The 57,671-nt window shown below is 71.7% G+C and carries 42 protein-coding genes, 1 tRNA gene and 1 pseudogene (1 of these 44 running past the window's edge); 22 read left to right on the top strand and 22 right to left on the bottom strand.

Annotated features, from left to right (window positions below; translation table 11 throughout):
- From AMK25_RS33300 to AMK25_RS30260, 5 genes are all read left to right on the top strand, one after another.
- The coding region (locus AMK25_RS33300) for a hypothetical protein (protein WP_158070689.1) at positions 1–169 on the top strand (169 nt) is incomplete at its 5' end.
- 244 nt (positions 170–413) lie between these two features.
- On the top strand, positions 414–701 hold the full coding sequence (locus tag AMK25_RS33125) for a RelA/SpoT domain-containing protein (RefSeq protein ID WP_206744918.1): 288 nt from the start codon (positions 414–416) through the stop codon (positions 699–701).
- Positions 702–995: 294 nt separating this feature from the next.
- Positions 996–1,427 carry a hypothetical protein gene (locus AMK25_RS32895; RefSeq protein WP_241826568.1) on the top strand — a complete coding sequence of 144 codons (432 nt, stop codon included), beginning with the start codon at positions 996–998 and terminating at the stop codon, positions 1,425–1,427.
- Between the two features lie 13 nt (positions 1,428–1,440).
- Positions 1,441–2,241: a GIY-YIG nuclease family protein gene (locus AMK25_RS32125; RefSeq protein ID WP_143194823.1), complete on the top strand. Its 801-nt coding sequence runs from the start codon at positions 1,441–1,443 to the stop codon at positions 2,239–2,241.
- 247 nt (positions 2,242–2,488) lie between these two features.
- Positions 2,489–4,765: a tetratricopeptide repeat protein gene (locus AMK25_RS30260; RefSeq protein ID WP_083664878.1), complete on the top strand. Its 2,277-nt coding sequence runs from the start codon at positions 2,489–2,491 to the stop codon at positions 4,763–4,765.
- Here the strand turns inward: AMK25_RS30260 and AMK25_RS30265 are convergent.
- Together AMK25_RS30265 and AMK25_RS30270 are read right to left on the bottom strand one after the other, a co-directional pair.
- Positions 4,751–5,188: a hypothetical protein gene (locus AMK25_RS30265; protein ID WP_158070690.1), complete on the bottom strand. Its 438-nt coding sequence runs from the start codon at positions 5,186–5,188 to the stop codon at positions 4,751–4,753. The genes AMK25_RS30260 and AMK25_RS30265 overlap by 15 nt on opposite strands.
- A gap of 238 nt (positions 5,189–5,426) precedes the next feature.
- Complete coding sequence (locus tag AMK25_RS30270) at positions 5,427–8,252, bottom strand: TrlF family AAA-like ATPase (protein ID WP_143194825.1); 2,826 nt, start codon at positions 8,250–8,252, stop codon at positions 5,427–5,429.
- Between the two features lie 389 nt (positions 8,253–8,641).
- On the opposite strand from AMK25_RS30270, the gene AMK25_RS30275 reads away from it, so the two are divergent.
- Complete coding sequence (locus tag AMK25_RS30275) at positions 8,642–10,042, top strand: recombinase family protein (protein ID WP_073831779.1); 1,401 nt, start codon at positions 8,642–8,644, stop codon at positions 10,040–10,042.
- 19 nt (positions 10,043–10,061) lie between these two features.
- Here the strand turns inward: AMK25_RS30275 and AMK25_RS30280 are convergent.
- A tRNA-Leu gene (locus tag AMK25_RS30280) sits at positions 10,062–10,145 on the bottom strand.
- A gap of 248 nt (positions 10,146–10,393) precedes the next feature.
- Here AMK25_RS30280 and AMK25_RS33130 point away from each other — a divergent pair.
- Positions 10,394–10,519: pseudogene (locus tag AMK25_RS33130) on the top strand (hypothetical protein); the annotation flags it as partial.
- A gap of 1,961 nt (positions 10,520–12,480) precedes the next feature.
- On the opposite strand, the gene AMK25_RS32260 reads toward AMK25_RS33130, so the two are convergent.
- The gene (locus tag AMK25_RS32260) at positions 12,481–12,696 is read right to left on the bottom strand and encodes a hypothetical protein (RefSeq protein WP_073831781.1); all 216 of its coding nucleotides are present in this window, start codon (positions 12,694–12,696) and stop codon (positions 12,481–12,483) included.
- A 181-nt stretch (positions 12,697–12,877) separates the two neighbouring features.
- Between AMK25_RS32260 and AMK25_RS33015 the strand changes: the two genes are divergently transcribed.
- The 6 genes from AMK25_RS33015 (at position 12,878) to AMK25_RS30320 (ending at position 22,590) form a co-directional block, all read left to right on the top strand.
- Entirely contained in the window at positions 12,878–13,957 is a 1,080-nt protein-coding gene (locus AMK25_RS33015) for a hypothetical protein (RefSeq protein ID WP_274534194.1), read from the top strand.
- Positions 13,958–14,163: 206 nt separating this feature from the next.
- Positions 14,164–16,728: a fibronectin type III domain-containing protein gene (locus AMK25_RS30300; RefSeq protein WP_198937720.1), complete on the top strand. Its 2,565-nt coding sequence runs from the start codon at positions 14,164–14,166 to the stop codon at positions 16,726–16,728.
- A gap of 25 nt (positions 16,729–16,753) precedes the next feature.
- Positions 16,754–17,749, top strand: a complete 996-nt coding sequence (locus AMK25_RS30305; RefSeq protein WP_043329831.1) for an AAA family ATPase — start codon at positions 16,754–16,756, stop codon at positions 17,747–17,749.
- Between the two features lie 2 nt (positions 17,750–17,751).
- The gene (locus AMK25_RS30310; protein ID WP_073831783.1) at positions 17,752–18,906 is read left to right on the top strand and encodes a DUF58 domain-containing protein; all 1,155 of its coding nucleotides are present in this window, start codon (positions 17,752–17,754) and stop codon (positions 18,904–18,906) included.
- Entirely contained in the window at positions 18,900–21,188 is a 2,289-nt protein-coding gene (locus AMK25_RS30315; protein WP_143194826.1) for a DUF3488 and transglutaminase-like domain-containing protein, read from the top strand. The genes AMK25_RS30310 and AMK25_RS30315 overlap by 7 nt, the downstream gene beginning before the upstream one ends.
- A 124-nt stretch (positions 21,189–21,312) precedes the next feature.
- The gene (locus AMK25_RS30320; protein WP_073831784.1) at positions 21,313–22,590 is read left to right on the top strand and encodes an MFS transporter; all 1,278 of its coding nucleotides are present in this window, start codon (positions 21,313–21,315) and stop codon (positions 22,588–22,590) included.
- 113 nt (positions 22,591–22,703) lie between these two features.
- Here the strand turns inward: AMK25_RS30320 and AMK25_RS30325 are convergent, their stop codons facing one another.
- Both AMK25_RS30325 and AMK25_RS30330 read right to left on the bottom strand, forming a co-directional pair.
- Positions 22,704–23,510, bottom strand: a complete 807-nt coding sequence (locus AMK25_RS30325) for an SDR family oxidoreductase (RefSeq protein ID WP_073831785.1) — start codon at positions 23,508–23,510, stop codon at positions 22,704–22,706.
- Position 23,511: 1 nt separating this feature from the next.
- Positions 23,512–24,486, bottom strand: coding sequence for an LLM class F420-dependent oxidoreductase (locus AMK25_RS30330; RefSeq protein WP_073831786.1), 975 nt, complete (start codon positions 24,484–24,486; stop codon positions 23,512–23,514).
- A gap of 144 nt (positions 24,487–24,630) precedes the next feature.
- On the opposite strand from AMK25_RS30330, the gene AMK25_RS30335 reads away from it, so the two are divergent.
- Complete coding sequence (locus AMK25_RS30335; protein ID WP_073831787.1) at positions 24,631–25,842, top strand: low temperature requirement protein A; 1,212 nt, start codon at positions 24,631–24,633, stop codon at positions 25,840–25,842.
- 53 nt (positions 25,843–25,895) lie between these two features.
- Positions 25,896–26,735 carry a DUF1028 domain-containing protein gene (locus AMK25_RS30340; protein ID WP_073831788.1) on the top strand — a complete coding sequence of 280 codons (840 nt, stop codon included), beginning with the start codon at positions 25,896–25,898 and terminating at the stop codon, positions 26,733–26,735.
- A gap of 6 nt (positions 26,736–26,741) precedes the next feature.
- Here the strand turns inward: AMK25_RS30340 and AMK25_RS30345 are convergent, their stop codons facing one another.
- Together AMK25_RS30345 and AMK25_RS30350 are read right to left on the bottom strand one after the other, a co-directional pair.
- Entirely contained in the window at positions 26,742–27,413 is a 672-nt protein-coding gene (locus AMK25_RS30345) for a maleylpyruvate isomerase N-terminal domain-containing protein (protein WP_073831789.1), read from the bottom strand.
- A gap of 8 nt (positions 27,414–27,421) precedes the next feature.
- Positions 27,422–28,303 (bottom strand): phosphatase PAP2 family protein, encoded by an 882-nt coding sequence (locus AMK25_RS30350; protein WP_073831790.1) that lies wholly within the window; start codon positions 28,301–28,303, stop codon positions 27,422–27,424.
- A 92-nt stretch (positions 28,304–28,395) separates the two neighbouring features.
- Here AMK25_RS30350 and AMK25_RS30355 point away from each other — a divergent pair, with 92 nt between their 5' ends.
- Positions 28,396–29,085 (top strand): DUF3159 domain-containing protein, encoded by a 690-nt coding sequence (locus tag AMK25_RS30355; RefSeq protein WP_073831791.1) that lies wholly within the window; start codon positions 28,396–28,398, stop codon positions 29,083–29,085.
- A gap of 288 nt (positions 29,086–29,373) precedes the next feature.
- Here AMK25_RS30355 and AMK25_RS30360 read toward each other — a convergent pair whose 3' ends face one another.
- Positions 29,374–32,271: a glycoside hydrolase family 48 protein gene (locus tag AMK25_RS30360; protein WP_198937721.1), complete on the bottom strand. Its 2,898-nt coding sequence runs from the start codon at positions 32,269–32,271 to the stop codon at positions 29,374–29,376.
- Between the two features lie 856 nt (positions 32,272–33,127).
- On the opposite strand from AMK25_RS30360, the gene AMK25_RS30365 reads away from it, so the two are divergent.
- Positions 33,128–34,621, top strand: coding sequence for a GH1 family beta-glucosidase (locus tag AMK25_RS30365; protein WP_073831793.1), 1,494 nt, complete (start codon positions 33,128–33,130; stop codon positions 34,619–34,621).
- 75 nt (positions 34,622–34,696) lie between these two features.
- On the opposite strand, the gene AMK25_RS30370 is transcribed toward AMK25_RS30365, so the two are convergent.
- From AMK25_RS30370 to AMK25_RS30380, 3 genes are read right to left on the bottom strand one after another with little or no spacing between them, the layout of a single operon-like run.
- A complete protein-coding gene (locus AMK25_RS30370) occupies positions 34,697–35,119 on the bottom strand; it encodes a roadblock/LC7 domain-containing protein (RefSeq protein WP_073831794.1) in 423 nt (140 codons plus the stop codon).
- On the bottom strand, positions 35,116–37,791 hold the full coding sequence (locus AMK25_RS30375) for a sensor histidine kinase (protein WP_073831795.1): 2,676 nt from the start codon (positions 37,789–37,791) through the stop codon (positions 35,116–35,118). Before AMK25_RS30375 ends, AMK25_RS30370 begins: the two co-directional genes overlap by 4 nt.
- 31 nt (positions 37,792–37,822) lie before the next feature.
- Positions 37,823–39,193, bottom strand: coding sequence for an FGGY family carbohydrate kinase (locus AMK25_RS30380; protein ID WP_073831796.1), 1,371 nt, complete (start codon positions 39,191–39,193; stop codon positions 37,823–37,825).
- Positions 39,194–39,413: 220 nt separating this feature from the next.
- On the opposite strand from AMK25_RS30380, the gene AMK25_RS30385 reads away from it, so the two are divergent.
- A complete protein-coding gene (locus tag AMK25_RS30385; RefSeq protein ID WP_073831797.1) occupies positions 39,414–41,333 on the top strand; it encodes a chorismate-binding protein in 1,920 nt (639 codons plus the stop codon).
- 69 nt (positions 41,334–41,402) lie between these two features.
- On the opposite strand, the gene wrbA is transcribed toward AMK25_RS30385, so the two are convergent.
- Positions 41,403–42,020 carry an NAD(P)H:quinone oxidoreductase gene (gene wrbA / locus AMK25_RS30390; RefSeq protein WP_073831798.1) on the bottom strand — a complete coding sequence of 206 codons (618 nt, stop codon included), beginning with the start codon at positions 42,018–42,020 and terminating at the stop codon, positions 41,403–41,405.
- Positions 42,021–42,341: 321 nt separating this feature from the next.
- Between wrbA and AMK25_RS30395 the strand changes: the two genes are divergently transcribed.
- The gene (locus AMK25_RS30395; protein WP_073831799.1) at positions 42,342–43,445 is read left to right on the top strand and encodes a winged helix DNA-binding domain-containing protein; all 1,104 of its coding nucleotides are present in this window, start codon (positions 42,342–42,344) and stop codon (positions 43,443–43,445) included.
- A 337-nt stretch (positions 43,446–43,782) separates the two neighbouring features.
- Here AMK25_RS30395 and AMK25_RS30400 read toward each other — a convergent pair whose 3' ends face one another.
- Genes AMK25_RS30400 through AMK25_RS30415 form a run of 4 tightly spaced genes read right to left on the bottom strand, consistent with a single transcriptional unit; the run spans position 43,783 to position 48,114 of the window.
- Positions 43,783–44,991, bottom strand: a complete 1,209-nt coding sequence (locus AMK25_RS30400) for an ABC transporter ATP-binding protein (RefSeq protein ID WP_073831800.1) — start codon at positions 44,989–44,991, stop codon at positions 43,783–43,785.
- A gap of 9 nt (positions 44,992–45,000) precedes the next feature.
- Complete coding sequence (locus tag AMK25_RS30405) at positions 45,001–45,837, bottom strand: carbohydrate ABC transporter permease (RefSeq protein WP_073831801.1); 837 nt, start codon at positions 45,835–45,837, stop codon at positions 45,001–45,003.
- Between the two features lies 1 nt (position 45,838).
- A complete protein-coding gene (locus AMK25_RS30410; protein WP_073831802.1) occupies positions 45,839–46,834 on the bottom strand; it encodes a carbohydrate ABC transporter permease in 996 nt (331 codons plus the stop codon).
- Positions 46,831–48,114: an ABC transporter substrate-binding protein gene (locus AMK25_RS30415; RefSeq protein ID WP_073831803.1), complete on the bottom strand. Its 1,284-nt coding sequence runs from the start codon at positions 48,112–48,114 to the stop codon at positions 46,831–46,833. Before AMK25_RS30415 ends, AMK25_RS30410 begins: the two co-directional genes overlap by 4 nt.
- Before the next feature lie 414 nt (positions 48,115–48,528).
- Between AMK25_RS30415 and AMK25_RS30420 the strand changes: the two genes are divergently transcribed.
- From AMK25_RS30420 to AMK25_RS30430, 3 genes are all read left to right on the top strand, one after another.
- Positions 48,529–48,960 carry a hypothetical protein gene (locus tag AMK25_RS30420; protein WP_073831804.1) on the top strand — a complete coding sequence of 144 codons (432 nt, stop codon included), beginning with the start codon at positions 48,529–48,531 and terminating at the stop codon, positions 48,958–48,960.
- A 47-nt stretch (positions 48,961–49,007) separates the two neighbouring features.
- The gene (locus tag AMK25_RS30425) at positions 49,008–49,283 is read left to right on the top strand and encodes a hypothetical protein (RefSeq protein ID WP_030500352.1); all 276 of its coding nucleotides are present in this window, start codon (positions 49,008–49,010) and stop codon (positions 49,281–49,283) included.
- A gap of 70 nt (positions 49,284–49,353) precedes the next feature.
- Positions 49,354–49,635 carry an SCO0607 family lipoprotein gene (locus AMK25_RS30430; RefSeq protein WP_241826566.1) on the top strand — a complete coding sequence of 94 codons (282 nt, stop codon included), beginning with the start codon at positions 49,354–49,356 and terminating at the stop codon, positions 49,633–49,635.
- A gap of 40 nt (positions 49,636–49,675) precedes the next feature.
- On the opposite strand, the gene AMK25_RS30435 is transcribed toward AMK25_RS30430, so the two are convergent.
- From AMK25_RS30435 to AMK25_RS30455, 5 genes are all read right to left on the bottom strand, one after another.
- Positions 49,676–50,368 (bottom strand): AMIN-like domain-containing (lipo)protein, encoded by a 693-nt coding sequence (locus AMK25_RS30435; RefSeq protein ID WP_073831806.1) that lies wholly within the window; start codon positions 50,366–50,368, stop codon positions 49,676–49,678.
- A 72-nt stretch (positions 50,369–50,440) separates the two neighbouring features.
- Positions 50,441–52,282 (bottom strand): AfsR/SARP family transcriptional regulator, encoded by a 1,842-nt coding sequence (locus AMK25_RS30440; RefSeq protein WP_083664880.1) that lies wholly within the window; start codon positions 52,280–52,282, stop codon positions 50,441–50,443.
- Positions 52,283–52,551: 269 nt separating this feature from the next.
- On the bottom strand, positions 52,552–52,812 hold the full coding sequence (locus tag AMK25_RS30445; protein ID WP_073831808.1) for a hypothetical protein: 261 nt from the start codon (positions 52,810–52,812) through the stop codon (positions 52,552–52,554).
- A 103-nt stretch (positions 52,813–52,915) separates the two neighbouring features.
- Entirely contained in the window at positions 52,916–54,865 is a 1,950-nt protein-coding gene (locus tag AMK25_RS30450) for a WD40 repeat domain-containing protein (RefSeq protein WP_073831809.1), read from the bottom strand.
- A gap of 129 nt (positions 54,866–54,994) precedes the next feature.
- A protein-coding gene (locus tag AMK25_RS30455) for a golvesin C-terminal-like domain-containing protein (RefSeq protein ID WP_143194827.1) crosses the window boundary here: on the bottom strand, positions 54,995–57,671 show its 3' end. Its footprint extends 6,458 nt past the window's final position; 2,677 of the gene's 9,135 nt are visible here — the last part of the coding sequence; its start codon lies off the right edge, out of view; its stop codon occupies positions 54,995–54,997.

Raw genomic sequence — 57,671 nt, forward strand, 5'->3', positions numbered from 1 at the left:
CCTCGTCGAGCTCGCGGTGCGCGCCGGCGACGAGGTCGGCACCTCCCGGGTGCGGGAACTGACCGTCGCCGCGCCGCTGGTGCTGCCGAACCCGGGCGCGATCCGCGTGCAGGTGCGCGTCGGCGCGGCCGACGGCTCCGGAACCCGGAGCGTGGCGGTGCACTCGTAGGCCATGTCGATCAGATCTGACCGAGACCCCTCGCTGCGCCATCGTCCCGGCCTGACCTGCGAAATCGACGCTGGTCAACACCGCGCGGCAGCATTGGGCCCCTGCCGACTCGCCCAGAAAGTATGTATTGGATAATCTGACCGGTCGTGGTTGTCGTCATCGGCGCACGGAGTCCGAAATGATCATGTTTAGCGACGAGGAGTGGGCTGAATGTTCCCGTGGCCTGAAGGATCTTGGGCTGCGCGTGGAACAGATCATCTCGACGTTGTCAAGTGAAGTTGGCGTAACTCCTCATTCGATATCACACAGGGTCAAAGACAGGCACAGTGCAGCCAGAAAAATTGCCAAGAAGCGCGAAACGAATCCCGCCTACGGACTGGTCAACTTAACTGACATTCTCGGAGTCCGCGTCATTACATATTTTAGCGATGAGGTCGACCGAATCGCGACAGCCTTAAGTCAAGAATTCGTCGTAGATCAAGTGAATTCCATTGATAAGCGGAAGTCACTTGCAGCGGACCGGTTTGGATAAATGTCACTGCACTACGTTCTCGGTCTTAGTCCTGCGCGCGCGACGATGCCCGACTACCGTCAGCACGCTGACGTCTCATTCGAAGTGCAGATCAGGTCGGTGCTGCAACATGCTTGGGCGGAAGTGGAGCACGACCTTGGCTATAAGTCTGTCGGGGACGTGCCCAGTATATATAGGCGCCAGTTTTCAAGGCTAGCAGGCACCTTGGAATTGGTGGACGAGCAGTTTTGTGTGCTGCGGAGCGAACTGGGGGTTCCTCAAGCGCCCAGCGCGCGTCCAGACGAGGTTATTCTCATGGACGAGCCGATCTCTTCAGCATCACTGGCAGCCTACACTGAGCGCTCGACATTGCTTCGATTCAATGAGCGCTTTGCGAACATCCACGCGGTCGAACTCGGCCCGTTCGAACCGACTACCCTGAACCGCCTCGTAGTGAACCTAACGGCACTGGGCGTTCGCTCCTTGGCGGAACTAGATAGTTTCTTCGCGAGTCATTTTGAGGCCCTTTATATACTTATGGAAGGGCGTTACCTACTAGCGCGTGGCCGAGGGGAGACGCCTGCGGTGACAATCACGACGCCGCTCTTATACCTGCTACTCTTCAAGATCGCGGAAATGGGCGAGGCAGAGGGCAGGTCCGCGTTCGAGAAGATATGGAAGGCAGCCCCCTATGAGGAATACATGAGATCAGTATCTTCGGCGCTGAAGGGAGTGCGTCGTGCCTAGTCAGGAGAGCGCCATGCCCACCCTTCCCTTAGACCCCGCTCAGCACAGTCGGTATTTCCACGGGAATCCCGTCGTGTCACTTCCAGCCGACGCGGCAATGGCGAGCGCATTACTGCCCTCCGACGCACAACTAATTCGTGAGGCCATCTCGGCGCTAATGAGGAAACCGGATCCGCAGCGGCCCGGACAGGCTATAGGCGGATCGAAGGCTGGAATCTACGCATTCTACGATTACGATAGAGAACCAATTTACGTCGGCCAGACGACCGAAGGGTTCGCGATCCGCTTAGGGCGACACCTCATTTCTGGCCGCTCAGATGCGGTGACGAAGTCAATTCTGGATCCATTCGAGATCCGCGAAGTGGCGCTTTGGTCGCTACCTCACATTGGCGATTTGCCAGTTAGGCAGCGAAAGGCGGCATTGGATCCATATGAGTACACCGTTTTCGATCGACTAGTGCGTGAGAGCTCGTTCCACGCGCTTCTGAACGAGGCATTTGTCCCGCCGTCAACGGTCGTCGACCTTCCTGATCCTCTCGTCGGGGTGATCATTCCCGACGAAGTCTTTCCGGGTCGGAATCATCCGGACGTCCGCATCGCGCGGCGTGTACAGACTATGTCACAGCTTGCCAAGTTCGTCTGTGAGCGCAAAGTCTCGCTCGGGCTGCGCAGGACGCTTGCGACGCAGGCGTTAAGACTTGAGGAAATAACCCGGCGACGGGTTAATGCGCTGACGCAGGTCAACCGCCATGATGGATTTGAGCGCGGCGACTTAGAAATTTTCGAGGAAGAGCCAGAAGGCTCTCTCTTCTGACCCCCTGTGCGGGAGTGGTGAGGCGATCTCGGCGAGAACCGTGGGCTGGAGATGATCAACGCGGGCATATCTGGTCAGGTCGGACGGTGCTTAATGCACGCACTCAACCATCCGACACGTCCCACCTACCGAATACCGAATCGACGACCCACGCTCAACCCAGCCCCGCGAGGGTAGGAGATAACAGCTGAGGTGGGTATGTGGACAGTCGCGGACAGGATTTGTGAGTCACTGCGACCATGGCTGCATGGTTCGGTACTCCGGCGCTCGACTGCGCCGCGCAGCTCGTGCGGCCGCTGCAGCGGCCGTTGCCACAAGCCTGGTGACGGTGGCGGTGGTGTGGGGGCGGCATCTACTGACGAACGCCCTGGTCGCGCCAAGCTGGAACGTGCTTGAGCGCGCCTCATGGATCGCTGCGGTGGTGGCAGTCGCCGTTCCTGCCGCGGTCGCAGGCCATACCGCACTGCTGAAACGAAGAACGCGATGGCAGACGTCAGTCCGGATCGGTCGAATTCCCCCGGAGCCAACCTGGTTTCAACATCGGCCCGATCTGCTCGGTCAACCCGCCGCCCGGTGGCGCAGCCGGGACCCCGTGCCTACGCAGGTACTCTCAGGGCTGGGCGGGGTCGGCAAGACCCAGATTGCCGCAGCTTTCGCCCGTCAGGCCGCCGCCCGCGGTGACCTGAAACTGCTGATCTGGATACCCGTTTGTGGCCAAGACTCGATCATCACCGCGTACGCAGAGGCTGCGAGGGCCCTGGCGCTCGCTGACGACCAGGTCCATCCGCAACAGGCGGCGGACCAACTGATGGTGTGGCTGGAGCACACTGATCAGAACTGGCTCATCGTCTGGGACAAACTCGACAGCCCTGCCGATGCTGCCGAGTGGTGGCCACCTGCGAGTAAGCATGGCCGGACCGTCGTCACCACCCGGCGTCGCGATGCCGTGCTCGATGCAGGACGCCGTACCCTGATCACCGTCGACCTGTTCACCGCTGACGAGTCAGTGGCGTATCTCAGGCGCGCTGTCGGCAAGCCCGTTCAACGCCAGCATGCTGTAGCCCTGGCCAAGGACCTGGATCATCTTCCGCTCGCTCTAGCACAGGCTGCCGCCTTCATCCGAGACCGCGAGCTGGACTGCGTCGCCTATCGACGCAGGCTCGGTGACGTGAGGCTCCGCCTCGCCGACGTGGTCCCGCCTGAGGACGGGCTTCCGGACAACCACCGGACGACGCTCGCCGCGACCTGGGTACTGTCGATCGAAGCGGCAGACAAGGCGGGTCCGCCAGGCCTGGCACATTCCATCCTCGACCTTGCCTGCCTCCTGCAACCCGAGGCCATCCCGTTGGCCTTCTTCACGAGTACGCCCGCCATCGACTACATAACCTTGAACGGCGAGCTCAGGCAGGAAAGCGACATCCTCGACGTCCTGCACACGCTCGATCGGCTGAACCTAGTCACTTGCAATCAGCGCACTGCCCTGGTACAGACGCATGTGCTGATCCAGCGCGCCATTCGCGATGACCTGGATGCGGACAGCCTCGACGTGCTGGCCCGGACCGCCGCAGACGCGCTGTTGGAGATCTGGCCGGAGGTCGAGCCTGATCGGCTACGCGAACAGATGCTGCGCGCCAACGCGCTCGTCCTCTTCGAGACGGCGCGCACCTCCCTGATCGAACCCCGCACTCACCCCCTGCACTTCCGCACCACCGACAGTCTTGTCGAAGCTGGGAACCACGATGCTGCGACCGCCATACTGCGACAGCTTCTCGCCGAACAGACCCGCATAATCGGCGCCGATCATGCCGATTCGCTTACCACCCGCCGACACCTTGCCGACGCCCTGGAAGAGAACGATCCACGCGAAGCTGCGGCGGCCTACGGGAGGCTGCTCGACGACTGCGTGCGCATCATGGGCCCGGGACACCCTTATACCCTGGTCACGCGCTGTGAGGTCGTGAAACGGAACGCCGACCACGACTATCCCCAGCACGCCCTGGCCCGCTTCGAGGAACTGCTCGGCGATTGCCGTCGCATCCTCGGACCAGACGACCCAGTCACGCTCGGCGTGCACGCAGCCTTGGCCAACTGGCACGGAGACGCCGGTCACTTCGACATGGCGAACGAGGTGTACCGCGAGGTCCTCGCAGCGGAAACTCGCCTATTCGGCCCCGACCACCCCACCACGCTGCGCACCCGCAACAACCTTCTGTGCATTCAGCAGGACTCCGGAATGACCCTCGACGGATCCGTCAGCTTCCGTGAGCTTGTCGAGGAGTACACGCGAGTATTCGGCCCGGACCACCCACGAACCCTCGCCACCCGGGCCAATCTCGCCTTCGCCATCGGCGAGGCAGGTGACGTGGAAGGTGCTGCCGACGCGTGCCAAACGCTGCTCGATGACTATGCCCGGGTCTTCGGCGCCGACCACTTCGAAGTCGTGGTCATGCGCTTGGCGCTGTCGTACTGGCACGCCCACGTCGACGCAGCTTGCCGCACCAAGGGTTCGTCACCGGAGCGCTGAGACCACCACCAGCCAGCGGCGCCGCCCGTAACCATTAATGGACCTGAAGAGCTCAAGATTCCAGGTGAAATACCTGATCCGCGACGGGACGGCAAATACTGGCTCTGCTCGATGCGAGTCCACCGAGGACGTCAACAGGTTCAATGCGCGCGTTAAGTGCCAGTACTTGTCGCGCATGCGGCGAGCGGGAATTTCCTGCTTCGCGCTGACGATCATCGGCGTGCTGGTTCGATTGCTATACCTGATGATGATCCGGCTGGTCGGCGCTCTGAGCCTGCTTGCCCGCAGCGCACAGCCCTGCTCGCGGAGGTCCTCGCCCTGCTGCAAGAGGTGACGGTGCTGCATCACGTACAGGGTCACGTCGCTAAGCTTCTGCGGCATCGGATCATGCAGAAGCGGTCGGTGTGCCGTGACGGTCGCCATCTGGTCGAACTCATCCAGTGAAGGCCGAACCGCTCGAGCCCGGCCTGGTCGTCTATGTGCATGATGCCAGCTCATGCAGTGATGCCCGCTGGGGCCATCCCACAACGAAAGCGGCGTAACCAGCCCGGCCAGCGTTTGTGGTCAGGGCACTAGCTGGGCGACACGGGCCCCGGGCTGGCCCGAGGCCCGTGTCGTGCTGGAGCCCCTTCGGCTGGCATATCTGCCGGCCATGAGTTGCCTACGACACCAACGCCACCGGCTGCTCCGCAATGGCTACCGGGGCTGCACGTGAGGGCGCCAGACTGAGACGAATGCCGCCGTACTTGGTGTACCGGCGGAGGAATGCCTCTTCACCGCCTTCGAGTACCTGCCGGATGTGCGTGCGGATGTCCTCTGCGTCGATCGAACCTTGGGCGAGTACTCGTACCTGATCGTTGCCGGCGTCGAGGACGACGACCAGTTCGGCGTCGCCGAGGACGGGGATGTTCGGGTTGTGCGTGGCGGCGATGATCTGCCGATTGCCTCCGGTGGAGGAGGTGGACTTTTGACTACGAATCAACTGGACGACATCATCGAAGATGAACCGGTTGTCAAGGTCATCTTCGGGCTGGTCGAGGATCATGCATCGGCCGTCGATCGCGAATATGAGCAGCAGGATCGCGGTAGCGCGCTGACCAGCTGACAGTCGGTCGAGGGTCCTAGCCTCGCCGTCGACATGCAGCCGGATGTCAACTCGATCGTGAGGCGCGAGGATCTCCAGCTCGCTGATGCGGTCAACGTCCTCGTCGGTCAGCCAGGCGCAAATCTTGTTTGCCTGCGCGACGGTCACATCGAACTGCTGAGTCAGCTCGACTGGGCCCTCGGTGACTATCGAGGCGATGGTGCTGCCGTCGACTCCGTCTGACATAGCGATCGTCTCGATCGCCGCTCCGCTGGCGCCGCTGCCCTGCAACAGCTGGCGTAGGTCTTCGGTGAACCGGTGGCGGTCACCAAGTGCGACGATAGCCACCTCGACTCGACCGCTCAGGTGGGAGTTGATTCTGGCCGCAGTGTCTGCGCGGACCTGGCTCTCGCGTGCGCGGGCCTTGGTCAACTCGTCGAGCAAGCCGAGGCGTGCACTACGAAGAGCGATGCCCGCGTGTTCTTTGCGGTCGAGGGCGTCAAGCTGGTCCTGCCGTGAGGTGCGGTCGGACGACAGCTTGAGGGGCCGTTCCGGGTCAAGCCTCTCGGCGTGCAGTTCCTGCTTGATGCGGTTAAGTTCGTCCGCCAGCGGCAGGACCCGGGCAGCGTGTTCGGCGCGCAGGCCTTCGATCGCCTCGCGCGCCTCCGCGAGGGCCATGACGATCTTCTGCTCCGCCGTCGTGATGGCGACTGTGGCGAGGCTCAGGGCCTTCTCGGCCGCGCCGGTGAGATCGTCGCCACGCGCGGTCAGGTCGCCCCGCTTGGTATCGATGGTCTCCTGCAGGTCATGCAGTGCCTGCCGCCAAGGGCTGTCAGTGCCAGATGCCTGTGAGGTGACGTCACGGGCGGACGTCAAGGATCGTTCAACGGTCTGCAACCGGTCGTGCGTGGCCAGCTTGTTCAGCGCTCCGGTCTGCTGAAAGAGATCCAACTCATGGGTGAGCTTTGCAATCTGGCTCTGCAACTCGGGGCGCTTGGCCTGTTCCAACACATGCTTACGCAACTCAGCGCCGTTGGTACGCAGCCGGCGGCGCACCTCGTCGACTTCGCGTTCGGCGGCGTTGACCTCATCGCCAATGAGCCGATCGAGAAGTTGCCGGCGGTATTCGACCTCGCCGCTGACCTGGTCAATTTCCCGCTGTAACAAGATGATTGGTTCCCGGTCTGGGCCGAAGGCGTCGCGCGGTGTGATGTCGATTCGGCCGCTGTCAGGGTCGAACACGCACGGAGTCTCGCCCAGCACACGTTTGACGATGTAGCGACGGGCCGGGCCGGAGTCACTGTGGCGTTCGATCTCCAAGGTCACGCAGCCGCCGCTGCCCAGCGCATGCTTGACAAGATCGTCGCGCCGTTTTCGCTCGCAAAACGGATCAAGTGCCAGTCCGTAACGGATGGTCTCCAGCACGGCCGACTTACCGGTTCCGCGACCACCGATAAGCGTGTTGAGGTGAGCATCGAACATCAACTGGGTGCCGGCCAGGAAGCCGCTCCCCTCGATCTTGATGGAGATGATGCGAGCGTTGCGAGGCAGGACTGGGGCGACCGTGCGTACCCGCGTCTCGGGGTCGTGTAGCGCTAGGCGCATCGCGTCGAGGCTTGTGGAGCTCAGTTTTAGCCATGTTCCCCGCATCGTGCCATCGGCCAGCGGCTTGCCGCCGATGTCCCCGATCGAGCGAGGATCGCTGAATTCGACCTGGGCCAGGTGATCCCAGCGGTGGCTTATCCCGGTGCTGCGCAACTTGGGCAACGCGCCACCCGGGTGGTCGAGACCATCGACGTCGGCCTCGGCGATGAGGCGCGCGGCTAGGTTGGCGCCCATCGCGGCAACGATGCCCTTCTTGGCATCGCCATGCGCGGGGATGATCAGGCAGCCGAACCGCTCCCGCAGCTGAGACAGGGCCTCGGCCGGCGGCTTCTGGAGTTCGATCTCGCGGTGCTTGCGGCCCGTCCACAACGGCTTGGATGGATCCCGGTCGAGCGACTTCAGGTAGTCGTTGATGGCGGCGGGTGGCGTGCCCTGCGGGAATACGACAAGGATGTGCACGCCCTGCTTTCCCTCTGCAAGGCTCAGTTCAGCACCGGGCAGCACGATAATGCCCTGCTTGGCGGCCTCCTCCTTGATCAGGTCATACCAGGGGAGCCTGATCCCGTTGTAGTCCGTTATGGCAGCGATCTCGATGCCGACTTCGCAAAGCCGGTTGACGTATGTCGTCGCCAGCTTGCGCTGGTCGTCATGGTTGTCGTAGCTCATGCCGTCGAGCCCGGCGAAGCTGTCCACACCCGGGGTGTGCAGATGAAAGTCCACTCTGCGCCACCGAGAGCCTCCGTTGGTCATCGGTCTTCCCTTACTCCGCGCAGGCTGAAGCCTGCCTGTCGGCCACATGCCGTGGCGGAACGGAGGGGTATCCCGAGTGTCGGGCGCCGTCGCGACGTCAGGGGCTGACGTGATCCGCCAGCCGGCCGTAGATGTTAGACCATCGCAGCATGTAGTCGCGAAGTGCTTTACACCCGCGCGGTGGTGAGACGCTGAATCTCAACATAGCCAGGTACCACCTCGGCGAGATGTTCGGAGAGCTCGCGCACCGCCGGCTGACGTGCGCCGATAGGCCGCTAACCGCGCGTCACGCATTGTCCCCGTCGGCCCAGCGGATGCTCGGTATGCCAACACAGTGCACAGACCGACTGCCACCAAACGGCCCGACAGCCCTTCGACCAGCGCCGGCGGACTGCCTGTCCGACTCGACCGCGAAAATCCTTCGTAGAAATACCGTCGTGTCGAACAACCAGCGTGACGATCTCGAGGATCCCCTGACTCGATGGCTCAATGGGCAGTCGCAGGCCAACCCGCAACTGCCTACCGAACGGCGACGTGGTATGCGGTTTGCGTTCTACGGTCGGATGTCGACCGTCGAGCACCAGGACCGGGTGACCTCCCGGCACTGGCAGCGGGACTGCGCCACGGAACTCGTCGCCGCTCACGGGGTGATCGTCGCCGAGTACTTCGATGTCGGCTGCTCTCGCCGCCGCGGTTGGCGGCAGCGCCCGCAGGCCGCTGCGCTGCTGGCCGCGCTCGACCATCCGGATCGTGGGTTCGACGCGATCGTGGTCGGCGAGTACGAGCGGGCGTTTTCCGCCAATCAGCTGCAGCACCTGGCGCCGGTGCTCGAACAGCACGGCGTGCAGCTGTGGCTGCCCGAGACGGACGGGCCTGTCGATTACCACGACCCGGCCCATCAGGCGCTGATCCTGATGCTGGGCGCTCAGTCGAAACGTGAGGTGCAGCGCGCCCGGTTCCGGGTCGTCACGGCGATGCGGGCTCAAGCGCGGGAGCAGGGACGGTATCTCGGAGGCCGGCCGCCCTACGGCTACCGACTCACCGACGCCGGCCCTCATCCGAACGCCGCCCACGCGCGATGGGGTCGCCGGCTTCAACGCCTCGAACCGGATCCGGCCACGGCCGTACACGTGCGGTGGATGTTCGCCCAACGCCTCGATGGCCAGAGTCTCGCCAGCATGGCGCGCGCCCTCAACGACGCCGGCATACCGTGCCCGTCGGGCATCGATCCCGCCCGCAATCCACACCGCAGTGGCGACCGGTGGACCCTACGAACAGTCGCGGCGATCCTCGCCAACCCTCGCTACACGGGCCGACAGGTCTGGAACCGGCAACCCGCGCACAACCACACCGATGCCAGCCGCTCGGAGCGAGAACCCGTCCGGCGGAACCCGACCGCGGACTGGGTGGTCTCCACGCAACAGGCTCACACCGCGCTGGTCAGTGAGCAGGACTTCGTCGCGGTCCAGGCCATCCGCTCCCACCGGGGCGCCCACGACGGCACCACCCGCCGCTACCTGTTCACCGGCCTACTGCGCTGCGGGCCATGCGGCCGAAGGTTGGAATCCCATTGGATCAATCAACGCCCCGGCTACCGATGCCGCCACGGCCACACCAGCACCCGACAGCCCACCAACCCCCGACGCAAGATCCTCTACCTCAGAGAAGACCACATCATCGAACGACTCGCCGACCATCCCTGGCTCCCCAGCGGGATCCAAACCCCACACGACCTGGTCACGCTCCTGAGCAGCAGGAAGATCACCATCGTCTGCGACCAGGAGCACTGCACACCAAGAACAGAAAGATCCGCGCAGGCCAACCTGCGCGGATCATGATCGATATGTGGTAATGATGTGTCCGAGGGGGGACTTGAACCCCCACGCCCTATACGGGCACTAGCACCTCAAGCTAGCGCGTCTGCCATTCCGCCACCCGGACCTACACGTACCAGCCTACCCGGTCGGCCAAGGTGATCATCTCACCGCATCAGCCGGCCTGGCGGGCCGCACGGGGCATTACTGTACACGGCCCGGAACGATCATGCACATCAGCTCCAGCTCGGCATGTTTGCGCAGGTCAGCACCCACAAAGATCGGGTGGGTAGCGCTCAACAGGCGATTCCGGGCAGCATTGCTCCCGTGTCCCACCCCTCCCCGTTGATCGCCACTCAGCACCAGGCCCTCGCGATGCGCGCCGCCGGCGACCTGACCAGCGCCCGCCGCCTGCTCGCCGACGCGATTGTCGCGGCCCGGCCGGCGTACGGCGAGGACCACCAGGACGTCCTGGCCACCGGCCACCTGCTGGCTCGGCTGCACCGCGAGGCCGACGACCCGGCCGCCGCCCGGCGCGTACTCGAAGAGGCCTACGCCGCCGGCGAGCGCCGCCGGGGCGACGGCGACCCGCTGATGCTCGCGCTCAGCTTCGACCTCGCGGGGGTCGCCGAGGAGCTGGGCAACCGGCACGAGGCCCGCCGCAACTACAGCCGCGTGGCCTCCGCCGGGGCCGCCGTGCTCGGTCCGGACCACCCCGCGGTACGCGCAGCCCGCCAGTACCTCGGCGGCTCCGCCGCCGCTCCCGCCGGCTACGGCCCTCCTCCCGGCGGCTCCGCCGCCGCTGCCGGCACGCACCCCGGTCCGCCCCTGCCCGGGCGCCCCGGTCCGACCCTGCCGGGACACCCCAGCCCGGCCCCGCCAACACACTTCGGTCCGCCCCTGCCAGGACCCGCCAACCCGGCTCTGCCGGGGCACTCCGGTCCGGCCGTGCCCGCACAGCCTGGACAGGTCCTGCCCGGTCCCGCTTCCCCCGGGCACTCCGGTCCCGCTCTGTCCGAGCCCACCGTGTCGCTGCCGGCGATCCCGCCGCCGTACCCGCCCGCGCCGACCCGCCCCGCCGCCCCGGGGACGCCTGCCGCGTCTCCGGCGGCATCCGGCGCTCAGTGGGCGCCCCGCCCCGGCCCGGCGCCCGGCGCCGTGCAGCCGCCGTATCCCGTGCCGAACCCGCAGGGCACTCCCCCGCAGCCCGCCCCTCCGGTGGCGCCGGTCCCGCCGCACCGGCAACCCGCCGTGCGGCCGGACGGCTCGACGAGCCCGTGGGCACCGCCCTCGCCACCCACTGCGCCGTCCGCGGAGGCGACGACCCGCTTCGCGCCGATCTCCGAGGAAGCGACCTCCCGGTTCCCGGTAGTGCCTGCCGAACCCACCGCCCCGCTGACGCCACCTTCGGCCGCCGGGGCGGCCCCGCAGGTTCCCGGTGTCCGGCCGGTACCCCCGGCCCAGGGTGTCACCCCAGTCGCGCCGGGAACGTACGGTCGGCAGCCCGCCGCCCCCGGAGTGACGCCGGTACCGCCCCGTCCTCCGGTCGCCCCACCACCGCCGCCAGCGGGCCCCGGTGCCGTGGTGCCCCCAGCGGCGCCCGGAACGCCCGCAGCAACACCTGGAACGCCGACGACCGCGTCTGCTGCCGGGACGCCGGTGCACGGACGTCCGGTGGCACCGCCCGTACCTGGCCCGGCGTCCCCGCTACCGCCCCCGCCGGTCATCCCGCCGCCATTCGCGAGTCCGAGCACCGAGGCACCTCCAGCCTCCGTCACCCCGCCGCCGTCGCGGATGCCGTCGGTGGGAGTCGTGCCACCGCCGCCTCCGCCGGCCGTCCTGCCGCCGGCACCGCGCATCCCCGCACCGGCGAGCAGTGTCCTGCCACCACCGCCGGTAGTGACGGTCGCCCCGCCGACCCCCACCTCGGCCCCGCCCGCTCCGCCGTCGGTCAGCACGCCAACGTCTCCGGCGGGTGCCCCCCGACCCTCAGCGGATTCCACGCCGCCCTCTGCTCCCACTCCGGCGCCGACGTCGACCCCCGTGCCGCCACGGCTGGCACCCGTCCAGCCGGTCACCGGGGCCGCAGCCGCTGCCCCGTACGCCGCCACGGACCGCACGGCCGGGACCGGGACGGCGACGGCCTCGGAAGTCCACCCCGCGGCGATCGAGGCGAGCGCGAGCGGCCCCGGCGCGGGTACGGCACCAACCGTCCCGGGTGGACCGGGCTGGGACAAGCCGACGATCCAGGTACAGCAGATCGGCCCGCTGCTGGAGGAGGAGTCGGAGCGCCAAGCCGCGACAGCGGCCGCCGGCACCACGGCCAAGCCCCCGGCATCCGGGCCCGTCAGCGGGCCCCCGGTCAGCGCGCCGCCGGTGGACGGCCCCCAGAGCAGCAGACCTCCAGCCGACGCACCGGCGGTTAGCGGACCGCCAGCCAGCGCACCGCCGGTCAGCGGACCTCAGGTCAGCGGACCGTCCGGCGGCGCTCCACCAGCCGGTTTCGCGGCGGTCAGCCCGTCCTCGGCCGGCGCGCCGCCCGTCAGCGCACCGCCGACCATCCCACTCCAGGTCAGCGCGCCGGGCACAGCCGCGCACTCAGTGAGCGCGCCGCCGGTGAGCGCACCACCGATCAGCGCGCCACCGGTCAGCACGCACCCGACGACCGGATCGCCCATGAACCCGGCGGGTGCGAGCGACCCCGGCCAGGGTGAGGCACGACCGCACGCCGGCCCACCGCCCGCCAGCTCAGCGTCCACGCGCACGCCGCCGATGAACGGGCCATCCCTCGACACAACCGCGCCGCAGCCCGTCAGCGCGCCGCCCACGCACCCGGTCAGCGGCCCTCCGGGGCAACCGGTGAGCGGAGCGGCCGCGTACCCGATCAGCGGAATTCCGGTCAGCGGTTACCCACCACCGGTCAGCGGACCACCCGGCCAGGGCGGCTACACGCCGGTGAGCGCACCGCCCGGCGAGGGCAACTACGCCCCGGTCAGCGGACCGCCCGGCCACACCGGCTACCCGCCTGTGAGCGCACCGCCCGGCCACGGCGGCTACCCGCCGGTCAGCGGACCACCCGGGCACGGCGACTACCCGTCACTGGCCGGCCAGCCACATGCCGCGCCCGTCAGCGCCGCGCCCGTCAGCGCCGCGCCGGTCAGCGGAACCTCCGTGCCCCCCTGGGGCATGGTCGCGCCGCCGTGGAGCAGCGTGGCCCCGTCCCAGCCGGTCGACCGGCCCGACCCCGAGCAGGACACAGACGAGCCCGACACGGACGAGCCGGCACCCACTGACCGAGCAGCAGAGCCGGAGGGGGACGCGCCGGAACGGAACCGGCCGATGCCGATCTACGAGGACCTGCTGGACTTTCCCGAGTCCACGCGACCGGAGCCGGTGGCGCAGCCGGGGCCGGGCGCGTGGCCGGTGAACCCGCCGATGCTCCACCAGCCGGCACCGGTCCAGCCCCCGGGCGCGTACCCGATGGAGCCGGAGCGGCCGGGCCGCAACCGGACGGTGCTGGCCCTGGTGGTGGGGGGTGCGGTGCTCGCGGTGGTGGCCGTAGTCGGTGTCGGCGTGGTGTTGCTGAACCGGGAGGCGGCGCCCCCGCCGGCTCCCGTGCCCGCGTCCGGCGCCGCGTCGCCGAAGGTGGCCGGGCCGCCTCCGGGTGACCTGGCGTTGCGCGACGACACCACGACGGTCACGGTGTCCTGGACCGACCCGACGAACGGTGGTGTGCCGTTCGTGGTGGCAGGTGGCCGGGCCGGGCAGAAGCTCGGTGTGATGGCCACTGTGGAGGCGGGGCAGACCCGGTACACGGTGAACGGGCTGAGCGCGAAGCTTGACTACTGCTTCACGGTGCTGGCGGTCTACTCGACCGATTCGTATGCCACCTCGGGTCAGGTCTGCACGGACCGGGAGGGCGGCGGCACGCCGAACTGAGCGTCCACGGACGACACGCTCGGTGTCCACAGGAGGACAGTGCGGGTTTCACCGCCTCCGGGCGGCACCTATGATGGCTCCCGGCTCTGGGGAGGGTCGGCCGTGCTCGGCTGCTCTCCCCCACCGACACGGGGAGGCAGCCGGCAGTGACCACCATCGAGGACGTCACGGGCACCGGGCCGGAGCAGGCCCGTCCACGGTCGCGGATGCGGGGCGGGCTGGTGACCGTCGGCACGGTGGCCGCGCTGCTGGCCGCGATGGGGTTGACGGTGCTCGGGCTGGGCGCCGCGGACAACGCGGTGGCGAGCTTCGACGCTTCCTCCTGGTTGTGGAGCACCACCCGCGGCGAGCTGGCCCGGGTCAACGGCGTCACCGCGCGGGTGGACACCCGGATGGAGGTGCCGGGCGGGCGGCGGCACCAGACGCAGGTCGCCCAGACCGACCGGCTGCTGATCCTGCGCGACCTCAAAACCGGCCAGGTCAGCTCGCTGGACCTGGCGACGTTGCAGATCACCGCGACCACGCCGACCGCGCCGGGGCTCGGGGTGAGCGTGGCGCTGCACGAGGACGCGGCGTTCGTGGTGGACGCGGTGCAGGGCATCGTCCGGCAGCTCGACCCCCGGGCGCTGACGCCGGTGGGTGAGCCGGTCCGCTACCCGCCGGGCATCACCGGCGGCGCGTTCGACGGCGCCGGCAAGCTGTGGATCGCGGTGCCGAGCGAGGGCACCGTCTCGGCTGTGACCGCCGCCGAACTGCCGGAGACGCCCGGTGACGCGCCGCCCGCCGGGCTCAGCCCGAAGCGCGTCGAGACGTACGACGTGGCCGAGCCGGCGCACGAGCTGGTGGTGTCCACGCTGGACGAGGGCGTGGCGGTGCTGGACCGCACCTCGACGTCACTGGTGACAGTGGTGGGCGGGCAGACCCAGCGGGCGGAGCTGACCATGACCGCGCCGGGCTACCTGCCGACTCGTACCAGCGGGCAGCAGGTGCCGGTGACGGTTCCCGGTGAGCGGTCGGTGCACGTGGTGCGGGACAGCCGCGAGGTGAAGCGGTTCGCGGTGCCGGGCGACGGCGTCCGGCTCAGCCCGGCGGTGGCGTGGGCGGGCCGGTTCTACTGCGCCGACGAGACGACCGGCACGGTCTACGCCTTCGACGCCGAGGGGCAGCTCGTGCAGACCGTGAAGGGCTCCGGGCGCCCCGGTCCGGTCGAGCTGGAGGTACGCGAGAACCACCTGTTCATCAACCCGCCGGACTCGTCCACCGCGCAGGTGGTCGACGACCAGAACCGGGTGCGCGAGGTCAACAAGTACGCCAACGACGTGCTCGGCGGGGATCCGCCGCCGGTCGCTCCGCCGCCGCCCCCGCCGAAGAAGCCGAAGGTGGGCAAGCCGGGCGCGCCGAAGTCGGTCACCGCCGCGGGGGGCGACGCCTCGGCCCGGGTGAGCTGGCAGGCCGCCGCGTCGAACGGCGCCGAGATCACCAGGTACGTGGTGGAGGGCGCCGGCCAGACCCGCCAGGTCGGCGCGAACCAGCGCTCGCTGGAGGTGACCGGCCTGACGAACGGTGAGACGTACACGTTCTCGGTGCACGCGGTGAACGCCAAGGGTGAGGGGCCGGCGCGGCGCAGCAACCCGGTGGTGCCGACGGCGGAGGTGCCGGACCCGCCGGCGTCGGTGACCGCCGAGGCGCGGCCGGACGGCACGGTGCGGGTGAGCTGGCCCGAGGCCGACGGTCAGGGCAACAAGATCGCGAAGTACGCGGTGACGGCGACCTCGGCGGGCGCGAGCGCCCCGGCGGGCGAGTCGGCGAAGACGGAGCTGGTGGTGGGGGCCGGGCAACTGGAGTACGGCACCCAGTACGCGTTCACCGTGACGGCTGTGAGCGAGAAGGGCGCCGGGTCGAAGGCGTCGCCGGTGAGCAACACGGTGGTGCCGTTCACGGTGCCGAAGGCGCCGGGCGAGCTGCGCGCGTCCACCGTCGCCGACCAGCCGGGCACTGTCGCGGTGCAGTGGTCCCCGGCGGTGGACAACGGCCGCCCGGTGACGAAGTACGTGGTGGAGGCCGCCGGAAAGTCCGTCGAGGTCACCGACGTGCGGGCCACCGTGGGCGGCCTGGGCAACGGGCAGAACGTGACCGTGAAGGTCAAGGCCGTGAACGAGGCCGGCGCGGGGCCGGAGGCGAGCACCACCGCGCGGACGGTGGCCGAGCCGCGGATCACGGTGACCGGCTCGTCCGCTGATGCCACGTCGGTGACTGTCACGTTCACTGTGGACGCGGGCGGTGGGCGGGCCACCTGCACGGCGGCGACCGGCGGGAAGACGGCGAGCGGCAGTTGTTCCAGCCTGCGGGTGACCGGCCTGGCGCCGGGTACCGCGTACACGGTGACGCTGACCGCGTCGAACGCCGCCGGTAAGGGCACGGCCGAGCGCGCCCAGTCCACCGACCCGGTGTACGGCATCGCCACCTGCAAGAACGGTCCGGACGGCGACCAGCGGACGTACTGCGACAAGGACGTGCCGGGCCGCAACGGCAACGAGATCTTCGAGGTCACCCGGCAGGACAACGACCGTCAGGCCGGCTGGGTGCCGGACGGCCGGCGGCTGCGCACGTACTGCAAGGCCAAGGGCGAGGACGTGGACGCCTGGATCTACAACAACAACAAGAAGAGCACCTGGTGGATCCAGGTGGAGTACAAGGGCAAGACGTACATTCCGTGGGCCTGGCTCAACCTGGAGGGCGGCGACGACCTGGACGTGCTGCCCACCTGCTGACCGCACCACCCCGAGAGGCGCATCCGTGAACACGCACGAACCGCTAAGCCAGCCGGAGGTGCAGGGCTTCGCCGCCCTGGCCGCCCGGCTGGCCGACAACGTCAACGCGGTCGTGCTGGGCAAGCCGCAGGTGGTGCGGCTGGCGCTGACCGCGCTGTTCGCGCAGGGGCACGTGCTGCTGGAGGACGTGCCGGGCGTCGGCAAGACGACGCTGGCGCGGGCGATCGCGGCCACCGTGAAGGGGCAGTGGCGGCGGATCCAGTTCACGCCGGACCTGCTTCCCTCCGACGTGTCGGGGGTGACCATCTTCAACCAGGCCAGCCGGGGGTTCGAGTTCCACCCGGGGCCGGTGTTCGCCAACATCGTGATCGCCGACGAGATCAACCGGGCGTCGCCGAAGACGCAGTCGGCGCTGCTGGAGGTGATGGAGGAGCGCACTGTCACGGTGGACGGCGTACGGCATCCGGTGCCGCAGCCGTTCCTGGTGGTGGCCACGCAGAACCCGGTGGAGATGGACGGCACGTACCGGCTGCCCGAGGCCCAGCTCGACCGGTTCCTGGTGAAGCTGTCGGTCGGCTACCCGGACGAGGCGGTCGAGGTGGAGGTGCTGCGCGGCGCCACGGTCCGCTCCCCCGACTCGCTGACCGCCGTGACCGACACCGCCACTGTCGGCGAGATGGTGAACATGGCCCGGCGGGTACACATCGCCGAGCCGCTCTACGCGTACGCGGTGCGGCTGGCCGCGGCGACGCGTACCCATCCGCAGGTGCGGGTCGGGGTGAGCCCGCGCGGGGTGATCGCGCTGACCCGGGCGGCGTGCGCGTACGCGCTCATCGACGGCCGGGGCTGGATCATGCCGGAGGACCTGAAGGCGCTCGTCGAGCCGGTGTTCGCGCACCGGCTGCTGCTCACCCCCGACGCGCAGGTGCGCGGTGTGACGTCCGCCGAGGTGCTGCGCCAGGCGGTCGCGTCGGTGCCGGTGCCGTTGCCGACGGGCCAGGCCACGCCGGTGCACGGCTGAGCGTGGGGATCACCGCCCGTGGCATCGGGCTGCTCGTCGCCGCCCTGGTGCTGCTCGGCGTGGGGTTCCGGTACGCGTACCCGGAGCTGACGGTGCTCGGCGCGGCGGCCGGGGTGGCGGTCGGCTACGCCGTGGTGAACGCGGCCTGGCGGCCCCGGCTGAACGTGGCGCGGCGGGCCGACCCGGACCGGGTGGCCCGGGATGAGCCGGCGGCGATGGAGCTGACGGTGCGCAACACCGGGCGGCTGCGGGCGGCGAACCTGGTGGCCGAGGACCGCTGCGCGGGGGCGCTGGTGCCGGTGCCGCTGCTGCGGTTGCGTCCGGGCCGGGACACCGTGGTGCGCTACGACGTGCCGACGCACCGGCGTGGGGTGGTGCCGGTGGGGCCGCTGCGGGTGGTGCGCCGGGATCCGCTGGGGCTGGTGGCGCTGGCACGCGGCTACGGCGGCACGGTGCCGGTGTGGGTGCATCCGCGCATCCACCCGCTGTCCGCGGTGCCGACGGGCGCGGGGCGCAGCCTGGACGGGCGTACCGACAGCGTGCCGCACGGTTCGATCACGTTCGACTCGCTGCGGGAGTACGTGGTGGGCGACGAATTGCGCCGCGTGCACTGGCGCACGAGCGCCCGGGTGGGCGAGCTGATGGTGCGGGAGAACGTGGACACCAGCCTGCCGCGCCTGGTGGTGGTGCTGGACAACCGGGCCCGGGCGCATCCGGGCCGGGTGGGCGGTGTCGCGGAGTCGTTCGAGGCGGCGTGCGAGGCGGCCGCGTCGGTGGTGGCCGCCGCGGTGCGGGAGGACCTGCCGGTGCAGCTGCTGCTGGTCGTACCGGCCGAGGTGGAGCCGGAGGGCGCGGCCGGGCCGCTGGACCGGCTGGCCGCGGTGGAGCTGGCGGACGCCGGGCCGGACGTGCTGCCGGCCGCGACCGGGCGGCTGCGCCGGGACCGGCTCGGTGACACGCTGGTCTTCCTGACCGGGCCGGGTGGCCGCGACGAGCTGGGGCACGTCGGCGCGCTGCGCGGCGCGTACCCGTCGGTGGTGGTCGGGATGTTCGGCGCGGACGGGCCGACGGCGGCCGGCGCGACGGGCCTCACGGTGCTGGACGCGGCGGACGGCGCGGCGTTCGCCGCCGAGTGGGACGGGATCCGCCGGTGGTGACGCCGCCACGGACCCAACCGGCGGCGGAACGCGCGGTCCGGGTGCTGCGGGCCGTGCCGGTACCGGCCGCGCTGATCGTGCTGGTCGCGCTCTCCGGCGTGGTGCTGGGCCGGGTGTACGCGGATCCGCTGCTGACCCGCCTCATGGCCGGCGCGGCCGTCGGCTCGGTGCTGGTCAGCGTGGCCGCGCGGCGGCTGCCGTCCTGGCTGGTCGCGCCGCTGTCGGTGGCCGCGATGGCCGGGTGGACGCTGCTGTCGCTGCGGCTGGCCGCCGCGCACGCGGCGCTGCCCGGCGGGCTGGACGAGGTGACCGCCGACGCCGCCCGCAACGCGATTCCCCGGCTGCTCACCGCGATGATTCCGGTCGAGCCGGCCCCGGACACGGTGCTGGTCCCGGTGGTGGCCGCGTGGCTGACCGGGCTGACCGCCGCCGAGGTGGCGCTGCGCGCCGGGCGGGTGCTGCTGGGCTACCTGCCGCCGGCGCTGCTCTACGCCGGGGCGCTCTACGTCGTCGGGCCGAACGCGGAACCGGCGGTCGGCCCGACTGTGGTGTTCGCGGCGGTAGCGGCGGCCGGCCTGGCGACGCCCGGACGCCCGTCAGGGCCGGCGTCCGACCCGGTCGCCGGTCTGACCCCGGCGGTACGCGCGGCGGTGCGGCTGCGGCTGGTGGCGGGAAGCGCGGCCGGGCTGGCAGTGGTGGTGGCGCTGGCGGCACTGCTCGCCCCCGTGGTGGCCGCACAGGTCGACGAGCGGCCGGTCGACCCGCGCCGTTACGTGGAGCCGCCCCGGGTGGAGTCGCTGGACGAGAACCCGCTGATCCGGATCTCCGGGTGGGCGTTGAACCCGGATCAGCGGCTGCTGGACGTGCGCACCGTCGACGGCGCGAGCGCCGACGGGCCGCCCCGGATCCGGCTGGCGGTGCTCAGCGACTACGACGGCGTGACCTGGCGGGTCGGCGCCACGTACCGCAACGCGGGGCGGATCCTGCCCGCCACCGACCCGGCCCCGGGCGCCACCACGGTGGCGGTGACCCAGGAGATCACCGTCGGCGACCTGACCGGGCGGCTGCTGCCGGCGGTGCCCACGCCGCGCGAGGTGACCGGCGCTCGGGTGGCGTACGACCCGGCGAGCGGAACGCTGATCCGCCCGGAAGGGCTCGTGCCGGGACTGCGCTACGAGGTGTCGTCGGTGCGGGAGCGCCCGGACGCGAACCTGCTGAGCACGGCGAACGTGCCCGCGGGTGACGAGGTGGCCCGGGTGCTGCGGGTGCCCGACGGCGCGCCGGAACCGTTGCGCCGGCTGGCCACCCAGCTCGCCGAGTCGAACGGCGCCCCGTACGCGCGTGCCGACGCGATCGCCACGTTCCTCGCCGAGCACTACCGGGTGACAGCTGACGCGCCGAGCGGGCACGCGTACCCGAACCTGGCGTTCTTCCTGTTCGGACCCCGTAACGGCGGCGGGCAGCGGGGCACGTCGGAGCAGTTCGCGGCCGCGTTCGCGGTGCTCGGCCGCCTCGCCGGCCTGCCGACCCGGGTGGTGGTCGGGTTCGGGCCCGGCGGCGACGGGCCGGTGCGGGCGGCCGACGCGTACGCCTGGCCGGAGGTGCTGTTCGACGGCGTCGGCTGGGTGCCGTTCGACCCGATGCCACGTCCTGATGAGGAGCCCCGCCCGGTGGAGGAGGACTTCCGGCCGCAGCCGGAGGACCCGCCGCCGTCGGAGGTGCCCGCGCCCACCGAGGAGCCGAGCGCCACGCCTGCGGCCGCCGCGCCCGCACCGGGCCGCGAGCAGGTCGGCCCGGGCACGCCGGTGCTGGTCGGTGGCGGCGTCGGCGGGCTGGCGTTGCTGGTCGGCGCGGTGCTGGCGGCCCTGTACGCGATGCGCCGCCGGTTGACCCGCTCCCGTCTGGACGCCGCCGACCCGGGTGAACGGGTCGCGGGCGCGTGGCGGGAGCTGACCGACGCGCTGCGTCTGGCCGGGCACCCGGTCGGGCCGGACCTGGCGGCTGCGGAGGTCGCCGAGCGGGCCCGCCGGACGCTCGCCGAGGCCCGCACGGCGCAGTCCTCAGACGGCACCGCGATCGGCGGCCCGGACGAGGCAGGTGTGAATGATCTGGCCGCTCTGCTCAACCAAGCGGGCTTCGCGCCGGGCAGCGTCACGCCGGAACAGGCGCAGCGGGCCGTCGGGCTGAGTGTCGGCTTCGCCGATGCGCTGCACTCGGCCCGGCCACGGTGGCGACAGTTGCTGTGGACGATCCATCCGGGGCCGCTACGGTGGCGACGCTGATCAACAGCCGTAACCGGATCGCCGAGCCGGTAACGCCACGAGTCCTCCTGACCATCTGCTGACCTCCTGGTCGTCGAACGCCTGTGGGGCACCGGCGGCCGGCGTCACGGAAGTAAGGTGAGCGGTGATCTGCATCAGGAACCGGCGTTTCGGTCTGCTCTGGACCAGCACGCTGTTGTCCAACCTGGGCAACTGGCTGATGATCGTCGCGGTGCCGGTCTACGTCTACACGATGACCGGGTCGACGCTCAGCAGTGGTTTCGCCTTCGTCGCGCAGACCCTGCCCGCGATCGTCTTCGCGCCCCTGGCCGGGGTGCTGGCCGACCGGTGGGACCGGCGAACGGTGATGGTCGGCGCTGACCTGCTGCGCATGGTCGTCGTGCTCGCGCTGATCGTGGTCGATGATCCGGGAATGCTGTGGCTGCTCTACACGGCGATGTTCTTCGAGAGCGCAATCGGGCACGTCTTCCAGTCCGCGGCCCGGGCGGTGGTGCCCGCCGTCGTCGGCCGGGGCGGCGACCTGGAGGCGGCGAACGCCTGGAACACGGTTGCGAGCGGCATCGTCCGCCTCGCCGGCGCACCCCTGGGCGGCGCGCTCTACGCCCTCGTGGGTTTCGACGGCCTGGTGCTGATCGACTCCGCGACGTACCTGCTCTCGGCCTTACTGATCTTCGGGATGGGCCGGCTGCGGGTGACCGACGACGGGCAGCAGCCGGACGCGTCCTCCTGGCTGGCCGCTTTCCAGGGGCAACTCCGGGAAGGACTGGCCTTCCTCTTCGGGCATCCGATCCTCCGGACGACTCTCGTCGTCTCCAGCCTCTTCCTGTTGGCAAACGCCGCTCTGAACGTGCTTCTGGTGCCGTACGTCATCAGCGTCCTCGGCGGCGACGCCGGCGACGTCGGTGTGCTCATGGCAGCGCTCGGCGGCGGCTTCCTGGCCAGCGCGTACGTCGGCAACGTGCTGTCCCGTAGCGGGCTCCTCCGGCTGTCGTTCACCGGTTGCCTGGCGGCGATCACCCTCTGCTTCGCCGGGCTCTTCCTCATCCACCACTTCGCCGCCGCGCTGGTCTTCATCGCCCTGGCCGGCCTGCCCGGTGGCGCGTTGCTGATGCTGGTCCAGGTGCAGGTCCAACGCCATACCCCGGACCGTCAGCTCGGCCGGGTCGGATCCGCCTTCTCCGCCGCCGAGATGGCCGCGACCGTGGTGGGTGCCTCGGCAGGCAGCATCGCCGGACAACAGCTGCCCCTCACCACCACGGTCTGGCTCGTGATCGGCGTACTGGCGGCCGGCGCAGTGGTCGCAGCCCTGCTGCTACCCACCCGGTCCGGACCGCCGGCGGCGGCGGAGCCGGCGGCGACGGCAACCCCGCCGGTGATGGCGAGAACCGGTGACGATGGCTGAATCCGCATCCGTCCGCAGCACGACGCCCACGTCGTTGACCCGACCCACATGAAGCCCGCCCGCCCTTGGCCCACTGGCGGTCTCCCGGCGTGCGTCGACGGGCAGGAGATCCCTCAGGACGTGGCGGAGTTCGCGCGCAGCTTCCGGACGAGTTTGCGCAGCCCGGCTTGCCAGCCGTCCGGGTCCTCGGCGCGGCGCCGCGCGTAGTCGGCCACCTCGGGGTGCGGCAGGATCAGGAACCGCTCCTCGGCCAGCCCGGCGATCACCGCGTCGGCGACCTGGTCCGGGCTGAGGATCGTCCCGGACGCGGCGATCACCCGGGCGCCGAGGTGCCCCTCGGCGAGGCCGTCGGCGAGCATCGCGGTGTCCACGCCCTGCGGGCAGAGCGCGCTGACCCGGATCCCGGCGTCCCGGTAGGTGATCGCCAGCCACTCGGCGAGACCCACCGCGGCGTGCTTGGTGGCGGTGTACGGCGCGTCGCCGACCGCGGTGAGCAGGCCCGCCGCCGAGCAGGTGAGCAGCAGGTGGCCCTGGCCCCGGCTGAGCATGCCGGGCAGCACCGCGCGGGCGCTGTGCAGGTGCCCGAGCACGTTGACCCGCCAGGCGCGGTCCCAGTCGGCGTCCGGCGCGTCGATGCCGCCGCCGGTGGCCACCCCGGCGTTGGCGCAGAACAGGTCGATCCGTCCGTGGCGGCGCTCGGTCTCGTCGACGAGCGCGCGTACCGCCGCCTCGTCGGTCACGTCGAGCCCGACGCCGGTGGCCACCGGCCCGATCGCCTCGGCCGTGGCGCGGGCCGCGTCGGCGGTCAGGTCGGCCAGGACGACGGCGGCGGCGCCCTCGGCGGCGAACCGGCGGCCCAGTGCCGCGCCGATCCCGCCGGCCCCGCCGGTGATCACCACCACCCGGTCGGTCAGGTTCATCTCAGGCCACCTTTCCGGGACCGAGCCGGGGCAGCAGCTCCATCCAGGCCGCCGCGCCGCCCTCGGTGATCTCGGGCGTGGGCAGCACGGCCAGCACCGGCACGTCGACGCCGTTGTCGGCGTAGCGGCGGACGGCGGCCGCGCACTGCTCGGGTGAGCCGTGCAGCACCAGCGCGTCGACCACCTCGTCCGGTACGGCGGCGGAGGCGCCCCGCCGGTCCCCGGCGGCCCACGCCTGCCACATCGGACCGAGCGAGTCCTCGCGGCCCAGCCATCTGTGGAAGGCCGCGTACGCGGGGACGGTGAGGTAACCGGTGATCAGGCGGCGGCCCAGCGCGCGGGCGTACGCGGCGTCCTCGGTGGGGCAGACGAAGATGCGGGCGGCGACCTCGAACCCGGGGCGGCGCTCGCCCACCTCGGCGAGCGCTGTCGGCACGTCCTCGGCGGCCAGCCAGTTGAGGATCACCCCGTCGGCCTCGGCGGCGGCCAGGCGCAGCATGCCGGGGCGCAGCGCGGCCAGCACGACCGGCGGCGGCACGCTCGGCGGGCGCTCCAGCGCGAAGCGCCGTACGGCGAACGTGTCGAACGCGCCGTCGACGGTCTCGCCGCGCAGCGCGGCCCGCAGGAAGCGCAGCACGTCGCGGGTCCGCTTGAACGGCTCGTCGAACGGAATCGCGTTCCAGTCCCGCACCAGCACCGGCGACGAGGCGCCGACGCCGAGCGCGAATCGGCCCGGCGCGGCCTCGGCCAGCGCGGCGGCGCTCATCGCCAGCAGTCCCGGGCCACGGGTGAACACCGGCGTGATCGCGGTGCCGAGGCGCAGCCGCGGCGACCAGGCGGCGGCCAGGGCCAGCGGGGTGAACGCGTCGGCGCCGGCCACCTCCGACGACCACACGTCGGTGAATCCGGCGTCGTCGAGCGCCGCGTAGACGGCGGCGTGGTCGGCGAGCGGAATGCCGCCCAACGGCACTGTCATGCCCCATCGGTTCGTCACCCGTCGATGGTGCCCGTCCGGCACCGCCGCGAGCAAGATCCAAGGCGATATGGGTGATCGGTGACGAGAAGCCGGGAAAGAGTGTTACGACTGCCGCATGAGTCGGACCGGGGACGGAGCTCGGCGGTGAGGACCGCCGAGCCGGCCGCGCTGCGCGGCTCCGGCGACGGACCCAACCGGGCCACGTTCCTGGAGCTCTTCTTCGACCTGGTGTACGTGTTCGCGCTGACCCGGATCTCGGCGCGCGCCTTCGAGGACCTGGCGCTGGAGGACGGCCAGGTCGGCTGGGCGGCGGTGACCGGCGGTGGCAAGACACTGCTGCTGCTTCTCGCGCTCTGGGGCGTCTGGCAGGGCACGGCGTGGACCACCAGCCGCTACGACCCGCACCACCTGTGGTTGCAGGTCATCGTGATCACCGCGCTGATCTCGGCGATGGTGATGGGGGTGGCGGTCCCCCGCGCGTTCGGCCACAGCGGCCTGATGTTCGCCACCGCGTACGTGATCGCCCAGGTGAGCCGGCCGGCGATCCTCATGCTGGTGCTCCGCAAGGTCCAGTACCGCCGGCTCAAGCTGCGGATGCTGATCACGTTCGCGGTGACCGGTGTGCTCTGGCTGGCCGGCGCGCTGCTGCCGGTGAACGCCCGGGTGGTGCTCTGGGGCACCGCGATGCTGCTGGAGTACCTCGGCGGCCGCTTCGGCTGGCCGGTGCCGGGCCTGGGCCGCTCCACGGTCTCCCGCTGGGACATCCACGGCGAGCACCTGGCCGAGCGCTACCAGCAGATCTTCCTGGTCGCGCTCGGCGAGACGATCCTGCTGGCCGGCCTGTCGTTCACCCGCTCCCCCACCAGCCCGGGCATGGTCACCGCCTTCGCCGTCGCGCTCGCCACCTCGGTGCTGCTGTGGCGGATCTACGTGCAGCGGGCCGGACAGATCCTGGGCGAGGCGGTGACCCGGGCCGCGCACCCGGCCACCGTCGGCCGATCCGCCGCCGACACCCACCTGGTCATGGTGATCGGCGTGGTCGCCACCGCGATCGGCTACGAACTGGTGATCGAGCACCCGGTCGGGCACAACGAACTGCCCTGGCTGGCCATGATCCTCGGTGGTCCGGCGCTGTTCCTGGCCGGCCGGGCCCGCTTCGAGTACGAGGTGTTCGGCCGCGTCTCCCCGTCCCGGCTGGTGGGGATCGCCGCGCTGCTGCTGCCCGTACCGCTGCTGGTGCGCCTCGCGCCGCTCGTCGCGGCGGGCTTCGCCGCGGCGGTCCTGACGGCCGTGGCGGTGGCCGACGCCCGGCGTGCCTGGGGCCGCCCGCCGGAGGACGCGGCGCCGCCGTTCTGAGCGGTGCCGCCGGAGCGGGACGCCGCGCCCGCCCTCCGGGCTACGATCCGCGCGTGACCTTCTCGCTCGTCGCCCGCTCCGCCGACGGGCGCCTGTTCGGAGTGGCAGTGGCCAGCCGGTTCCTCGCCGCCGGGGCGCTGGTGCCGGCCGCCGAGGCGCTGGTGGGGGCGGTCGCCACCCAGGCGCACGCCAATCTCGCCTACCGGGCGCAGGCGCTCGCGCTGCTGCGTACCGGCGTCAGCGCCGTCGACGCTGTGGCCGGGCTGGTGGCCGCCGACCCGGGACGCGACGACCGGCAGCTGGCAGTGGTCGGCGCGACCGGCGACGGGGCCACCTGGACCGGGCCGCGCTGCCACCCCTGGGCCGGCGGGCAGGCCGGCGACGGCTGGGCGGCGCAGGGCAACATCCTGACCGGCCCGCAGGTGATCGACGCGCTGCGCGACGCCTGGCTGGCCCGCGAGGACCTGCCGTTCCCGCAGCGCCTGCTGGCCGCGCTGACCGCCGGTGACGCGGCCGGCGGCGACCGGCGCGGGCGGCAGAGCGCGGCGATGCTCGTGGTGCAGCGCCACGGCGGCTACGCCGGGACCGGCGACGAGCTGGTGGACCTGCGGGTGGACGACCATGTGGACCCGGTCTGCGAGCTGCGCCGCCTGCTCGGCATCCACCACATGCTGTTCGGCCGCCCCGACCCGGCCACGCTGCGCGACCTCACCGGTCCGCTCGCCGCCGAGGTGGCCGAGCTGCTCGCCGCCACCGGGCACCCGGTCGGCCCGGCCGGCCTGGACGAGGCGCTGGCCGCCTGGACGGGTCTGGAGAACCTGGAGGAACGCTTCGTGCCCGGCCGGATCGACCCGATCGTGCTGGATCACCTGCGGCGCTGCGCGGCGCGCTGAGGAGGCTCAGCCGCCGAAGGCCAGCCGGCCGATGCCGGCGCGGGCCAGCTCGGCCTGCTCGTCGCCGGTCAGCGGCAGCCGCCCGGTGGCCTTGCGCAGCACGGTGAGCGCGTCCCAGCGCAGTCCCGGCGGCACCGGCGCGCCGCCGGTGAGCACGCCGACCACCACGTCCGCCGCCGGTGGGGTCAGCCACGGCGTCCGGTCCAGCGCGTCGGCCAGGTCCAGGCCGTGCACCGCGACCTCCACCACCCGGGTACGCAGGAACTCCGGCAGCGCCATCGCGTCACCGTGGCGGGTGCGCACCACCCGTGCGGGCGGTTCCGCGGCGACCGCCTCGTCGGTGGCGCGCCAGGCCCGGCCGAACTCCGCCGCCACCTCGGCGGCACCCGGGTGCTCCCGGGCCGCACGCCGCGCGGCCTCGACGCGGTCCCGGTCCACCGGCGGGCTGAACTTGGCCGCGCCGAAGTAGGCGGCGGCGTCCACCTCGGGCCGGGGCGGCGCGGGCTCGGCGAGCATGCCGGCCAGGCGCCCGGCCCCGGTGCTCACGTGCGCCACGAGGTCCCGTACCCGCCACGGCGGACACGGCGTGGGCCGGTCCAGCGCCGCGTCGTCCAGTTCGCGCAACACCCGCTCCAGGCGCTCGCACTCGGCCCGGAACGCCGCCCGCACCGTCTCCATCCGCCGGGTCAGCCCTTCCACCTGGGCACCAGCCGGTGCACCACGACCAGCACCAGCGCTGCCACCACGGCGATCGTGCCGCCGATGCCGGCCGCGCTGCCCGCGTACCCGACGAAGAGCTGACGGCGGCTGAGGGCCTCGACAGGAATCGTGGAGCGGTCCACCAGCCAGGACAACGCCAGCGCGGAGGCCAGCAGCGCCACCGCGCCCACGCCGCCGAGCACGGCGGCGGCCACCCGGTGCGCGTCGCCGGGCTCGACCACCGCCTGCTCCCGCTGGAAGACCAGCAGCGCCAGCCCGGCGACCGCGGCCCACGCGCCGACCACGAGGTACGCGGCGACCGCGTCGCTGGGCCGGTGCCAGCCGGCGGAGAGTGTGGCGACGCCCGCGGCGGCGGCGTACCCGGCGCCGAGGAACGCCCCGGCCGCCCGCAGCTTGCGTGGCAGCACCAGGATCAGCGCTACCGCCACCGAGGCGGCCACCGAGGTGTGACCGCTGGGCAGGCTGTTGCCGGCGGCCGCCCGCTCCGGGTCGATGCCGAAGTCGGGCCGGACCAGGAAGTGCTTGAGCAGTTGCGTGGTCACGTTCGCCCCGGCGATCAGCAGCGTCGCGGTGACGGCCAGCGCCTTGCGGCCCCGGATCAGCGCGATGAAGCCGATCACCGCGGTCGCGGCCAGCAGTGACACCACGGACATGGCGTTGAGGAGCGTGTCGACCGGACCGTCGATGCGGTCCTGGCCGATCCGGTTGCCGGTCAGCGCCACCGTGTCCAGCCACTGCCCCAGTTCGGTGTGCACGGCGAAGCGCCACACCAGCACGAACGCAGCCGTCTGCAGCAGGGCCAGTACGACCAACCAGACTGCCGTCCAACCCCTCGCCGTCTCCCGCACCCGGACAACTTAACGGTAGGGCCGCCGACGCGCGCGGCGGAGCGCCATCGGCTGCGGCGTACGGTGAGGCGGGCGATTCGAGGAGGTGGGGCGTGACCGGCACGCCGCAGCGGGAACCGCAGGCCGGGCCCCGGCCGGAGTCGCTGGCCGACCTGCTCGGCGGCCGGCGCGGGGCGGTCGACGCCACGCTGCCCCCGCTCGCGTTCGGGCTCGGCTGGGTGCTCGGCGGACTGGGCGGCGGCGTGCTCGCCGCGGTGCTGACCGGCACGGCGGTGGCGGGCTGGCGGTGGCGGCGCGGGGACCGGCCCCGCTCGGTGCTGGTCGGGCTGCTCGCGGTCTGCGTGGCCGCGCTCGTCGCGTTGCGCACCGGCCGGGCCGAGGACTTCTTCCTGCTCCAGATCGCCGCCAACGCGGCGAGCGCGCTGGCCTGGGCGGTGAGCATCGTGGTGCGCTGGCCGCTGCTCGGCGTGGTGGTCGGTACGGCGCTGGGCCAGCGGACCCGGTGGCGGCGTGACCCGGCGCTGCTGCGGGCGTACGGCCGGGGCAGTTGGGTGTGGGCGGGCACCTACGTGCTGCGGCTGGCGGTGTTCATCCCGCTCTGGCTGGACGGGCGGGTGGTCGCGCTCACCGTGGCGCGGGCGGCGCTCACCTGGCCGCTGATCGCGGCGGCGCTGGCGGCGAGCTGGGTGGTGATCCGGCGGTCGCTGCCGGCCGGGCATCCGGGACTGCGGCACCCGGCGACGGCGCCGGTGCCCGGCGGTGAGCCGGCCCGGGAAGAGTAATGGAGAGGCCGCCACGGGGGGAGCGGCCTCTCCGTCAAATACGTTACTCCGTCCACGGCCCGGATGTGATCCCGTGGACCGCTGATTTTTGCGTGCCTTTTCGCGCCATGGGTCGTCGCCGGGCGGAGTGGTGGGCCGGCCGGTCCGCTGCGTCGGCCGGACGGCCGGCCCACCCGGCCTGACCGTGGGCGTCAGGCCGTCCACCGACCCGGCCGCTCCGTTCCCCCATCGGCCGGGTCGGCCTCCTTCGTGGGCGGGCTCGCACCCGCCCACGAAGGAGAGGTCACCTCACCCCTGCGGGAAGTAGGTGCCGTAGTCGGCGTACGCCATGGCGATGTCCGCCTGCGCCCAGAACCGGTGGTAGTTGAAGACCGGCTCGGGACCGCCGTCCAGGTACGCCTGCACCTTCGGCCAGTCCGGGTCGTTCTTGTAGAACGAGCGGATGTCCAGGAAGCTCTTGCCCGGGGCGATCGCGTCGCCGTTGGGCATCTTCCCGGTCCAGCCGTTGGGGACGTAGAGACCCTGGCCGTCGGCGGCGTTGTAGACGTCGTCGAAGCGCTTGTAGTCGCCGCGCTTCTCCGGCGTCGAGACGCCCTTGCTGTCGGCGGACGCCGAGAGCGCGTCCAGCAGGCCCTTGGCGGTGTCCTTCGCCGCGGTGTTGCCGGACTTGGCCGCGTACGCGATGAGCGTGCGGGCGTAGGCGCCGGCGACGCCGACGTCCTGACCCTTGACCGTCACCTCGACGTGCAGGTTGGTGTTCGGCTGCGGGCTGCTCGGGTTCCAGTTGGCCGGCTGGCCCGTCCACTTCATGTCCGACGGGATCGACCAGTTGGTGCCCAGCGTGGTGTTGGCGATCGCCCACGGCACCCACTTGTCCAGCAGCGCCTTGGCCTTCGCGTTGCCGGTCTCCAGGTACAGCTCGGCGATGCGCTGCATCGACCAGGCCTGCATGCCGAACCACTGGTTCGACGGCGGGTCGTTGTAGACCGGGTCGACGTCGTAGAACATGCCGTAGAAGGTGGCGGTGCCGCTCGGCGGCTGGGCGTAGCTGCCGTCCCAGCTGTTCGTGGCGCCACCGGCGATGCCGCCCTCGGCCGACTGGAGCCAGGTGTAGAACTCCAGCTGCCGGTCGAGGCTCTTCTGCCAGTCGGAGGACGCGGTCGGCGACTTCGGCTTCAGCTCCGCGACGTTGGTCATCACCCAGGCCGCGAACGGGTTCTGGTAGCCGAAGTGGCTGTGGCTGGAGCCGATCCGCCACGACCAGTTCTGCGAGGTGTCGTACGCGCCGCCCCAGGCGTAGTACCAGGAGAGCAGGTAGTGCGCCGAGTCACGGCCGCTGGCGGCCGGGCAGGTGCTCGCGCCGACGCAGTTGCCGATCTTCTTGAAGTACTTGTCGAACAGCGCGTAGCGCAGGTAGTCGCCCATCTTGGCGGCCTTCGCCACGGTGGCCGCCACGTCGGCCGCCTTGCCCTGCGCCTTGGCCCAGGTCAGCGCCCAGTAGGCGGCCTGGACGGCACGCGCGTCGGCGTCCGGGGCGTTTGTGTACTTCCACTGCTTGGCCGGGGCGCTGGACTCCTTGACGAACAGGTCCAGGTAACCGTTCGGGCCGCCGTGCTTGAACGTGTCGCAGGACGGCTGCGGCACGGTCTCCCACACCGACTCCTGGGTGCCCCGCTGGAACGTGTTGATGTACGCGGGCCGCGTGGTGCCGTCGCCGCAGCGGCCGAAGCCGTAGGTGTTGTCCACGTCGAGCAGCCAGTGCATGCCGTAGATGTCACCGGTGCCGTAGGTGGACTGCAGCTCCGAGCGCAGCGGGTCCTGGCCGACCGGGACGTTGGCGTCCAGCGTCGACGGGTACTGGCTGGGCAGGTTGTGCTCGGCGGCGTACTGCGGGGTGCCGGGCGAGCCGGCGGTGGCCTGGTCGGCGTGCGACGGGATGATGTACTTCTCCATCACCGTCCAGGCGTTGTTGAACGGGGCCCAGTTCTGGGTGACCCGGCCGTACTGCGCCTCCAGCCAGAGCCAGAAGCTGAACGCCTCCGAGGTGGTCTCGTGGCCGTGGTCGGGCGCCTCGACGATGAGCGTCTCGATCGAGTGGTACGGCACGCCCTCGGGGCTGAAGTACCCCGAGTTCTTGATCTTGCCGTACTGGTCGAGGAACTTCTTGATGTAGGCGTTGTCGCCGCCGGGGCTGTCGTTGTCCGCCTCGGTCGCGACGACGGAGATCGGCGCGTAGCCGCTGGCCGACGCGGTGATCGTGGCGGTGCCGCCGACCGTGTCGGCGTCCTCCGCGGCGGAGACCGTGGCGGTGACGCCGGTGCTCCAGTTGCTGGAGGTGAGCGTCAGCGAGGTCGGCGACACAGTGATGTCGCTGTCACCGGTGACGGCGAGGGTCACCGGCACGTTGGCGGTCGGCGCCGCGCTGAGCGTGTACCGGACCGTGGCGCTGCTGCCCTCGCCCACGGTGACCGCGGACGGCGTGGCGACCAGCTTCGGCCCGGTGGCCGCGGTCACTGTGAACGACTTCTCCGACACCGCCGAGGCGCCGGCGTTGTCGTACGCCTTGGCCTGCACGGTGTAGCTGCCGGCCGGCAGGTCGAGCAGGTCGTAGCCGTACGGCGCGGTGGTGTCGGTGTTGACCAGCAGGCCGTTGCGGTAGAACTCGACCTTGCTGATGGTGCCGTCGGGGTCGCTGGCGGTCGCGGTGAGCGGGACGTCCGCCGGCGCCTCGAACGGGCCCGACGGCACGCCGAGCGAGACCGTCGGCGGCTGGTTGGTCTGCGCGCCGTTGCACGCCACCCCGTTGAGGGTGAACGCGGTGGGCTTCGGGTTGCTGCCGCTGTAGCTGCCGTTGAAGCCGATGCTCGTGGACGCGCCGGTGGGCAGGCTGCCGTTCCACGACTCGTTCGTCGCGGTCACCTCGCTGCCGGACTGGCTCCACCGGGCCGACCAGCCCTGAACCACGCGCTGGCTGCTGTTCGGGAAGGTGAACTTCAGCGACCAGTTGTTGAGCGCGTCGCCCAGGTTCTTGATGGTCACGTTGGCGGTGAAGCCGTTGTTCCAGTCGTTCGACGCGTAGGTCACGTCGCAGGCGGGCGCGGCCTGTGCGGCGCCCGCGGGCAGCGCCACCCCGCCTATGACGAGGGCGGCGGCGGCGAGCATCGCCGTACGGCGACGTCTGGCCAGAAGTCTCATGTGGGCGGTGTCTCCTCGGACCGGGCCGGGACCTCGGGGTCCCGGCGGGGCGCCTCCACGCGACGACGGGCGTACGCGGGGGGACGGAGGCGTCCGGAAAGGTGGTCGTCCCGGCCGTGCCGGGGATCGGGGCGCCGCACCGGTTCGTCACCGGGTGCCCTCGGCGGCCCGCGCTCGCGTTCACTGGCTCCGCGTGGCGTGACGAGAGTGTGACATGGAAGCGCTCCCACCACAACGGCCAGCGCAGATACGAGCTTCCATGTTTCGATCTCGTTTAGGGGCTTTTCCAAACCCGTGACGGGCGTTACAGTCGCAGCATCGCCGATGGGAGCGCTTCCATCGACGGAGATACAAGTACTGGATCGCCGGGTACGCCCGTGCCCGGCGCGTCGGCCCAGAGGCCGGCGGCGGACCAGCCCGGACGCCGCCACCGGCCGCCACCCGCCAGACGGAGGGAGGTGGAACCAGAGCCACTCGCGTGGCCCGGCTCCCGCGCGACGCGCACGACGGACGCCAATTCCACATCGTGCGTGTGTGCACCATCGGTGGGGACGGGGGTTGCCCTCCCCCGTCCCCACACTAAACCCCCGTTGTCGACGGCAAAAGAGGCCGACGGGACAGGCGTGCCACGCCACCCGGACGGCCTTTCGCGCTATCCGCCCCATCCCTCGCCGCTCACGCCGCCCCGAGCGGCGTTCCCGAGCGACGCCCCCGCCCACCCCACCTTCCGGCCGCCCGCCGGCCGCGCCGCACCTCGCCGCGACCGCCGGATCAGGGCCGGCCGCTCCCTGGCTATGATGGGAGCGCTCCCGGCCCAGGGCGGCCCGTCACTCCGAGGAGAGACCTCATGTCGTTACTCACCCGACGGCGCCTGCTCCGCCGCGCCGCCCTGTCCGCGACCGCGGCCGGCGCGGCCCGGACCGGGCTCGCCGGCGCCACCGCGGCGACGACCGCCGCGTCGACAGTCGCGCTCGGCGGCTGCGACAGCCCGCCCGAGCGCGCCACCGACCCGGAGCAGGACCGCGGACTCCGCTTCCCGGACGGGTTCGGCTGGGGCGCGGCGACCTCGGCGTACCAGATCGAGGGGGCCGCCAAGGAGGACGGGCGGGGTGAGTCCGTCTGGGACACCTTCAGCCACACGCCGGGGCGCATCCGCAACGGCGACACCGGCGACGTCGCGGCCGACCACTACCACAGGTACGCGCAGGACCTCGACCTGATGCGCGACCTGGGACTGCGCAGCTACCGGTTCTCCGTCTCCTGGCCCCGCATCCAGGCCGACGGCTCCGGCCGCCCCAACCAGCGCGGCCTCGACTTCTACCGCCGCCTGGTGGACGGGCTGCACGAGCGCGGCATCGCGCCGATGGCCACGCTGTTCCACTGGGATCTCCCCCAGGCCCTCCAGGACGCCGGCGGCTGGGAGAACCGGGACACCGCCGAGCGCTTCGCCGAGTACGCCGACGCGGTGTTCCGCGCCCTCGGCGACCAGGTGCCGGTCTGGCTGACCGTCAACGAGCCGAAGACCGTGGTGCAGAACGGCTACATCTGGGGCCACCACGCCCCGGGCTTCCAGGACGAGGACGCGGCGTACCTGGTCGCCCACCACCTCCAGCTCGCCCACGGCCTCGCCGTGCGGGCGCTGCGGGCCTCCGGCGTCACCGGCCGGATCGGCCCCGCCCTCAACCTGCACCCCTGCTACCCCGCCGACGACACCGCCGAGGCGGCCGCCGCGACCAGGCTCTACGACGGCTACGAGAACCGCCTCTACCTCGACTCGATCTTCAAGGGCGCGTACCCGCAGGACGTGCTGGACGACCGCGGCCCGGACAGCCGGATGGTCCGCGGTGTCCGCGACGGCGACCTGAAGATCATCTCCAGCCCGGTGGACCTGCTCGCCGTGCAGTACTACACGCCGATCTACGTCACCGGCGACGGCAGCACGGTCCGCAAGTGGCCCACCTCCGAGGCGGAGTGGCAGCAGATCTACCCCGACGGCATGTACGACATCCTGACCCGGGTCACCCGCGACTACGGCCGGGTGCCGATCACCATCACCGAGAACGGCCTGCCCTGCCCCGACGTGCCCGGCGCGGACGGCAACGTCGACGACGCCGGCCGGGTCAGCTTCCTGCGCGACCACTTCGCCGCCGCCCACCGGGCGATCCGCGACGGCGTGCCGCTGGAGAGCTACCACGTCTGGTCGCTGCTGGACAACTTCGAGTGGGCCGAGGGGTACGAGCAGCGCTGGGGCCTGGTCTACGTGGACTACCCGAGCCAGCGGCGGGTGCTCAAGCGCAGCGCCCACTGGTACCGCGACGTGATCCGCCGCAACGGGCTGTAGGCGGCGCGGCCCGGCCGGCTGCGTGCCGGCCGGGCCCCCGCGTCGGCGGATCGGCGCCAGGCGCCGGACCGCGCCTCAGCGCGGCAGCGCCTGCTGGAGTTCGGCCCGCAGCGCCGGGGTGAGCATCTCGCCGGCCTGCTTGGCCAGCCGCGCCATCTCGTAGCCGACCACGCCGATGTCGGCGTCCGCCCCGGCCAGCGTGGCCAGGATCGAGCCGTCCCGGATCTGCATCACCAGGAAGTAGCCGCGCCCCATCTCCACCACTGTCTGCTTGACGACGTCGCCGTCGAACATCTGGGCCGCGCCCGCGGTGATGCTCATCAGGCCGGAGGTCACCGCGGCGAGCTTGTCCGCGTGGTCCCGGGGCAGATGCGCCGAGATCGCCACCAGGAGCCCGTCGGAGGACACCACCACCGCGTGCGCCACCCCGGGAACGCGCTCCGCGAACGCGGTCACCAGCCAGCTCAGGTCGCGTGCCTCCTGGCTCAACGTCGTCACTGTCGTCGTCCTCCTTCGTCGCGCGGCAGGTACATCTCGGTGGTCTCCTCGGCTTCGGCGCGCCGCACCCCGCTGTAGAGGCGCGACAGCATGCCGCCGACCGCCTCCGGGTCCGGCTCGTGCCGCATCACCGGACGGTCGGCCGGGGACGCCGGGGCGAGCTGGGCCATCGGCACGCGTACCGGAAGTCCCCGCTCATTGGTCCCTCCGGTCACCGGCGTCGACGCCGGGGCGGGCGTCACACCCAGTGGCGACGCCGTCGGCCCCTGCCGGCTGAACCAGCCGCCGCCAGCGGGGCCGGCGGCAGCCGGGGTCAGCACGTCCTCGGCCCGGCCCGGCCGGGGGCGCGGCACCACAGCGCCGGCCGGCGCGGCGGGCGCCGGCGACCCGGCCGGCGGCGCCTCCGGCCCGTCACCGAGCGGACGGCCGGTCAGCGGCGACACCGGCAGCGCCGCCGGCTGGCCGGGCGCCGGACGCCATCCGGCCACCGGCAGCTCGGCCGTCGGCGCGGCGAGCGCCCCGGACACCGCGGCCGGGCCGGCGAACACGCGGGCGGCGTTGCCCGTCCCCGGCGTGAGCCGGGCCGGGGACGGCCGGTCCGCCTCCGGCGCGGGCGCCTCGGCCAGCAGCTCGGCCGGGATCCGCACCCGGGCGACCAGGCCCGCGCCGGCGGCCTGCAACCACACCCGTACGCCGTTGCGGGCGCCGAGGTGGCTGACCACGAACAGGCCCATCCGTTCCGAGGCCGACACGTCGGCGGCCGGCGGCTCGGCCAGCACCGCGTTCGCCTCCGCCAGCGCCGCCGGACTCATGCCCAGCCCTTCGTCGACGATCTGCACGAGCGCGCCCCGGCCGTCCGGCTCGACGACGACCCGCACCGTGGTCTCCGGGCGGGAGAAGGCGGTGGCGTTCTCCAGCAGCTCCGCGAACAGGTGCACCAGGTCGCCCACCGCGTGCCCGACGACGTGCAGGTCCGTCCGGTTCTCGTGGCGTACCCGCTGGTACTGCTCGATCTCCGCGCTCGCGGCCAGCAGCACCGCGCCCAGACCCACCGGGCGGTTCCACCGCCGGGTCGACTCGCTGCCGGCGAGCACCAGCAGGCTCTCGTCGTTACGGCGCATACGGGCGGCGAGGTGGTCGAGCTTGAACAGGTTCTCCAGCTGGTCCGGGTCGCTCTCCTCGCGTTCGAGGTCGTCGAGGAGCTCCAGCTGCCGCTCGACGAGCACCTGGCTGCGCCGGGCCAGGTTGACGAACATGGCGTTGACGTTGCGCCGCATCATCGCCTGCTCGACCGCCACGTCCACGGCGCTGCGGTGCACCGCGACGAACGCCTCCGCCAGCTCGCCGATCTCGTCCTGCGAGTCGATCACCGCGGGCGGCACGTCGATCGCGCCGACCGGACGGTCCACCGTACGCAGCCGTTCCAGCGTCAGCGGGAGTTCCACCTGCGCGATCCGCAGCGCCTGGCCCCGCAGCTGCCGCATGCCGCGGGCCACCGACCGGCCGACCAGCAGCGAGATCAGCACCGCCACCAGCAGCACGGTGGCGATACCACCGGCCACCAGCAGCGTGTCGCGCAGCTGCCGGGCGCTGGCGTCGTCGGCCCGGCGTACCGCGTCGTCGACGACCCCGCTCTCCATCTGGCGCAACAGCTCCTGCCGCTGCTCACTCGCCGCCCACCACTGCGCCGCGTCGAGCAGGACCGGCTTCGCGTCGCCGCCGCCGGGCAGGGTCCGCTCCTCCATCCGGGTGGCCGCGACGAAGGCCGGGTCGACCGAGGTCTGGTCGTAGCGGCGGATCTGGTCGGCGGTCGCCGCGACCCGGAACGCGCCGAGCGCCGTGAGCTGCTGGGCCCGCAGGTCGCTGAGCGTCACCTGGTCGTCGGCCTCGTACCGGCCGGACCGGGCGGCGGCGTAGAGCTCCGCGCGGATCCGCGAGGACAGCTCCTTGACGCGGGACAGCTGCACGTAGCGCAGCACCGCCTCGGTCAGCTCCTGCCGGCCGCCGCCGGGCGAGGGCTCGGCCAGCAGGTTCAGCAGCGCCGCGACGGACCGGTGGTAGTTGCTGAGGACGGTGTCGCTGGACAGCACCGCCGGCGCCACCGCCGACCGGATGTTGACCACCTGGTCGTACGCCTCCAGCGCCTCCGAGTAGGACACGCGCCAGGCGGCGTCGGCGTCGGCCAGCGGCGCGGCCGCGGCGCGCAGCTCCGCCACCGCGCGGTCGGTCGCCTCCTGAAGGGGTTTGAGCGCGGCGACCGCGGCGTCCCGGTCGGCGCCGGTGCCCGCGCGGCGCAGTCCCGCCAGCTCCCCGGCGGTGCGGTCCCGCTCGTGCTGGAGCCGGTCGACGGCGACGGCGATCTGCCGGCCGATGCCCACCTGCTCGGCGAAGGCGCTCAGCGTGGTGGTCTGCCCGACCAGCCCGCGCGTCTGGATACCGGCCAGGACGAGGAACGCCAGCGACGGGATCACCAGCACGGTGGCGAGCTTGGTGCCCATCCGCCAGTCCCGCAGCCGGAACCCGGAGCGCCGCCGGTTCGGCTGCGGGACAGCGCCACGAGCCGGGTCGGGACCTGCGCCCACGCGTGCCTCCTCGTCCCACTCCACCACGTCGGGGAGCGGAGTCCATCCAACCAGGCCGGCGGTCGGTGTCAACGGCCGCCCGGACGGCACGAGCAGGCCGGTCAGGGCTCCGGACGGACAGTCACGCGTGCGAGGCGGTCTCGTCCGTTCGACCGATGCCCCCGATGTGGGCCGCCTCGGGCAGACGGCCCAGCGCCACGAGCGCCGCGCCGGACGCCCCGATCTCCGGGTTGCGCTGCCACCGCACCTCGCGCGGGGCGAGCACGTCGGCGAACGCCGCGCGCCACCACGGCGAGGCGGTCAGCGCCCCGCCGCCGAGGACCACAGCCATCGGCTCGCCGACACCGCCCTCCAGCAGGGCCAGGTCGTCGGCGACGAGCCGGCACAGGCCCTGCATCAGCCCGGCGAGGACGTCCACGGCGGTGGTGCCGAAGCTGAGCCCGCGCAGCTCGCCCGAGCCCGCCGGGGCCGTGCCCGGCGGCCGGTCACCGCCCAGCCGCGGGTTGGCCCGCACCGAGCCGGCGGTGCGGCGCAGCGCCGCCTCGAGCGCCGCGCCCTCCGGCAGCCGCAGCTCCCGGTTGGCCCAGGCGAACAGGTTGCCGCCGCTGGAGTACGCCGCGCCGGTCACCACGTGGTTGTGGTCGACCCGGTAACGCCAGAGCTGCTCCGGCAGCGGCGGCGGCTCCGCGCCCGCCGGTACGGCCTGCATCATGCGGACCGCGGCGGAGGTGCCGACTGTGACCGCCGCGCGAGTCGGGTCGACGCAACCGGACCCGACGCTTGCGGCCGCCCCGTCACCGACCGGCGATGCCCACCGTGCCCCCGCCAGCCCCGGCCAGCGCCGCGCGTACGCCGCGTTCAACCGGCCGTGCCAGCCGTCCGGGGCCAGCCGCAGCAACTCCTCCGGGCGTACACCGGCCAGCTCGCACGCCTCCGGGTCCCAGTCCAGGCGCCGCAGGTCGAGCAGTCCGGTGCCGGAAGCCATCGACATGGACATCGGCACCTCGCCGAGCAGCGCGCCGAGCACGTACTCGGCCAGCCCGGTGAAGCGGGCGTTCCGCTCGCCGTGCGCCCGCAGCCAGGGCAGCCGCACCGACCAGTAGCAACGGTGCCACCATGTGCCGGTACGCCTGTGGAAGTCCGCCGGGTCGGCCGGGCCGGCCGCGCCGGCGAGCGGCTCCGGCCGGGTGTCCAGCCAGGTCAGCACCGGCCCCGACGCGGTGCCGTCGGCTGCGAGCGGCAGCACCGAGTGCCACTGCGCGGAGGTGGCCACCAGGTCCACGTCCCGCAGGTGCCCGCCGGCGGCCAGCTCGTCCAGGCACTCCACCAGGCACGCCAGGTAGGCCGGGCCGTCCAGCGTCCCGGTGCCGTCGTCCCCGGTGACCAGGTGCACCCGGCGACGGGCCAGCGCGCCCGGGCGCGGCACGGCGTCCGCGTCGAGCACCAGCCCACGCACCGAGGAGGTGCCCAGGTCGAGAGCGAGAATGTCCATCGCGGGTCAACCTACCCGGCGCGACCGGCTTACCGGAGGCGGGCCGATCGCGTACAGTCACGGTCATGCTCGCGCACCTGTCCTGCTGGTGGCCCGCCGACCCGGCGGCCCACTCCCGCGCGTAGCTTCCCCACGCGGCCGCCCGACGAGGCGGCCGCCGGTCTTCCCCGGCATCCCGGGTCGCCCCCGTCGGCGGCCACCGGCCCACCGAGGAGACCCGATGACCCGCCCGTCCGACCCGCTCGCCGCCGTCGCGGCCGGCCGCGACCCCGGCCCGTTCGCGCTCGTCCGCCGCGAGGGCGCCGACCACGTCGACCTGTTCACCGGCCCGGTACGCACCGCCGACCGGCTCGCCGACCTGCCGCTTCCTGACGACGGCGTGGGACCGCGCACGCTGGCCCTGGTGCCGTTCCGGCAGGTCACCGAGCGTGGCTTCGAGTGCGTGGACGACGGCATGCCGCTGGAGTTCCTGACCGTCGAGGCGCACCGGCGGATACCGCTGCCCGAGGTGCTCGGCGCGCTGCCCGACGCTGCCGTACGCACCACCGACGCCGGCTTCGACATCGCCGACGACGAGTACGCGGGGGTGGTGGACCGGGTGCTGGCCGACGAGATCGGCCGGGGTGAGGGCGCGAACTTCGTCATCCACCGCACCATGCGCGCCACAGTGCAGGGCGACCCGCTGGCCGCCGCCCTGGCCGCGCTGCGCCGGCTGCTGCTGCGCGAGCGGGGCGCGTACTGGACGTTCCTGGTGTACACCGGCGCCCGGATCCTGGTCGGCGCCAGCCCGGAGCGGCACGTCAGCGTCGCCGACGGCCTGGTCGAGATGAACCCGATCAGCGGCACGTTCCGGCACCGGGGCGAGACCGTCGACCGTGCCGCGCTGCTGCGCTTCCTGCACGAACCGAAGGAGGTGGAGGAGCTGTACATGGTGCTGGACGAGGAGCTGAAGATGATGGCCGTGGTCGCCGAGCACGGCGGCCAGGTGGTCGGGCCGTACCTGAAGGAGATGGCGCATCTGGCGCACACCGAGTACCTGCTGGCCGGGCGCTGCTCCCGGGACGTCCGCGACGTGCTGCGGGAGACCATGTTCGCGCCCACCGTGACCGGCAGCCCGATGGAGAACGCCTGCCGGGTGATCGCGCGGCACGAGCGCGCGGGCCGGCGCTACTACGCCGGGGTGCTCGCGCTGCTCGGCCGCGACGAGCAGGGCCGGCAGACGCTGGACGCGCCGATCCTGATCCGGACCGCCGAGATCTCCCCCGAGGGCGCGCTGCGGGTGCCGGTCGGCGCCACGCTGGTCCGGCACTCGACCACCGCCGGGGAGGTGGCCGAGACGCACGCGAAGGCGGCGGGCGTGCTGGCCGCGCTCGGCCTCGGCCCGGACGCGCCGGGCGCCGGCGCCGAGCCGGCCGTCAGGTACGCCGACGACCCGGAGGTGCGCGCCGCGCTGGCCGCCCGCAACGCGCCGCTGGCCCGGTTCTGGCTGGAGCAGCGCAGGCCCGGGGCGCTCGCGTTGCGCGGGCTGGCCGGACGGCGGGCGCTGATCGTCGACGGCGAGGACACGTTCACCGGCATGCTCGCCCACCAGCTCGGCGCGCTGGGCCTGGCGGTGACCCGGCGGGACTGGCCGGACCCGGGCCCCCTCGACGGTCACGACCTGGTGGTGGTCGGCCCCGGGCCGGGCGACCCGCGGGACCCGGCCGCGCCGAAGATGGTGGCGCTGCGGGCGCTGCTGGCCGAGCTGCTCGCGTCCGGCCGGCCGACGCTCGCGGTGTGCCTGGGCCACCAGCTGCTCGCCGGGCTGCTGGGCCTGCCGTTGCACCGCCGCGACGCGCCGTACCAGGGGTTGCCGCGCGACGTGCCGGTGTTCGGGGTGACCCGCCGGGTCGGCTTCTACGCCAGCTTCACCGCCCGCGCCGACGCCGACCGGATGACCGGCCCGTACGGCCCGGTCGAGCTGTCCCGCGACCCGGCCGACGGCGCGGTGCACGCGCTGCGCGGGACGGGTTTCGCCGGGGTGCAGTTCCACCCGGAGTCGGTGCTCAGCCAGGACGGCACATCGGTCCTGGCGGATCTGCTCGGACATCTGCTCGACCGGCCCGCGCTCAGCGCGCATGGAGCAGCCGATCGCGGGTAGGGCGAGGGGCGACCGGTGGTCCGGACGGGTTCGAGAGCCCTCGTCCGGCCACCGGTCGCCATCTGCCGGTCAGCCGGTCATGCCCCGCTTCAGCGCGGCGCCCATGAGCGTGGCCCGCTTGGCGGTCAGCGCGGTGGCGGTCAGGGCCACGTGGTCCGGGGCCACCTCGCCGTTGTTGCTGGTGTGCGAGGCGCCGTACGGGTTGCCGGCGACGAACTGGCTCGGGTCGGTGTAGCCGGGGGTCACCACGACCCCGCCCCAGTGGTAGAAGACCGTGTACAGCGACAGCAGCGTCGCCTCCTGGCCGCCGTGCGCGGTCGCGGTCGAGGTGAAGCCGCTGTAGACCTTGTCGGCGAGCACACCGGCCGCCCAGAGCGGGCCGGTGGTGTCGATGAACTGCTTGAGCTGGGCGGCGATCATGCCGTACCGGGTGGGCGAACCCATGATGATCACGTCGGCCCAGGAGAGGTCGTCCGGCTGGGCCTCCATCACGTCCTGGGTCTCCAGCCGGTGCGCCTGCCAGCCCGAGTTGGAGCGGATCGCCTCGTCGGGCGCCAGCTCACGCACCTTGCGCAGGCGCACCTCGGCGCCGGCCTCCTCCGCCGCCTCGACGGCCGCCTGCGCCATCTGGTAGGTGATGCCGGTCGCGCTGTAGTAGATCACCGCGACCTTGACCTGGCCATCCATCAGACGATCCCTCCTTGTTCGGGGTCAACTCCCGCGACTACCCGTTACTTGTCGCGTCAAACGGCGGGGGTGGCCTGTCCGGGAGAACCGGCGGTCGCGTCGTGCGGTCGCCGCGCCTCGCCGACGGAGGCTCAAGATTTGCGCAAGTTCCGCGCGAAAACGCTTTCCCGGCCCAGCTCAGCGAGGATCCTGGTCGGACCGGCGCCAGCCACTTCGGCTGCCCCCGCGCCGGGAACCTGAACGGGGGATCGCGCTTCGTCGGCAGCGCGGCCGGCGCAGCGCGATCAGGGGCTGTCGTACCCCGGGCCTAGGCTGACGCCCGTGACCGTTCGCCTCAGCCGCGCCGAGGCGCTCGCGCTGCGGATGACCTCTCTGCTGCTGCGCCCGCACCCGGCCGTCCGCCCCGGGGGCGTCGCCGACGTGGTCGAGTGGTTCGGCGCCATGCAGGCCCAGGACGCCGCGAGCGGGTTGTGGTCGCTCGGCGTACGCCTGCCCGGCGCCACCCAGGACGACGTCCGCGCGGCGCTGGAGCGGCGGGAGGCCCTGCGCACCTGGCCGATGCGCGGCACCGTGCACCTGGTGCCGGCGCGCGACGCGCGGTGGATGCTGGAGCTGACCGGGGTGCGGACGCTGGCCGGGATCGCCTCGCGGTGGCGGCAGCTCGGGCTGACAGTCGCCGACGGGGACCGCGCCGCCGACGTGCTCGGCGCGTCGCTGGCCGGTGGCGGCCGGCTCACCCGCGCCGAGTGCCTGGCCGCGCTGCGCGCCGCCGGGCTGGCCCCGGACGGTCAGCGCGGCTACCACCTGCTCTGGTACGCCAGCCACCGCGGGGTCACCTGCATCGCCCCGCACGTCGGCACGGAACAGACGTTCGTGCTGCTCGACGAGTGGGCACCCGACCCTCGCCGCCCGGAGCGGGACGAGGCGCTGGCGATGCTGGCCCACCGCTACGTACGCGGGCACGGTCCGGTGACCCGGCACGAGCTGGCCCGCTGGAGCGGCCTGACCGTCACCGACGCGACCCGGTCGATCACGCTGGCCGGTGACCTCCTCGCCCCGGTCGAGGTGGACGGCGAGCCTGCGGTGGTCGACGCCGCGCTGCTCGACGCGCCCCGCGCGCCCGTCGACGACGTGCACACGCTGCCCGGCTTCGACGAATACCTGCTCGGGTTCAAGGACCGCTCGCTGATGCTCGATCCGGCGCACGCCGCAGCGGTGGTCCCCGGCAACAACGGGATGTTCCGCTCCACGGTGGTGCGGGGCGGGCACGTGGTCGGCACCTGGACGCGGACGATCGGCGCGAAGGCGGTCACCGTGACGGTGCACCAGCTCGTGCCGTTCGACGCCGCGCTGCGCACCCGGGTGGACGCCGCGCTGACGGGTTACGCCCGCTTCCTCGGGCTAGGGTTGCGGCACTCCTGGTGACAGTGCGGGTCCCCCGCCGCCGCTTCCCGCGCCGCCGGCTCCTCCCCCGATGTTCCCGGCGACCGGTGGTCCCGGCGAGCAAGAGCTCGCCAAGCTCTCCCCGCGCTCATGCTGGGTGGAACGCCATGGGTGTCAAAACGGCGCTGAGACACCTATGGCGTTCCACTCACGCCGTTGGCCGACGACGGCGGTCGGCGTGCCGGCAGTTGGGTGCCGTGCAGCTCGGCGCTCCTCGTGTGGGGCAGGGCGGGGCGGCCCGTCGGGAGGGATGCGCTGGGCGGACAGGCCGAAGGGCCGGCGGCGCGCACGCCACCGGCCCTTCGCACGCGTCCGCGGGTCAGTCGGCCAGGGCGCCGGCCGAGCGGCCCTCGTGCAGCGTCAGGTTGCGGCCGCTGCCCGGGTCGAACAGGTGGATCTTCTCCAGGTTGAACCACACCCGGCGCGACTCGCCCTCGCGTACCGGTGACTCCGCCGACAGGCGGGTGACCAGGTTCGACCCGGCGCCGGCGAAGTCCGCGGCGCCCGTGTCGGCGGCCAGCTCCTCCAGTTCGGCGGCGGTGGCCCGCTCCCCCTCGACGGTGAAGTAGACGTACTTGTCCGAGCCCATCGACTCGACGATGTCGACCGGCGCCTCGAACTCGACGCCCCGGCGGCGGGCCTCGTCGTCGATCAGCTCGGCGTCCTCGAAGTGCTCCGGACGGATGCCGATGATCAGCTCGCGCGGCGCGTCGCCGGCTTCCAGCTCGCGGCGGACCCGCTCGCCGATCGGCACCTCACCGAGCGCGGTCCGCAGCCGCCCCTCCTCCACCACGGCGTGCAGGAAGTTCATCGACGGCGAGCCGATGAACCCGGCGACGAAGAGGTTGCGCGGGTGGTCGTACAGCTCCTGGGGCGGGCCGACCTGCTGCACCGCGCCGCCGCGCATGATCACCACCCGGTCGCCGAGCGTCATCGCCTCGGTCTGGTCGTGGGTGACGTAGACGGTGGTGGTGCCGAGCTGCTTCTGCAGCCGCGAGACGACAGTGCGCATCTGCACGCGCAGCTTGGCGTCCAGGTTCGACAGCGGCTCGTCCATCAGGAACGCCTTGGGCTGGCGGACGATCGCCCGGCCCATCGCCACCCGCTGCCGCTGGCCGCCGGAGAGGTTGGCCGGCTTGCGGTCCAGCAGCGCGGTCAGCTCCAGCACCTTCGCCGCCTCGTCGACCTTCTGGTTGATGGTCTCCTTGTCCAGCTTCGCCAGCCGCAGCGGGAACGCCATGTTCTCCCGTACGGTCATGTTCGGGTAGAGCGCGTACGACTGGAAGACCATGGCGATGTCCCGGTCCCGGGGCGCCTTGTCGTTCACCCGCTCGCCGCCGATGCGCAGCTCACCGGAGCTGATGTCCTCCAGCCCGGCGATCATGTTCAGCGTGGTGGACTTTCCGCAGCCCGACGGGCCGACCAGGATCACGAACTCGCCGTCGGCGATCTCCAGGTCGACGTCCTGCACCGCGGTGGTCCCGTCCGGGAACCGCTTGCTCACCTTGTCCAGCACGATGTCGGCCATTGCTATCACCTATCCCTTGACTGCGCCGGAGGTCAGACCGGAGACGATGCGGCGCTGGAAGAAGAGCACGAACAGGATGATCGGCACGGTGATCACCACGGCGGCGGCGCAGATCGCCCCGGTGGGGTCCTCGAACTGCGACTCGCCGGTGAAGAACTGCAGCGCCACCGGGACCGTGCGGGACCGCTCGGTCGAGGTGAGCGTGATCGCGAACAGGAAGTCGTTCCAGCAGAAGATGAAGACCAGGATGGCCGTGGTGAACACGCCCGGCGCGGCCAGCGGCGCGATCACCCGCCGGAACGCCTGGGCCTGGGTGGCGCCGTCCATCTTCGCCGCCTTCTCCAGGTCCCACGGGATCTGCTTGAAGAACGCCGACAGCGTGTAGATGGCGAGCGGCAGCGCGAACGTGATGTAGGGCAGGATCAGCCCCGGCCAGGTGTCGAACAGCCCGAGCTGCCGCTCGATCTCGAACAGCGGCGACACCAGCGACACCTGGGGAAACATCGCGATCAGCAGCGAGACGCCGACCAGCAGCTTCTTGCCGGGGAAGTCCAGCCGGGAGATCGCGTACGCGGCCATCGTCCCGAGCACCACGGCGATGGTGGTGGCGATCAGCGCGATGCCGATGGAGTTGATCAGGGCCCGGACGAACTGGTCGGTGTCGAAGATGGTCCGGTAGTTGTCGAGCGTCCACTCCCGCGGCCAGAACTTGCCGTCGGTGAGCGTGGCCGGGGTCTTGAACGACAGCGAGGCGATCCAGAGCACGGGGACCAGCGCGAAGACAACGACCACGACGTCCAGCAGGCCCCAGCGCAGCTTCGCCCGCGTGGTGGTTTCCACTGCCATGTCAGCGCCTCTCCCCATCGTCGCTGCCCGGGGCAGCGGTGCCGAACAGCTTCACGAACACGAAGGCGATGATCGCCACGGTGATGAAGATCAGCACCGACATCGTGGAGCCGATGCCGAGGTTCAGGCCCCGGATCAGGTTGTTGTAGGCGAGCATCGACACCGACGACGTCTCGTTGCCGCCGTTGGTGAGCACGAAGATGTTGTCGAAGACCCGGAACGCGTCGAGCGTGCGGAACAGCAGGGCGACCAGGATGGCCGGCTTCATCACCGGCAGCATCACCTTGGTGAACCGCTGCCACGCCGTCGCGCCGTCGGTGGAGGCCGCCTTGAGCAGGTCCTCCGGCACCAGCGCCAGCCCGGCCATCAGCAGCAACGCCATGAACGGGGTGGTCTTCCAGATCTCCGCCAGCATGATGATCGCCAGTGAGCTGGCCCGCTCGGTCAGCGGGGCGCTGCCGTCGAACAGGTTCGCCAGGTAGCCGGTGCCCGGCGTCCAGGCGTACCGCCAGGAGAACGCCGCGACCACGGTGACGATGCCGTACGGGATCAGCGCCGCGGTGCGGACGATGCCACGGCCGACGAGCGTCCGGTGCATGATCATCGCCAGGCCCATGCCGAGCACCAGCTCGACCGCGACGGTGACCACCGTGATCAGCGCGGTCACCCCGAACGCGGTCCACCAGAAGTCGTTCGTGAGGACGGTGACGTAGTTCTCCAGCCCGACGAACTGCCGCTCGTCGGGGAAGCGCAGGTCGAAGCGTTGCAGCGACAGCCAGACCGAGTACAGGATCGGGTACGCGGTGACCAGCACCATGACCAGCGCGGCCGGCGCGCACAGCAGCCAGCCGAGCCGCCGTTCGGCCCGCTTGTTCTCGCTCAGCGGGGCACGGGAGCCGCGCCGGGACCGCTGCTCCGGCACCGCGGCGTGCCGGCCGCCGGGCTGCTCGGCCTCGGCAGCGGCCTGCGCGCCGGCCGGGGTGGCGTTCACGCTCATGGCAGAACCCCCTTCGACTCCAGCGCGTCGGAGATCGCCTTGCGCAGCTCGTCAGCGGTCTGCTCGGGCCGGATCGCCGACGGCGGCGACAGGATCGCCGACATCACAGTGGAGATGCTCTGGTAGGCCGGGGTCAGCGGCCGCACCGCCGGCTCCTTCAGCTCCTCCAGGATGGTCTCCTTCATCGGGTACGCCTCGGTCATCTCCGGGTCGTCGTAGACGGCCTCGATGGTGGGCGGCACGCCGTCGTTGACGGCGGAGAACTTCTGGTTCTCGGCGTTACGCAGGCAGCGGGCCACCTCGAACGCCTCCTCCGGGTGCTTCGAGTAACTGCTGACCGCCAGGTTGACCCCGCCGATGGTGACCTTGCTGGGGGTGTCCGGGTCGATGCCCGGCACCCGGGCCCACTTCACGTTCTTCGCCAGTTCGGGGTTGGCCTCCTGGAGCGCCGGGTAGACGAACGGCCAGTTCACCTGGAACGCGCCCTTGCCGGACTGGAACTCCAGCCGCACCGGGTCCTCCAGCGCGTTGCTGAACGACGGCGAGGTCACGCCGGACGTGGCGAACTTCTTGAGCTGGTCGAGCGCGCGTACCGCGCCGGCGTCCATCTCCGCCTTCTTGCCGTCGTCACTGAGGATCTTGCCGCCGGCGCTCTCGGCGAGCGTGTTGTAGAGGACCACGAGGCCCTCGTACTGGGCGCCCATGGTCAGCACCTGGTACGGCTTGCCCTGCTCCTTGAGCTGCTGGGCGGCGGAGATCATCTCGTCCCAGGTCTTCGGCGGCTGCGAGACCAGGTCGGTCCGGTACCACAGCAGCTGCACGTTGGTGTTCTTGGGCGCGGCGTAGAGCTTGTCCTCGTACCGGGCGGTGTCCAGCGGGCCGGCCAGCGTGCCCTGTTCCACGTCGGCCTTGTCCTGGCCGGTCCACTCCCGGATCCACTTCGCGCTGGCGAACTCCTGGGTCCACGTGACGTCCAGGCCGAGCACGTCCATCCCGCTGTCCTGCGCGGCGAGCCGCCGGACCATCTGCACCCGCTGCTCGTCCGCCTCGCGCGGCAGCACCCGGTAGTCGATCCGGTACCGGCCCTGCGCCGCCGTGTTGCAGTTGTCGACGACCTTCTGCAGGTTCTGCTCCGGCGGGTAGTACAGGTTGATCGTGGGGACACCGCCGTCGCCGCCGGACCCGCAGGCGGCCAGCGGGGCCACCAACGCGAGCGCGGCGGCTGCCGCCGCCGCGCGTCCGGCCGGCCGTCGTGCGGCCGTGTCGGGGACTGTCGTCATCACCCTCCCCCTCTCTTCGGCGAAGAACCGGGGAGTGACCCGTGCCCCGGCGCACGGCGATCCGGCCGGAGTATCGGCCCGATTGCCGAACGCCCCGGGCGTGTCGTGCGGCTGAACGTGCCCGACCTGCGACGGAGCGAAACATCACGGACATGTGACGGTGACGGCGCGCACACCGCCGGTAGCGCGACGACGGGCGCGGCCGACACGCCGTCCCACGTGGTGAAACGGCGAGGCTACCGAGCGTCAGCGGTCGTGCATTAGCGTGGGGCTGGCTCCGTAGCCGGCGCGTCGCCGTCGACGTCGATACGCCTCCGGCCGTCCCCACTGCCCGCCCGATCGGTTGGTTCTGTCGGGAAAGTGCCGTCCGCTCGTTCCCCGGTTGGGCAGGATTCGCCCCGAGGAGGTGCCGTCGTGCAGGACACCCGCGCTCTCGCCCTGTCGTTCGAGGTGAGCGGCCTGCCCCCGGTCAAGACCGAGGCCCTGTCCATCTTCGCCGCCGGGCACCGGCAGGCGACGAGGGTCCGCACCCTGCTTCAGGCCGCCTGCACGGCGGCCCAGCGCACCGGGTGGACCCCGCTCACCGGCCCGGTCGAGGTGGACCTGACCCTGCGTTGTCCGCCCGGGCACCGCACCTCCGACGCGAGCACCCTGCTGGGCGGCGTGTGCGCGGTGCTCCAGGACAAGAAGCGGGTCGCCACCATCGGCCTCGCCCACCTCGGAGTGCTCGTCGACGTCGCGCTCTGGTCCGACGACCGGCAGATCCGCCGGCTGTCGTACGTCGAGGAGCCGGCGGAGGAGTTCTCGTACCTGGTCCGGGTGTCGGCCGTACCGACGATGGTTTGACCGACGTTCGCGGTGGGGTACCGCGGACGCCGACGAAGGGAGCGCCGATGTCGGAGCCACATGTCACGCTCGACCCGAGCGGGCTCGACCCTGTGCAGCAGAAGCTGCGTGGCCCGCTGGAGGATCAGCTCACCTCGGCCCTGCAGGCCGCCGCGGACCGGGTCCGCTCCGGCTACGCGGGCGAGCCGGTGGAGGACGTGTGCCGCCGCCTGCTCGACGAGACCCGCTCCGGCCTGCACCCCGACATCGCGGCCGGCTTCCAGCCCGACATGGACGAGTTCTGCCGGGTGGCGGTGGCGATCGTGCGGGGCGAGCTGACCTGAGGCCGGCCCGCCCCCGGAATTGAGTACGCGTACCGATGACGGCCCTGCGCGGGGCGGCGAGAATCTCCCCGTGCGAATTCGAATCATGATCGTTCTTGCCGTGCTCGGACTGGCCGGCCTGATGGCGACCACCGGCTGCTCGCTGCGGCAGAGCATCTGCGGCAGCGACGAGTACCCGGTGATCGCTGTCGGCCCGCAGGGCGGCAGTTCCTGCGTGCCGGACGGCCAGGAGCCGTCCCCGCCGTACGTGCGCTACCCGGAGGGCAAGGTGCCGCAGCACGTCGACGACGAGTGGGACGTCTACTGGCGCACCCACGGCATCGACGAGAACAACAACATCATCGACCGCTGACCCCGTCGGCCCGCGCCGCTCCTGTCGGCGCGGGCCGCCGTCAGCTGCGCCGCACGTCCACGGCCACGACGTGCGTACCGTCCGGGCGGGTGGACTCCCCCAGCCGCACCGGCAGGCGGCCGGCGTCCGGCGGCAGCAGGCCGAGCCCGAAACTGAGGTGCCCCTCGAAGTCGCCGGCCACCGCCCATCCGCGCAGCGTCGGGAAGCGGATCGCCGCCGGCGGCAGGTCCGCCGTTCCGCCGCCGCGCGCGTCGTGCGCCTGGGCCGGCTCGAACCGCACCGACAGGTACGCCGTACCGGGCAGCGCGACCGGCGCGCCCCGGCCCTCGGTCACCACCCGCGGCACATAGGCGACCTGGTAGGACGGGGTGGGCCCGCGGAACGCGAAGGTGATCCGGCTGAAGCCCTCCGCCGGGTGGTCGCCGACGTCCACCGCCACCAGGACAGGCAGCGGCTCCCCGGGCGGCGGCGTGACCGGCACCCGTACCCGGTGGGCCACCCGGGCCGGCTGGCCGGGCACGGCCCAGTCCCAGGTGACACGCCACGAGCCGCCCGTCGAGGCCGCTTCGGTCGGCACGGGCGGGGTGGGCGTGGTCTCCGTCGCGGTCGCCGCGGGGACCGCCGCGGCCGTCGGGGTGGGCGCCGTGGACGCGCCGTCGTGGCCGGTCGCCGTGCAGGCCGCCGCGAACAGCACGACCAGGCCGGCGAGCAGCGGTACGCGCTGAGGAGTCATGACTCAGTGTCGCTCCGTGACCGGCCCGCGCACCAGAGGCGTCCCGTTCCGATTCCGGTGCCGATCCGGCCGTCAGGCGGCCCACGGGTCGAACAGCTGCTCGGCCGCCTCGCGAACGGACACGCGGCCCACCGCTGCCAGTTCGGCGGCGTAGTCGCTCACCAGCGTTGGCAGCCGGTAGTCGCCGTGCCCGTCCCGCTGCGCCAGGTGCGCGTCGACCAGGTCGTCCAGGGCGCGGTGCGCCCGCTGGGGGGAGACGCCGAGCTGGTCCGCGGCCGTGTGCACCGGCGTGCCCGGCCGCGCGCCGAGCAGTTCGAGCATCCGGCCGGCCAGCTCGTCGTCGGAGCGGACCACCGCCACGCCAGTGGCCAGGCTCGCCCGTACCGACAGGTCCTCGTAGGCCAGCAGGTCCAGCCGGGCCCGCCCGTCACCCAGCTCGGCGACGAGGGTGGACACCGGCGCGCCGGACCGCCGCCCCAGCCGGGCGCCGGCGATGCGCAGGGCGAGCACCGAACCACCGCAGATCCGCACCAGGTCGGCGGTGGCCGCCGGCTCGGCGGCCAGCCGCTCCGGCCCGGCGAACGTCGCCAGCAGGTCGCGGGCCTGCCCGCCCCCGACCGGGCGCAGCGCCACCCGGCGTACGCCGTCCAGGCTGCCGAGGTGCCGCTGAGCGACGGTGATCAGCGCCGGGCCGGGGCCCGCGGGCAGCAGCGGGCGCACCTGCGCCGCCCTGGTGACCCCGTCCACGACGAGCAGCAGCCGGCGACCGGCCACCAGCGAGCGGAACCAGCCGGCCCGCTCGTCGGTCTTCTCGGGGACGTCCGCGGCCGGCACGCCGAGCGCACGCAGCACCCGGGCCAGCACCTCCCCCGCCGTCACCGAGGTCCGGTAACCGAGGTCCACGAAGACCTGGCCGTCGGGGAACAGGGCGGAGACCGCGTGCCCGGCGCGTACCGCGAGTGTGGTCTTGCCGCTGCCGGGGGCGCCGGTGACGACCACCGCGGCCGGGGTCGCCGCTGTCACCGCCGCCACCACGTCGGCGGTTTCCCCGGTACGCGCGACGTAGGTGAGCGGGTCCGCCGGCAGCTCCCGCGGTACGGTCCAGCCGACGGCGGGGCGAAGGTCCGCGACCGGTGCCGAGGCGGTCACGACAGCGCCTCCCGGCTCGACGTACGACAGCTCCGGCGCGCGGTCCAGCATCGCCCGGTGCAGCCGGGCCAGTTCCGCGCCGGGTTCGAGGCCGAGCTGCTCGTCGAGGACGGCCCGGGCGTCCCGGTAGACGGTGAGCGCGGCCGGCACGTCCCCGCACCGGTAGAGGGCGAGCATCAGGTGCCCCCAGGCCCGCTCCCGCAACGGGTGCGCGGCCAGGTGCGCGCGCAGCTCGGACAGGAGGTGGGCGTGCTCACCGGCGGCCAGCCGCGCCTCGGTCAGTTCCTCGAAGACCTGTAGCCGCTGCTCGTCGAGGGCGGCCCACCGGTTGTCCAGCGCGGTGCTCCGGGGCAGGCCGTCACCGGACGGGCCCCGCCACCAGGCCAGGGCCGAAGTGAGCGTGTCGATCGCGCCGGCCGGATCGGCCGACGCGAGCAGTGACCGCCCCTGCGCCGCCAGCCGCTGGAACTCGGTCACGTCCAGCTCGTGCGGCGCCAGCCTCAGCTCGTACGCCTGCGGACGGGCGACCAGCCGGTCGCCCACCGTGCGCCGCAGGCCCGCCGCGTGAGTACGGAGGTTGGCAGTGGCGGACGTCGGCGGGTGGTCGGACCAGACCATCCGGGCCAGCCGGGGCAGGGAGACCGAGTGGTTCGCCTCGATCGCCAGCCCGGCCAGGACGGCCCGTCTCTTCGCCGCGCCGGGCGTGACGGTCTCGCCGTCGACGCACAGCTCCACTGTGCCCAGAAGCCGAATCTGAAGTTCCATCGCGCCGCTCCCCGTAAACCCTAGACGCGCCGCCCACGCTAAGCGCCTGGTTCGCGGCCAACAAGGGTGGAACCGGACAATTAAGCGTGATGAATGTCAATGTGGTTGGCGGTGTGTCGAGGTAACAGAAATACCGCTGAGGACGCTTCGGGTTGATCACGCCGGGTGACGGGAGACAGAGGCCGGCCCTTCCGGTCCACGGAGGTCTCGGCGCCGTCGCGGTACCCGGCATCCGCAGCGTACATACCGCCCGCCTGGTGCGCCTCGGGTCACCGGTACCAGTGTGCGTACAGCAGCTCCATGCGCTCGCGGCCTTCGCGTCGAGCCCTGTCCCGAATGGCGTCTGCGCTCTCTCCGGCGAGCAGGTCGGCGATGTCTTCGGCCGGGCAACGCTCCTCCACGCCGAGCAGGCGACGACCGGTCCGGGCTTCGATCCTGAAGGCACCGTTCCGTGCCGCCATGGAACACTCCTCCATCGCCCGCGCCGGACCCTCGACCAGCATGCGCAATGCCGCATGGAGAACCACCATGCGGAACCCCGGGCGCCAACCGATGCCCGGCGGCAGGACGGGCCGCGCTGAGGATCACCGCGATACCGGATATGGCCTCAACGAGGGTTCCGATCTCGCCGCTCTATCCTCGATCACGATCGTCAGCACGCCGAAGAGGCTTGGCGACCGGCGGCGTAAACCTCGCGACATCGGCCCCGACGCCCACGAGCACGTCCAGGTCGTCGGTGGCGATGCTGCGAGGTTCCGCGGGCAGTTGCAGTGCCGGGCACAGCTCCTGGCCGGACTCGAGATCAATCAGGGACACTGTCCCATCAGCGCGGGCGATGAAGACTGCGGGCCAGGTGGCGATCGCGACGGAGGTGATCGGGGCGCCGACGACCTCCGGACCGAGCGGGCGGCCCGTCAGGTCGCAGGCCCACGCCGTACGCCATCCCGACCGGCGCTCGGCGAGACTCCCGGCGACCAGACGCGTGCCGTCCAGAGCGGCGACGAAGCCGCCGTCAAGACCGGGCATCGGCGACGGCGGTGCACTCAACCGGTCCAGCCGGAACACCTCGGGCGGCCGGCCGATCGCCGAGACCACCGCGATCGGACCGCCCTCGGAGGGGCCGGTCACGAGCCGGTAGGTTCCTCGTTCCTTGCGAACCTCGTCGATCAGGGTCCCGTCGTCGGCCCGCTGCAGACGCAGCAGCTCGCGGTCGATGACCACCAGGACAAGCTCGCCCCGGACCTTGGTCATGCTCACGTGCCGCACCTGGGGGACGCTGACCTTGAGCGGTGGTTGCATCTGCTCGCGCAGCATGAGGTCCCACCGCTGCACCCACGGGTGCGACGCATCCGGGGACCCCGCTCCGGTGGCCGCCCGCACCCTCGTCCCGTCCACCCAGGCCGCCAGCGACACGACGCCTCGGACCTGCGTATTTGTCGGCGCGGTCACCAGCGAACCGTCCTCGGCCCGGTGCGCTGCGATCGTCCCACCCTCGTCGGCGCAGACCACCACGCCGGACTCCGCCATGGCCAGCCGCGCGACCGGCTGGCGGAAGCCCGCCGATCGCTGCGGCGGTGCGTCCGGGTCCCACAGCCCGACCATGCCGTCCTCAGCCGACCCCGTGAGCAGCCAATCACGCCCCTCCCAGCGCACCGATGCGAGCACCGGCGTGCGCACCGGCCCCGGCAACGACGGCCCGGCGGGCGTCGCAGCTGGCAGATCCCAAAGATGGACCCGCCACTTCGTCGGCACAGCCACGGTCCCGTTCACCATCGCCAGCCGCGGCCGGGCACGCTTGCCGCCCCACATGCGTCCCTGGTGCGGCGGAAAGTCATCGACGTGTGCGTCGACCCGGCCGCCCACCTGCGCGCCGGTGGCTACGTCGAACATGACCAGCTCGCGCGGCCCCGTCACGACGGTCAGCACATCCCGCCCGTCTCGTGCCGACAGCAGGGCCGCGGCGATGCCGCCGGGAGTCTGCTGATCCGCGACCGGCAGCGGCAGCCGTTGCCCGCTGTGCGCGTCCCACAACGACACTTCGCGCCCGGCGGCCACCACCACGTGCCGGCCGGAGACCAGCCGCCCGGCACAGATCGCGAGCGACTCCGGAACGCCGAGCGTGCCCAGGGGTCCCCCGGTTTCCAGCGACCATCGCGCCACCGCACCGTCGGCGCCGAGCGTCACCACGACCGCGTGTGGGGCCGGCCCGGCCACCCGAACGTCCTCGACGCCCTGCAGACCCGTGCGCCAGCTCCGTAGCATCGTCAGGTCCGGCAACGCCCAGACTCGCACCGTGCCGTCCGAGTGCCCGGTGACCGCGACCGCACCGTCCGCCGACGCGCCGACCGCCACGCACACGGCGGCTTCCACCGTCGCCGTCGTCAGCTGTCCCGAGACGATGTCCCACACCTGAAGACGATCACCGGCAGCGTCGGCGGGACTACGCCCGGCGACGGCGGCCGCGAGCGGGCGCAGATCATCGCCGCCCGCATCCAACGCGAGCACCGGACCGGTACGCACGAGACGGCCCATGCGCGGGATGTCCTGACCGGTCGCCCAGACAGTCCGCCAAAGCCCCGACATCCATCCCTCCTCAGAGGCAACCTTACTGGTCACCGGTAATAGGACCGGGCATCGCGGGCCGTGACCCGCGATGCCCGGTGTAGTTCCGGCTATCGCCCTACAACGTCCAGGGCGATAGCCGGAACTCGATCAGTACTGCCGGAATCGCAGTCTCCGACCCGCCCACCCTGCGGCCGTGAACGCGCCCTTCGCGATGTCTTGCAGCTTCCGGCCGCCGTACTGCTGTGGCTGGTAATGGCCGGACCAGTTGTCATAGGACGTGATCTTGCCGTTGTTGGCGGTGAACCGGCCCGCCATGAGCACCGGGTTGGGTCGCCCGGCGGCGTCGAATCCCGCCAGGCTCGTGTGACCGGGCCAGACGTCCTGGTCCCACAGGTCGGCGAGGTCGTCGTCGTGCACGGCCCGTACCCCGTTGTTCGGCATGACCACGAAATGGTGGTCACCGTCGCGGAGGGGTCCCATACCGTCGTTGCTGCTGCGCACCACCGAAGGATCGGGGAGAGCGTCCTGCGGATCGCGGTCGACGTTGCGGTTCGGGAAGTTCGGGTCGTTCTCGTTCTTCCACTCGACCCCGCAGTTGTGCACCAGGACCGGTTTGTCCCCGGCGAGAACGTAGTACGTGTGGACGCCGTTGACGGTGAGGTTGTGGACTCGTTCGTGGCGGATCGTCTTGGTGATGGCGGTGATCTGGACCCAGGTGCCGGCTGCGGTCTGCAGCCACATGCCGGGCTTGAGGTCACCCCCGTTGACCCACTGTCCGGCGTCGGGCAGCCAGATCAGGTGCGCCGCCGTGGAGGTGATCGACCCGGTCTTCGACCCGGCCTTGCCGTCCACGTCGACGGTGATCGTCACCAGCGTCTTGCTGCCCTCGTGGCTACGGACGTCGGTGACCGCACGGCCCTGGTTCTGGCCCGACTCCACGTCCGTGCCGAGGACCTCGTCGCCCACCTTCAGGTCTTCGATCGCCTTGGCGCCGCCGCCGGCGAGCAGGACCTTCGTGCCCGGGACGAAGCTGTTGCACTTGGTCGGTGCGGCTGGGGACTCGGTCTTCGGCTTCGGGGTGTTGGTGGGCAACGCCTTGGAGGCGTCGGTGGTCGCCTCGACGCCCTTCTTGACGTCGTTGGCCGTGTCGATGCCGTCGGCGATCTTCTTACCCGTCTTGGCCAGCTTCGCCGCCGTCACCGCGTTGCCCGCCAGCGGGATCGCCGAGGCCATCGACAGCGCCGCGTCGACGTAGTTGCCCTCGGCCGCGTACCAGATGCCGTTGGCGACGTCGGCCACCTCACCGACCACCGGCACCATCCCGACCACGTCCAGGGTGGCGTGGCCGATGTCAGACCACGACATCCCGAACAGGTGCCCGTCCAGCTCGATGAAGCTGATCGGGTTCCCGCCGGCGAACGCGTACCGGTTACCGGTGAACGGATCCATCCCCAGCGCCATGTCCGCCATCGCGCCGCCGTAGGTGTCCCGCGTCAGGAACCGGTTCAGGCCCGGGTCGTAGTTGCGGAACCCCATGTCGTACGTGCCCGAACCCGCGTCCCAGCGGGAGGCGTTGAACCGGAACGCGTTGTACGGCTCCTCGCCCTCCGGCTGCGCTCCCGGCTTGTCCACACCGGTGAACTGCGACGAGTCGTCCTGGCCGTACGCGGTGTACCCGTACGTGGCCCGGGTCTTGCCGTCCTCCTTCGTGATGCCGATGACGTCACCGCGCGGCCGGTAGATGAACTGCGAGTACTCCCGCGCCCCGTCGTCCTTGTGCTTGATCTGGGTCAGCTGCTGACCCCACGGCGCGTACTGGTACGACTTCGTCGCCTTGCCCGCGACCTCCTCGCGGAGCACCTGGTTGTCCATCCCCAGGTACGTGAACAGGGTGGTCTTGCCGGCCGTCGTCTGCGACACCGTACGGTCGAACGGGTCGTACACGTAGGTGGTCGACTTGGCGTTGGCGCCGACGCCCGCTGTGGTCTTCGCGGTCCGGTCGAAGCCGTCGTAGTAGTACTTCTGCGCCCGCTGGCCACCGACCGACACCGTGTCGAGGCGCCCCAGCGGGTCGTAGTTGTACGTCGAGGTCACACCCGCCGTGGTGGTCGAGTGCAGCCGGTTCCGGTCGTACTTGCTGGTGCTGGTCGTCCCCCCGACGGTCTGCGACACCGTGTTGCCGTTGGCGTCGTAGGTGTAGGTCTCCGTCGAGGTGCTGTCACCGGTCTTGTCCAGCTTGGCGATCCGGTCCTGCGGGTCGTAGCTGAAGACGTACGTGTTGTCGATGTAGTCCGACGAGTTGTCGGCGTTCATCAGCTTCAGCACGTCCCGCGACGGGTGCCCGTTGGCCTGGTACTGGAGGTTGTGCTCGGCGACTGTGGCGCCACCGGAGGTCTTCTCCAGCTGACGCTTGGTGGCGCCGTCGAGGTAGTACTCGAAGTCCACCGTGTTGCCGTTGGGCTTGGTCTGCTTGAGCACCTGCCCGCGGTTGGTGTAGGTGAACGTCGAGATCTGCTGGTTGCCGGCCGTCGGCGAGTCGGCGTTGGTAACCTTGGCGACCATGTCCCGCGGGTCGTACTCGATCTTCGACCAGGTGAGGTCGTGGGTCGAGGTGAGCGGGTTGCCGTTGTCGTCGTAGGTCAGCGCCGTGGTGTTCTTCGCGCTCGTGTCGCTTCCCCCGGCGAACTCCTTCACCGTGGAGATCTGGTTGAGCTGGTCGTACGCGATGTCGTACCGGCCGATCTTCGCGCCCGGGCTGAGGTCCTTGACCTCGACCATCATCCCGTTCGGGTTGTACCGGTAGGTGAACTCCTTGCGCTCGTTG

It is taken from the genome of Micromonospora sp. TSRI0369 (assembly GCF_001905625.1).
GTDB lineage: Bacteria > Actinomycetota > Actinomycetes > Mycobacteriales > Micromonosporaceae > Micromonospora > Micromonospora echinospora_A.

Excerpts from the sequence above, each read along its gene's own strand:
- AMK25_RS30385 (WP_073831797.1), top strand. The coding sequence starts at position 39,414 with ATGACCCGCCCGTCCGACCCGCTCGCCGCCGTCGCGGCCGGCCGCGAC.
- AMK25_RS30260 (WP_083664878.1), top strand. The coding sequence starts at position 2,489 with ATGGTTCGGTACTCCGGCGCTCGACTGCGCCGCGCAGCTCGTGCGGCC.
- AMK25_RS30265 (WP_158070690.1), bottom strand. The coding sequence starts at position 5,188 with ATGGCGACCGTCACGGCACACCGACCGCTTCTGCATGATCCGATGCCG.
- AMK25_RS30330 (WP_073831786.1), bottom strand. The coding sequence starts at position 24,486 with ATGACAGTGCCGTTGGGCGGCATTCCGCTCGCCGACCACGCCGCCGTC.
- AMK25_RS30380 (WP_073831796.1), bottom strand. The coding sequence starts at position 39,193 with ATGGACATTCTCGCTCTCGACCTGGGCACCTCCTCGGTGCGTGGGCTG.
- AMK25_RS30410 (WP_073831802.1), bottom strand. The coding sequence starts at position 46,834 with ATGAGCGTGAACGCCACCCCGGCCGGCGCGCAGGCCGCTGCCGAGGCC.
- AMK25_RS30270 (WP_143194825.1), bottom strand. The coding sequence starts at position 8,252 with ATGTGGCCGACAGGCAGGCTTCAGCCTGCGCGGAGTAAGGGAAGACCG.
- wrbA (WP_073831798.1), bottom strand. The coding sequence starts at position 42,020 with ATGGATGGCCAGGTCAAGGTCGCGGTGATCTACTACAGCGCGACCGGC.
- AMK25_RS30325 (WP_073831785.1), bottom strand. The coding sequence starts at position 23,510 with ATGAACCTGACCGACCGGGTGGTGGTGATCACCGGCGGGGCCGGCGGG.
- AMK25_RS30450 (WP_073831809.1), bottom strand. The coding sequence starts at position 54,865 with ATGTCGGGGCTTTGGCGGACTGTCTGGGCGACCGGTCAGGACATCCCG.
- AMK25_RS30365 (WP_073831793.1), top strand. The coding sequence starts at position 33,128 with ATGTCGTTACTCACCCGACGGCGCCTGCTCCGCCGCGCCGCCCTGTCC.
- AMK25_RS30415 (WP_073831803.1), bottom strand. The coding sequence starts at position 48,114 with ATGACGACAGTCCCCGACACGGCCGCACGACGGCCGGCCGGACGCGCG.
- AMK25_RS32260 (WP_073831781.1), bottom strand. The coding sequence starts at position 12,696 with ATGGGCGATCCGGTCGTCGGGTGCGTGCTGACCGGTGGCGCGCTGATC.
- AMK25_RS30405 (WP_073831801.1), bottom strand. The coding sequence starts at position 45,837 with ATGGCAGTGGAAACCACCACGCGGGCGAAGCTGCGCTGGGGCCTGCTG.
- AMK25_RS30425 (WP_030500352.1), top strand. The coding sequence starts at position 49,008 with ATGTCGGAGCCACATGTCACGCTCGACCCGAGCGGGCTCGACCCTGTG.
- AMK25_RS32895 (WP_241826568.1), top strand. The coding sequence starts at position 996 with ATGGACGAGCCGATCTCTTCAGCATCACTGGCAGCCTACACTGAGCGC.
- AMK25_RS30445 (WP_073831808.1), bottom strand. The coding sequence starts at position 52,812 with ATGGTGGTTCTCCATGCGGCATTGCGCATGCTGGTCGAGGGTCCGGCG.
- AMK25_RS30300 (WP_198937720.1), top strand. The coding sequence starts at position 14,164 with ATGCGGGGCGGGCTGGTGACCGTCGGCACGGTGGCCGCGCTGCTGGCC.
- AMK25_RS30400 (WP_073831800.1), bottom strand. The coding sequence starts at position 44,991 with ATGGCCGACATCGTGCTGGACAAGGTGAGCAAGCGGTTCCCGGACGGG.
- AMK25_RS30435 (WP_073831806.1), bottom strand. The coding sequence starts at position 50,368 with ATGACTCCTCAGCGCGTACCGCTGCTCGCCGGCCTGGTCGTGCTGTTC.
- AMK25_RS30440 (WP_083664880.1), bottom strand. The coding sequence starts at position 52,282 with ATGGAACTTCAGATTCGGCTTCTGGGCACAGTGGAGCTGTGCGTCGAC.
- AMK25_RS30345 (WP_073831789.1), bottom strand. The coding sequence starts at position 27,413 with ATGGAGACGGTGCGGGCGGCGTTCCGGGCCGAGTGCGAGCGCCTGGAG.
- AMK25_RS32125 (WP_143194823.1), top strand. The coding sequence starts at position 1,441 with ATGCCCACCCTTCCCTTAGACCCCGCTCAGCACAGTCGGTATTTCCAC.